The sequence below is a fragment of the Kitasatospora sp. NPDC087315 genome (assembly GCF_044744345.1).
GTDB lineage: Bacteria > Actinomycetota > Actinomycetes > Streptomycetales > Streptomycetaceae > Kitasatospora.
The window spans coordinates 61076-118746 of sequence record NZ_JBIUYD010000025.1; the positions used below are offsets into that span (position 1 = coordinate 61076).

At 73.4% G+C, this 57671-nt stretch carries 48 protein-coding genes, 2 pseudogenes and 1 riboswitch (2 of these 51 running past the window's edge); of the genes and pseudogenes, 25 read left to right on the top strand and 25 right to left on the bottom strand.

Annotated features, from left to right (window positions below; genetic code table 11):
- A protein-coding gene (locus tag ACIO5D_RS30350; protein WP_363605112.1) for a PLP-dependent aminotransferase family protein crosses the window boundary here: on the bottom strand, positions 1–1302 show its 5' portion. Its footprint begins 126 nt before the window's first position; the window shows 1302 of its 1428 coding nt (coding positions 1–1302); the start codon lies at positions 1300–1302; its stop codon lies beyond the left edge, outside the window.
- Positions 1303–1469: 167 nt separating this feature from the next.
- Here ACIO5D_RS30350 and ACIO5D_RS30355 point away from each other — a divergent pair, with 167 nt between their 5' ends.
- Both ACIO5D_RS30355 and ACIO5D_RS30360 read left to right on the top strand, forming a co-directional pair.
- Positions 1470–2735 carry a Tm-1-like ATP-binding domain-containing protein gene (locus ACIO5D_RS30355; RefSeq protein WP_363605111.1) on the top strand — a complete coding sequence of 422 codons (1266 nt, stop codon included), beginning with the start codon at positions 1470–1472 and terminating at the stop codon, positions 2733–2735.
- A gap of 176 nt (positions 2736–2911) precedes the next feature.
- Positions 2912–3736, top strand: coding sequence for a phosphoenolpyruvate hydrolase family protein (locus ACIO5D_RS30360; RefSeq protein WP_363605110.1), 825 nt, complete (start codon positions 2912–2914; stop codon positions 3734–3736).
- Between the two features lie 66 nt (positions 3737–3802).
- On the opposite strand, the pseudogene ACIO5D_RS30365 reads toward ACIO5D_RS30360, so the two are convergent.
- Both ACIO5D_RS30365 and ACIO5D_RS30370 read right to left on the bottom strand, forming a co-directional pair.
- Positions 3803–3982 (bottom strand): annotated as a pseudogene (locus tag ACIO5D_RS30365) (hypothetical protein); the annotation flags it as partial.
- A 100-nt stretch (positions 3983–4082) separates the two neighbouring features.
- The gene (locus tag ACIO5D_RS30370; protein ID WP_400650644.1) at positions 4083–4664 is read right to left on the bottom strand and encodes a histidine kinase; all 582 of its coding nucleotides are present in this window, start codon (positions 4662–4664) and stop codon (positions 4083–4085) included.
- A gap of 380 nt (positions 4665–5044) precedes the next feature.
- Between ACIO5D_RS30370 and ACIO5D_RS30375 the strand changes: the two genes are divergently transcribed.
- A complete protein-coding gene (locus tag ACIO5D_RS30375; protein ID WP_363605107.1) occupies positions 5045–5224 on the top strand; it encodes a hypothetical protein in 180 nt (59 codons plus the stop codon).
- Between the two features lie 126 nt (positions 5225–5350).
- Positions 5351–8674 (top strand): type 2 lanthipeptide synthetase LanM family protein, encoded by a 3324-nt coding sequence (locus tag ACIO5D_RS30380; protein WP_400799121.1) that lies wholly within the window; start codon positions 5351–5353, stop codon positions 8672–8674.
- 102 nt (positions 8675–8776) lie between these two features.
- On the opposite strand, the gene ACIO5D_RS30385 is transcribed toward ACIO5D_RS30380, so the two are convergent.
- The 3 genes from ACIO5D_RS30385 to tsaD form a co-directional block, all read right to left on the bottom strand.
- Positions 8777–10138 carry a collagenase gene (locus tag ACIO5D_RS30385; RefSeq protein WP_400799196.1) on the bottom strand — a complete coding sequence of 454 codons (1362 nt, stop codon included), beginning with the start codon at positions 10136–10138 and terminating at the stop codon, positions 8777–8779.
- Positions 10033–11073: a M9 family metallopeptidase N-terminal domain-containing protein gene (locus ACIO5D_RS30390; RefSeq protein ID WP_400799124.1), complete on the bottom strand. Its 1041-nt coding sequence runs from the start codon at positions 11071–11073 to the stop codon at positions 10033–10035. Before ACIO5D_RS30390 ends, ACIO5D_RS30385 begins: the two co-directional genes overlap by 106 nt.
- Positions 11074–11275: 202 nt before the next feature.
- The gene (tsaD, locus tag ACIO5D_RS30395) at positions 11276–12343 is read right to left on the bottom strand and encodes a tRNA (adenosine(37)-N6)-threonylcarbamoyltransferase complex transferase subunit TsaD (protein WP_400799127.1); all 1068 of its coding nucleotides are present in this window, start codon (positions 12341–12343) and stop codon (positions 11276–11278) included.
- A gap of 104 nt (positions 12344–12447) precedes the next feature.
- Here tsaD and ACIO5D_RS30400 point away from each other — a divergent pair, with 104 nt between their 5' ends.
- Complete coding sequence (locus ACIO5D_RS30400; protein WP_363605103.1) at positions 12448–12963, top strand: Fur family transcriptional regulator; 516 nt, start codon at positions 12448–12450, stop codon at positions 12961–12963.
- A 138-nt stretch (positions 12964–13101) separates the two neighbouring features.
- On the top strand, positions 13102–13704 hold the full coding sequence (locus ACIO5D_RS30405; protein WP_363605101.1) for a superoxide dismutase: 603 nt from the start codon (positions 13102–13104) through the stop codon (positions 13702–13704).
- 59 nt (positions 13705–13763) lie between these two features.
- Here ACIO5D_RS30405 and ACIO5D_RS30410 read toward each other — a convergent pair whose 3' ends face one another.
- From ACIO5D_RS30410 to ACIO5D_RS30460, 11 genes are all read right to left on the bottom strand, one after another.
- Positions 13764–14957: an XRE family transcriptional regulator gene (locus tag ACIO5D_RS30410; protein ID WP_363605100.1), complete on the bottom strand. Its 1194-nt coding sequence runs from the start codon at positions 14955–14957 to the stop codon at positions 13764–13766.
- Between the two features lie 458 nt (positions 14958–15415).
- Positions 15416–15745 (bottom strand): MazG-like family protein, encoded by a 330-nt coding sequence (locus tag ACIO5D_RS30415; RefSeq protein WP_363605099.1) that lies wholly within the window; start codon positions 15743–15745, stop codon positions 15416–15418.
- A 19-nt stretch (positions 15746–15764) separates the two neighbouring features.
- Positions 15765–17090 (bottom strand): UDP-glucose/GDP-mannose dehydrogenase family protein, encoded by a 1326-nt coding sequence (locus tag ACIO5D_RS30420; protein ID WP_363605098.1) that lies wholly within the window; start codon positions 17088–17090, stop codon positions 15765–15767.
- Between the two features lie 103 nt (positions 17091–17193).
- Positions 17194–17526: a hypothetical protein gene (locus ACIO5D_RS30425; RefSeq protein WP_363605096.1), complete on the bottom strand. Its 333-nt coding sequence runs from the start codon at positions 17524–17526 to the stop codon at positions 17194–17196.
- Positions 17523–18530 (bottom strand): hypothetical protein, encoded by a 1008-nt coding sequence (locus ACIO5D_RS30430; protein WP_363605094.1) that lies wholly within the window; start codon positions 18528–18530, stop codon positions 17523–17525. Before ACIO5D_RS30430 ends, ACIO5D_RS30425 begins: the two co-directional genes overlap by 4 nt.
- Before the next feature lie 60 nt (positions 18531–18590).
- The gene (locus ACIO5D_RS30435; RefSeq protein WP_363605093.1) at positions 18591–18818 is read right to left on the bottom strand and encodes a hypothetical protein; all 228 of its coding nucleotides are present in this window, start codon (positions 18816–18818) and stop codon (positions 18591–18593) included.
- Positions 18819–18937: 119 nt separating this feature from the next.
- Entirely contained in the window at positions 18938–19930 is a 993-nt protein-coding gene (gene meaB, locus ACIO5D_RS30440; protein WP_363605091.1) for a methylmalonyl Co-A mutase-associated GTPase MeaB, read from the bottom strand.
- A gap of 12 nt (positions 19931–19942) precedes the next feature.
- Positions 19943–22147, bottom strand: coding sequence for a methylmalonyl-CoA mutase (scpA, locus tag ACIO5D_RS30445; protein ID WP_400650618.1), 2205 nt, complete (start codon positions 22145–22147; stop codon positions 19943–19945).
- A complete protein-coding gene (locus ACIO5D_RS30450; RefSeq protein WP_363605089.1) occupies positions 22144–24072 on the bottom strand; it encodes a methylmalonyl-CoA mutase subunit beta in 1929 nt (642 codons plus the stop codon). Before ACIO5D_RS30450 ends, scpA begins: the two co-directional genes overlap by 4 nt.
- Before the next feature lie 277 nt (positions 24073–24349).
- Entirely contained in the window at positions 24350–27109 is a 2760-nt protein-coding gene (locus ACIO5D_RS30455) for an FtsX-like permease family protein (protein WP_400799133.1), read from the bottom strand.
- A complete protein-coding gene (locus ACIO5D_RS30460) occupies positions 27106–27873 on the bottom strand; it encodes an ABC transporter ATP-binding protein (protein WP_400650611.1) in 768 nt (255 codons plus the stop codon). The genes ACIO5D_RS30455 and ACIO5D_RS30460 overlap by 4 nt, the downstream gene beginning before the upstream one ends.
- 243 nt (positions 27874–28116) lie before the next feature.
- Between ACIO5D_RS30460 and asnB the strand changes: the two genes are divergently transcribed.
- From asnB to ACIO5D_RS30475, 3 genes are all read left to right on the top strand, one after another.
- Positions 28117–29949 carry an asparagine synthase (glutamine-hydrolyzing) gene (asnB, locus tag ACIO5D_RS30465; protein ID WP_363605085.1) on the top strand — a complete coding sequence of 611 codons (1833 nt, stop codon included), beginning with the start codon at positions 28117–28119 and terminating at the stop codon, positions 29947–29949.
- A 162-nt stretch (positions 29950–30111) separates the two neighbouring features.
- Positions 30112–30285, top strand: a riboswitch (M-box (ykoK) riboswitch).
- A 351-nt stretch (positions 30286–30636) separates the two neighbouring features.
- Complete coding sequence (locus tag ACIO5D_RS30470; protein ID WP_400650608.1) at positions 30637–32280, top strand: NRAMP family divalent metal transporter; 1644 nt, start codon at positions 30637–30639, stop codon at positions 32278–32280.
- A gap of 167 nt (positions 32281–32447) precedes the next feature.
- Positions 32448–33113, top strand: a complete 666-nt coding sequence (locus tag ACIO5D_RS30475; protein WP_363605168.1) for a YoaK family protein — start codon at positions 32448–32450, stop codon at positions 33111–33113.
- Between the two features lie 24 nt (positions 33114–33137).
- Here the strand turns inward: ACIO5D_RS30475 and ACIO5D_RS30480 are convergent.
- Both ACIO5D_RS30480 and ACIO5D_RS30485 read right to left on the bottom strand, forming a co-directional pair.
- Positions 33138–33374, bottom strand: a pseudogene (locus ACIO5D_RS30480) (Uma2 family endonuclease); the annotation flags it as partial.
- A gap of 120 nt (positions 33375–33494) precedes the next feature.
- Entirely contained in the window at positions 33495–34163 is a 669-nt protein-coding gene (locus tag ACIO5D_RS30485) for a hypothetical protein (RefSeq protein WP_400799136.1), read from the bottom strand.
- A gap of 435 nt (positions 34164–34598) precedes the next feature.
- On the opposite strand from ACIO5D_RS30485, the gene ACIO5D_RS30490 reads away from it, so the two are divergent.
- The 8 genes from ACIO5D_RS30490 (at position 34599) to ACIO5D_RS30525 (ending at position 43472) form a co-directional block, all read left to right on the top strand.
- Positions 34599–35123: a PadR family transcriptional regulator gene (locus ACIO5D_RS30490; protein ID WP_363605080.1), complete on the top strand. Its 525-nt coding sequence runs from the start codon at positions 34599–34601 to the stop codon at positions 35121–35123.
- Positions 35120–35806, top strand: coding sequence for an ABC transporter ATP-binding protein (locus tag ACIO5D_RS30495; RefSeq protein WP_400650604.1), 687 nt, complete (start codon positions 35120–35122; stop codon positions 35804–35806). The genes ACIO5D_RS30490 and ACIO5D_RS30495 overlap by 4 nt, the downstream gene beginning before the upstream one ends.
- On the top strand, positions 35803–38031 hold the full coding sequence (locus ACIO5D_RS30500; RefSeq protein ID WP_400799139.1) for an FtsX-like permease family protein: 2229 nt from the start codon (positions 35803–35805) through the stop codon (positions 38029–38031). The genes ACIO5D_RS30495 and ACIO5D_RS30500 overlap by 4 nt, the downstream gene beginning before the upstream one ends.
- A 212-nt stretch (positions 38032–38243) precedes the next feature.
- Positions 38244–39125, top strand: coding sequence for a hypothetical protein (locus ACIO5D_RS30505; protein ID WP_400799142.1), 882 nt, complete (start codon positions 38244–38246; stop codon positions 39123–39125).
- 127 nt (positions 39126–39252) lie between these two features.
- The gene (locus tag ACIO5D_RS30510; RefSeq protein WP_400650598.1) at positions 39253–40419 is read left to right on the top strand and encodes an ABC transporter ATP-binding protein; all 1167 of its coding nucleotides are present in this window, start codon (positions 39253–39255) and stop codon (positions 40417–40419) included.
- A 63-nt stretch (positions 40420–40482) separates the two neighbouring features.
- Positions 40483–41808 carry an ABC transporter substrate-binding protein gene (locus ACIO5D_RS30515; protein WP_400650596.1) on the top strand — a complete coding sequence of 442 codons (1326 nt, stop codon included), beginning with the start codon at positions 40483–40485 and terminating at the stop codon, positions 41806–41808.
- Complete coding sequence (locus ACIO5D_RS30520) at positions 41805–42683, top strand: carbohydrate ABC transporter permease (RefSeq protein WP_400799144.1); 879 nt, start codon at positions 41805–41807, stop codon at positions 42681–42683. The genes ACIO5D_RS30515 and ACIO5D_RS30520 overlap by 4 nt, the downstream gene beginning before the upstream one ends.
- A gap of 9 nt (positions 42684–42692) precedes the next feature.
- Complete coding sequence (locus ACIO5D_RS30525) at positions 42693–43472, top strand: carbohydrate ABC transporter permease (protein WP_363605071.1); 780 nt, start codon at positions 42693–42695, stop codon at positions 43470–43472.
- An 8-nt stretch (positions 43473–43480) separates the two neighbouring features.
- Here the strand turns inward: ACIO5D_RS30525 and ACIO5D_RS30530 are convergent, their stop codons facing one another.
- A complete protein-coding gene (locus ACIO5D_RS30530; protein WP_363605070.1) occupies positions 43481–44281 on the bottom strand; it encodes an IclR family transcriptional regulator in 801 nt (266 codons plus the stop codon).
- A 68-nt stretch (positions 44282–44349) separates the two neighbouring features.
- On the opposite strand from ACIO5D_RS30530, the gene ACIO5D_RS30535 reads away from it, so the two are divergent.
- Positions 44350–45123 carry an inositol monophosphatase family protein gene (locus ACIO5D_RS30535; protein ID WP_400650587.1) on the top strand — a complete coding sequence of 258 codons (774 nt, stop codon included), beginning with the start codon at positions 44350–44352 and terminating at the stop codon, positions 45121–45123.
- Positions 45124–45236: 113 nt separating this feature from the next.
- On the opposite strand, the gene ACIO5D_RS30540 is transcribed toward ACIO5D_RS30535, so the two are convergent.
- From ACIO5D_RS30540 to ACIO5D_RS30560, 5 genes are all read right to left on the bottom strand, one after another.
- Positions 45237–46121, bottom strand: a complete 885-nt coding sequence (locus ACIO5D_RS30540; RefSeq protein ID WP_363605068.1) for a hypothetical protein — start codon at positions 46119–46121, stop codon at positions 45237–45239.
- 40 nt (positions 46122–46161) lie between these two features.
- Positions 46162–47496: a Dyp-type peroxidase gene (locus ACIO5D_RS30545; RefSeq protein ID WP_363605067.1), complete on the bottom strand. Its 1335-nt coding sequence runs from the start codon at positions 47494–47496 to the stop codon at positions 46162–46164.
- Between the two features lie 19 nt (positions 47497–47515).
- Positions 47516–48529, bottom strand: coding sequence for a hypothetical protein (locus ACIO5D_RS30550; RefSeq protein ID WP_363605066.1), 1014 nt, complete (start codon positions 48527–48529; stop codon positions 47516–47518).
- Positions 48530–48573: 44 nt separating this feature from the next.
- On the bottom strand, positions 48574–49107 hold the full coding sequence (locus ACIO5D_RS30555) for a hypothetical protein (protein ID WP_363605064.1): 534 nt from the start codon (positions 49105–49107) through the stop codon (positions 48574–48576).
- 94 nt (positions 49108–49201) lie between these two features.
- On the bottom strand, positions 49202–50182 hold the full coding sequence (locus ACIO5D_RS30560) for a zinc-binding dehydrogenase (RefSeq protein WP_400799147.1): 981 nt from the start codon (positions 50180–50182) through the stop codon (positions 49202–49204).
- Between the two features lie 218 nt (positions 50183–50400).
- On the opposite strand from ACIO5D_RS30560, the gene ACIO5D_RS30565 reads away from it, so the two are divergent.
- From ACIO5D_RS30565 to ACIO5D_RS30595, 7 genes are all read left to right on the top strand, one after another.
- Positions 50401–51465 (top strand): M24 family metallopeptidase, encoded by a 1065-nt coding sequence (locus ACIO5D_RS30565; protein ID WP_400799150.1) that lies wholly within the window; start codon positions 50401–50403, stop codon positions 51463–51465.
- 56 nt (positions 51466–51521) lie between these two features.
- A complete protein-coding gene (locus ACIO5D_RS30570; RefSeq protein ID WP_400799153.1) occupies positions 51522–52442 on the top strand; it encodes a hypothetical protein in 921 nt (306 codons plus the stop codon).
- 35 nt (positions 52443–52477) lie between these two features.
- Entirely contained in the window at positions 52478–54187 is a 1710-nt protein-coding gene (locus ACIO5D_RS30575) for a dihydroxy-acid dehydratase (protein WP_400650575.1), read from the top strand.
- A 35-nt stretch (positions 54188–54222) separates the two neighbouring features.
- Positions 54223–54987, top strand: a complete 765-nt coding sequence (locus ACIO5D_RS30580) for an SMP-30/gluconolactonase/LRE family protein (RefSeq protein WP_400799155.1) — start codon at positions 54223–54225, stop codon at positions 54985–54987.
- Positions 54988–55171: 184 nt separating this feature from the next.
- Positions 55172–56659: an aldehyde dehydrogenase (NADP(+)) gene (locus ACIO5D_RS30585; protein WP_400650570.1), complete on the top strand. Its 1488-nt coding sequence runs from the start codon at positions 55172–55174 to the stop codon at positions 56657–56659.
- Positions 56650–57411 (top strand): endonuclease/exonuclease/phosphatase family protein, encoded by a 762-nt coding sequence (locus ACIO5D_RS30590; RefSeq protein ID WP_363605054.1) that lies wholly within the window; start codon positions 56650–56652, stop codon positions 57409–57411. The genes ACIO5D_RS30585 and ACIO5D_RS30590 overlap by 10 nt, the downstream gene beginning before the upstream one ends.
- Before the next feature lie 81 nt (positions 57412–57492).
- On the top strand, positions 57493–57671 hold the 5' portion of the coding sequence (locus tag ACIO5D_RS30595; protein WP_400799158.1) for a hypothetical protein. 163 nt of this gene lie beyond the right edge of the window; only the first 179 of its 342 coding nucleotides appear in the window; it begins with the start codon at positions 57493–57495; the stop codon falls past the right edge of the window.

The window sequence follows — 57671 nt, forward strand, 5'->3', positions numbered from 1 at the left end:
GGGGCCGGGGACGATCAGGACGCCTGCGCGGCGGGCGAGTTGGGCGGTGGCCTCGGCGTCGGCTCCGGGGAGTTCGACCCAGAGGGCGGAGCCCCCGGCGGGGTGTTCCCAGCGCCAGTGCGGTGCCTCGGCGGTGAGCAGCCGCTCGGTCGCGGCGAGGCGTTCGCGCAGTTGGGCGCGGCGCCGGGCGCGGGCCTCGGGCAGCCCTTGGAGCAGCCGGACGGCGAGCAACTGCTCCACCACCGGGCAGGAGAGGTCGACGGACTTCCGGATCTCGGCCAGGCGGTGGATGACGGTGGTGGAGGCGCGGATCCAGCCGAGCCGGAGGCCGCCCCAGAACAGCTTCGAGAGGGTGCCGATGGTCGCGGTGGCGGCGGTCGGCAACTGGGCGGCGAGCGGGACCGGTGCGCTGTCGTCGCGCAGGGACAGCTCCGCGTAGGCGTTGTCCTCGACGGTGTAGAGGCCGTGTTCGGCGAGGACGGCGGCCCAGGCCCGGCGGGTCCGCGCGCTCATGCCGAGGCCGGTGGGGTTGTGGACGGACGGCTGCAGGTAGACCAGGCGCGGGCGGATGTGGCCGGCCAGCCGGGCCAGGGCGGCGGGGCCGTCGCCCTGCGGGCCGGGCGCGCCGTGCGGGGGCAGCGGGACCAGGCGGGCGCCCCGGGCGCGCAGCGCTTCGAGGGCGCCGCGGTAGGTCGGGTCCTCGACGACCACGGTGTCGCCGGGCTCGACCAGCCCCTGGGTGATCAGCCAGAGGGCCTGCTGGGATCCGGCGGTGACCAGGATCTGCTCCGGTGAGGTCGGCAGGCCGGCCGCGCGGTGGTACTCGGCGAGCTGTTCGCGCAACTGCGGCAGCCCGTAGGGGAGGTAGCCGTCGTCGGCGAGCGCGGCGGTGAGGTCGCGGCCGGACAGCGCGTCCAGGGCGTCCGCGACGGCGGGCAGGCCGTCCAGCGCGCCGCTGGAGAGGTCGAGGGTGCCGTCCCGGCTGCCGAAGCTGGCGAGCCGCCCCTCGCTGGCGGGCTCGCCGACCGCCCCGGAGGCGCGCAGCCGGGAGCCGCTGCCGTGCCGGCTCTCCAGCCGCCCCTCGGCCTCCAGCAGTCCGTACGCGGCGGTGACCGTGGAGCGGCTGACGCCCAGCGCGGTGGCGAGGGCGCGCTGGGAGGGCAGTACGGTGCCGGGCCCGACGTCGCCGCGCTCGGCCAGCTCGCGCAGGGCGTCCGCCAGCAGTCGCGGCAGCGCGTCCGAACCGCCGCCGGCCCAGCCGGTGAGCAGGCGCGACAGGCGGGTGGGGGGAATCCGGTCCATGCCACCCATCATGCCCCGCAGCTGCGGCGGAGCCGGGCCGGGCCGGGCGCTGCGGGGCCGGGCCGGACACCGTCCGACGGCGCAGGCCACTTGGCCCCAAGTGGTCTTTGCCGCCCTCCGGGCCCGGCCCGATGATCGGGGCATCGTCCGTTCAAAGGAGCAGGGACATGGCGACCGTCGTGCTGGTCGGGACACTGGACACCAAGGGCGCGGAGTACGCGTGGCTCGCCGGGCGGTTGCGCGAGGCCGGCTGCGAGGTGGTGGTCGTCGACGCCGGTGTGCTGCCGCCGCCGGCCGGTACGCCCGCCGGTGACATCGGCGCAGAGGCCGTCGCCCGGGCGGCCGGGCACGACCTGGCGGCGCTGCGCGCCGGCGGTGACCGCGGTGCGGCGGTGGCGGCGATGGCCGAGGGCGTCGAGCGGGTCGTCGGCGACCTGCACCGGGAGGGCCGGCTGCACGCGGTGCTGGCGGTGGCCGGCAGCGGGGGCTCGTTCATCGCGGCCCGGGCGATGCGGGCACTGCCCGTCGGTGTGCCCAAGCTGCTGGTCTCCACCATGGCGGGCGGGGACGTCGCGCCCTACGTGGGCAGCAGTGACATCACCATGATGTACAGCGTGGTGGACGTCGCGGGCATCAACTCGGTCTCTTCCCTGATCCTCGGGAACGCGGTGGCGGCGGTCGCGGGCATGGCCGCCCACCACGAGCGGGGCCTTGCCGGCCCACAGTCGCAGGGGCGCCGGCTGGTCGGCGCCAGCATGTTCGGGGTGACCACGCCCGCGGTCGACGCCGCCCGCGCGCGGCTGGACGAACTCGGTTACGAGGTCCTGGTGTTCCACGCCACCGGGGCCGGTGGGCGGGCACTGGAGAAGCTCGCCGCCGGCGGCTTCCTGGCCGGAGTCCTGGACCTCACCACCACCGAACTCGCGGACGAACTGGTCGGCGGCGTGCTGAGCGCCGGGCCCGACCGGCTCACCGCCGCCGGGCGGGCGGGCGTTCCGCAGGTGGTCGCGCCGGGGGCGCTGGACATGGTCAACTTCGGCCCCCGGGAGAGCGTTCCGGAGCGTTTCGCCGAGCGGCACCTGCTCGTCCACAACCCCACCGTGACGCTGATGCGCACCACGGCCGAGGAGATGGCGGTGCTCGGCACCACCATCGGGCAGAAGCTGGCCGCCGCCCGCGGCCCGGCGGCGGTTCTCTGGCCGCTCGGCGGGGTGTCCGCGGTGGACGCGCCGGGCGGGCCGTTCCACGACCCGGACGCCGACCGGGCCGGGCTCGCGTCGCTGCGTACCGCGCTGGCGGGCGGCGCCGTCGAGCTGCGGGAGGTGGACGCGCATGTGAACGACCCGGCCTTCGCCGTCGCGGCCGCTGACCATCTGCACCGGCTGATCACCGCTCAGGACCGTGCACAGGGCCGTTCGCCCGCCCTGGCCTGAGCCGTGGCCCGGCCTGAGGCGCGCGCCGGCTTGAGGTGCGCCGGCCTGAAGCGCGCGCCGGCCCGAAACGCCGTCGCGCCGATGCCTGAGCCGTCGAACCGCCGAACCGTCGAAACCACTGGGCCCGGCCCGTTCCGCGCAGCCCGGATCCACCCGACCGAAGAGGAGCCCCACCCGTGAACCGCACCGAAGCCCTGGCCCGACTGACCGCGCAGGTCACCGCCGGACGGCCCGTCATCGGGGCCGGCGCCGGTACCGGCCTCTCCGCCAAGTGCGCGGAGGCCGGCGGCGTCGACCTGCTGATCATCTACAACTCCGGCCGTTACCGGATGGCCGGCCGCGGTTCGCTGGCGGGCCTGCTGCCGTACGGCGACGCCAACGCCATCGTGCTGGAGATGGCGGGGGAGGTGCTGCCGGTGGTCCGGGAGGTGCCGGTGCTCGCCGGGGTGTGCGGGACCGACCCCTTCCGGATCATGGGCAACTTCCTCGACCAGCTGAAGGCCGTCGGCTTCACCGGCGTGCAGAACTTCCCCACGGTCGGGCTGTTCGACGGCAAGTTCCGGGAGAACCTGGAGGAGACCGGGATGGGCTTCGGCCTGGAGATCGACATGATCCGCCAGGCCCACGAGCGTGACCTGCTCACCGCCCCGTACGTGTTCGACCCGGAGCAGGCCGCCGAGATGGCCCGGGCCGGCGCGGACGTCCTCGTGCCGCACGTCGGGCTCACCACCAAGGGCTCCATCGGTGCGGCCACCGCGCTCACCCTCGACCAGGCCGCCGCCGCGGTGCAGGAGATGCACGACGCCGCGAAGCGGGTCAACCCGGACATCATCGTGCTCTGCCACGGCGGGCCGATCGCCGAACCCGAGGACGCCCGCTACGTCCTGGAGCACACCTCGGGGATCGCCGGCTTCTTCGGGGCCTCCTCCATGGAGCGCCTCCCCACCGAACGCGCCATCACCGAGCAGGCCCGCGCGTTCAAGTCCCTCCCGCTGGGCTGAGCCCGGGGCCGGGCCGGGGCCGGGCACCAGGTGCGGCGAGTGCCGTGCGTGGTGCGCCGGCCCGCTTCAGCCGGCGGCGGCCGGAGCCGCCGCCGGCCAGGCGCGGGTGTCGTCGAGGCTGCGCCCGAGCGGGGTGGGCCGGACGCCGAAGGCCTGCTCGAACGCGGTCGAGTCCAGTATCTGGGCCTCGGTGTGCTGGTAGAACATCTCCGCGTACTCGGCCACGAACTGCTCGTCGAAGGGGCCGCCCAGCTGGAACTGCTGGCGGACGCCTACGGGCTGCACTGACGGGTCCGGTCCGCCCCGCCCTGGTCCGGGCGGCGGGCGCCCGTGGTGGTTCGGCCGCTCAGCGGTCGGCGGCACCCGGTTCGCCGGGCGTGCCCGGTGCCTCCGATGCCCCCGCGTCCTCCCGGTCCTCCCCGGTGTTCCGGTCCTCCCCGTCCTCCTCGGCCCGCCGTTCGGCCGCACGGACCTGCTCGTCGAACGCGTCCGCGCCGATCCGCTCGACCGTGGCCCCGTACCGGGCGGCGAGCTCGTCGGCCGGAGCCGGGGACGCCTCCCTGAGTTCCAGGACCAGCAGCGCCGCGCCGGCCGGGACGCGGGGGGAGAGCATGATCAGGCCGGCGCCGGTGGTCGTGGCGCGGCCCTCCTCGGCGGCGTTGCCGAGCGCGGCGCCGGCGGCGAACCCCAGCAGCGCGCCGATCGGGCCGCCCAGCATCCCGACCAGGCCGCCGACCAGTCCGGAGCCCACGGTCGCCACGCCCGCCCCGCGGGTGAAGCCGTCCCTGGGCTCCAGCAGGCCGTCGGCGCCGCGCTCCAGCACCGCGGCCTGACGGAGCCCGGGCAGCTGCTGGGCCTCCTCGAAGGCCGGGTGGCACGCGGCGCTGTCCCGGAAGGTGAGAAGGACGACGTTGTGCAGGTCGGTCATCGTGCTCCGATCGGGTCGGCGCAGGGTCTTCCACGGACCTCCATCGTGACCGGAGCCGCCGAGCGGTGCCACAGGAAGGCGGCGTCGCAGGAAAGGCACCGATCTCCCCAGGGCGCGCGGGTTCAAACGTCATGCCCGGTTCAACCGCTCGTCATCGTTCGGAATTCGGTCAGGTGCATGGCGACTCCGGCAGGGCCGGGCCAGCGAAGGTGCGCCGTCGGCGTGCGGAAGACGGGGCCGGGGCGGGGGCGGAACGGTTCGGCGATCCTGGCCGGAACTCGAACGGGTGAATTCCTGAGACCTGGTGTGACGGGTGGGGCGCTGGGAGGATCCGGAGCTCAGCGAGTCCGTACCGGACTCGAACTCCTGTAGGAGGCATCATGCAGCCCACGGCGGAGCAGGTTCGCGCGCTCAAGGACGAGGACTTCCGACTGACCCTCGGCCAGGGCCACCAGGCCCACCCGGCAGGCGACCCGGCGGGCGAGGTGTACGTCACCGCGGCGGTGCAGTCCAGCACCTGCGGCTCGCCCTCCAGTTGTGCGCGCATCTGTAGCTTCTGAGCCACCGGCTCACGAGGCGTCCCCGGTGCCTGCGCCGGGGGCGCCCCGCCCCGCTGCCGAGGGGCCCCCGACCCGACTCCGACCGAGCGGAACCGAGCAGAACCGAACAGAGAGGCGGCCCAGCCCGTGGTCGACGCGTCCGAACTCCGACGGGCTGCGGCCCTAGCCGTACCGCTGGCCCGGCGCGGCCGGGCGGGGAGCGGTGCCGCGTCCGGGCCGGAGCCCGAGGACGCGGGCGGGCGGGTGGAGCGGGCCGCGCGGATCCTCGACCGCTGGCGGGCCCAGCCGCCGTTCGACCGGGACGGCTGGTTCGAGCGCCGGCTCGCCGCCGACGGGCTCGACGCCGACGCGCTGCGCGCCCTGCTCGCCGAGACCCCCGAAGCCCTGGCCGCCCGCCTCGGCCGGACCGGGGCGGGCCCCACGGCGGACTCCGGGGCGGGCCCAGAAGCCGACCCCGAGCCGTGGGTCGAACACCTCGCCGCCGCCTTCGAGGCGTCCCCGGCCCCCGAGCCGCTGGAGATCCCCGAAGACCACGCCTTCGCCGCGCTCGCCGCACCCCTGCTGGCCGCCGCCCGCGATCGCCTGTGCGCGGGCATCGCCGCCCTCGCCGCCGAGTCCCCCGAAACGGCCGCGCTCGGCGCCCCCGAGAGGCTCACCGCGCTGGTGACGCCCGCACTCACGGCCTCCGCCCACACGACGGCCGTCCGCACCGTGATCACCGAACTCCACGTCGCCCGGATCGCCGGCGGGCTGACCGGTGACACCCCCGAAGCGCGGTACCGCGGCTTCCTGGACCGGATCACCGCGCCCGAGCAGGCGCTCCTGCTCCTCGCCGAATACCCCGTCCTGGCCCGCCGCCTCACCGTGGCCGCCGAGCAGTGGACGGAGACCGGCCTCGCCCTGTTCCGCCGCCTCGCCGCCGACCTCCCCGCGATCTCCCGCACCTTCGCCGACGGCCGCCCGCTCGGCCGGCTCACCGAACTCACCACCGGCCTCGGCGACCCCCACCGGGGCGGCGCCACCGTCTGCGGGCTGCGGTTCGAGCACGAGGGGCACACCACCCGGATCATCTACAAACCACGCCCGCTCGGCGCCGAACTGCACTTCCAGCAACTGCTGCGGTGGATCAACCCGCGCCTTCGGCTGCCCCTCCTCGACCTGGCCTACCTGGCCGGAGACGGCTACGGCTGGACGGCCCACGTCACCGCCGAACCAGCCCGCGACCAGGACGAGTTGAGCGCCTTCTACCACCGGGCCGGCGTCCTCGCCGCGCTGCTCCACCTCCTCGACGCGGTGGACTGCCACGCCCAGAACCTGCTCGCCGTCCGCGACCAGCCGGTACTGATCGACCTGGAGGCACTGCTCCACCCCGACCTGCACGAGCCCACCAAGGACCTCTCCGAGTCCGAACGCCTCGCCCGCCACGACGCCCTGCACTCGGTGCTCCGCTCCGGCCTGCTGCCCGAACGGATGTGGGACGAGAACGGCAACGGCGGCACCGACCTCTCGGCGCTCGGCTGGGACCCGGACACGCTGCCGCCGCGCGCGGTGCCCGTCCTGGCCGGCGAGGGCACCGACGAACTGCGCCTCGAATACCGGCGGATGCCCGTCGAGGCGGCCGGCAGCCGCCCGGTCCCGCCCGGGCAGCCGCTGCGGCCCGCCGACTTCGCCGCCGAGCTGGAGGCCGGCTTCACCGAGGCGTACCAGGTGCTGGCGGGGGAGAAGGAGCCGGTCCGTGGGCTGCTGCGGGCCTTCGCGGCGGACGAGACCCGGCTGCTGCGCCGCGACACCCTGGAGTACCGCAGCCTGCTGACCACCGGCTGCCACCCCGACCTGCTGCGCGACGCGCTGGACCAGGACCGTCACTTCGACCGGCTCTGGGCACTCGCCGCCTGGGAGGACCACGCGCTCGCCTTCGTCGAGCACGAGCGCGCCGACCTCTGGCGCGGCGACGTGCCGGTCTTCACCATCCGCCCGGACGGCGTGGACGCCCGCGCCGCGAGCGGGGCCGTCATCCCCGGGGTCGCGGCCCGGCCCGCACTGGAGCTGGCCCTCGCCAAGGTGGACCGGCTCGGCCCCGAGGACCTCGCGCGCCAGGTGCAGCTGCTGCGGCTCTCCGTGACCACGGCCGACGGAGCCCGCGAACCGCGCCGCCCGGCCGCCGCACCGCGGCATGCCGCGCCCCGGCACACCGCACCACAGAACGCCGCACCACAGGACCCCGCAGCGCTCGACCGGCTGCGAACCCGCGCCCTGGCCAAGGCGGTCGAGGCCGGTGAGCAGCTGCTGCGCGAGGCGTACCGGGGGCGCGCGGACCTCGCCTGGGCCGGTCCGAACTGGGCCCCGCCCGGCCGCTGGGCCCCGGCCGAACTCGGCCCGGACCTCTACAGCGGAACGGCCGGCGTCGCGCTCTTCCTCCACCAACTCGCCCTGGCCGGAGGCGATCCGGCGCACCGGGCCGCCGCCCGCGCGGCCGAGACGACGCTCCGCCAGCAGATCCGGCGACGGGCCGACCGGCTCAGCGGCGGCCTGGCCGGCACCGGCGGCCTGCTCTACACCCTGGCCCAGCTCGCCGCCGACCACCCCGACGCCGAACTCGACGCCCTCGGCGAGCTGTTGGTCGCCCGGGCCGCCGCCACCGCGGGCGAGGACACCTGCTACGACCTGATCGCGGGCAGCGCGGGCACCATCGGCGGCCTCGCCGCCTGGGGCGCGGTGCGCCCCGGCCCGGCGGTGACCGACGCACTGGCCCGCTGCGCGGAGCGGCTGGTCGTGCAGGCCCGGCCGCACCCCGAAGGCGGGACCGGCTGGCTGCCCGCCACCCTGGCCGACGCCGTGGACCGCCCGCTCGCCGGGTTCGCCCACGGCGGCTCCGGCATCGCCTGGGCGCTGGCCCGGGCCGGACACCTGCTCGGTGACGCCCGGCTGCCCGAACTCGCCCTCGGCGCCCTGGAGTACGAGCGCACGCTGTTCGACCCGGCCGCCGCCAACTGGCGTGACGTACGGGAGGACGGCACGCCGGAAGCGCCGTCCCACCCCGTTCTCTGGTGCCACGGCGCGGCCGGCATCGCCCTGGCCCGGGTCGAGCTGGCCGGGCTGCTCACCGGTCTGCCGGACGGCGAGGGCGAGGTGCTCCGCAAGGAGCGCGACACCGCCCTGGACACCGTGGTCCGACACGGTTTCGGCCTCAACTTCTCCCTCTGCCACGGCGATTTCGGCAACCTGGAACCCCTGCTGATGGCCGGCGGCCACTGGCGCGCGGCCGGCCTGCGGCAGGCCGGCGCCACCCTGGACGCCCTCGACCGGCGCGGCTGGGTCTGCGGCCTCCCGCACGGCGTCCACAGCCCGTCCCTGCTGGTCGGCCTGGCCGGCATCGGCCACGGCCTGCTCCGCCTCGCCGCCCCGGACACCGTCCCCGCCGTGCTCGCCCTCCACCCGCCGGTCCGTTGAGGCGTATCTGAGGCCCGCCGCTCGTCGAGTGGTCGGCGGGAGCCGAACGCCGAGGAGGGCCCTGCGGTAACCGCAGGGCCCTCCAACCACTATGACGTCATGTCAGCTGGTCTTGTACTGCGTGGTGACGGTCGCCCCGCTGAAGCCCTGCTGGGCGTAGAGGCTGAAGTACACCCAGCCGGACGGCGGGTTGGCGATGGTGAGGCTCTCGCCGTTGCCGGGGTTGGCGGACTTCTTCAGGTAGGAGCCGGTGGTGGCCCAGCTGCCGCCGTTGTAGTAGAGGTCGGCGTTGCCGGTGCCGCCGCTGCTGGTGATGGTCAGCTCCTTCACCCCGGCCGGCAGGTTCAGGAACATGTAGCTGTAGTTGCCGGTGGTGGCCGCGACGCCGTCCCGGCGGCAGTTCTGGTCGAACTGGCGGGGGTCGGCGATGGTGCAGAGCGGGGCCTGGACGGGCGGCACGGTGCCGCACTTGTCGGCCGCGCAGGCGGTCAGCCAGGTGGCGAAGTCGGCGTCGTACCGGGTGCCGATGGTGCTGGTGAGCAGCGTGCGGGCACCGGCCCAGTCGCCGGCCCGGTACTTGGCGAGCACCGCGTCCACGTCCTGCGGGTGCGACTGGAGCATGTAGCGCACCGCCAGGTAGCCCCACTGGTAGATCCGGGTGGAGTCGGCGTTGTCATAGGTGGTGTCGAAGAGCTGGCTCAGCTTGTAGGTGCCCTTGCCGGCCTCGGCGACCGCCTTGTCGTAGTGCTCGTTGCGGTAGCTGTACGAGACGTACTCGGCGAGCCCCTCGACCCACCAGATGGTCGGGGTCACCATGCCGGCCTCGAAGTCGCCGTACATGTCGTAGCGGCCGTCGAGGTAGTGGGTGTACTCGTGGTTGAGGTTCCAGATCTGGAAGTCGGGGCGCAGCCAGTCGGCCTCGTGGGCGATGAAGCGGGCCTGGTTGCCGGCCTTGGCCGGGTCGCCCTCCTCGTACATGCCGCCGTTGTCGACGGCGATGTTGTACATGTTCCAGGCGTAGAGGGTGTACTCGTAGTAGTCGTGGAAGACGACGACCTCAAGGCTGGTGTTGACGTCGTTGGCGACCGGGCCCTTGTCCTTGACCACCTTGTGGAAGAGCGCGTCCTGGTTGATCAGGCTGGTGCAGGTGTCGGCGAGCTGGGCCGGGGTCATCTGCTGCGCGCGGATGCGCAGGTTGGGGTTGCAGGTGTGGTCGACGGTCAGCACCAGCGGGACGAGCCGGGTGGGCAGGTCGCAGATGCCGTAGTAGGAGCAGTTGCCGGTGTCGCGCTTCTCGGCGTACCAGACCAGGTTCATGGTGAGCGGGCCGGTGGCGCCGACCAGCGGGTAGCGGTTGATCAGGTCCTTGACCAGCGGCCGGGCCTGGGGCTTGAGCGGGGCGGAGTTGAGCAGGTTGCCGACCTGGATGCCGATGTCGGTGGCGAGGTCGCTGCCGGTGAGCATCGAGCTGTTGCGGGTGACGAAGGAGGCCATCGTGGTGGCGAAGCCCGGTCGGCCTGCAGGGCGGCGGTGAACTCGGGCAGCTCGACGCCGCGTTCGATGACGGTCTTGGTGTTGGCGACGGCGTCGTACATCGCGCCGGTCCAGGAGCCGGTGTAGTCGGTCAGCAGGCGCTTGACGACGCCGGTGTAGCGGGCGTTCTCCTGGGCGCTGTCGATCAGGGTGACGGCCTCGGCCAGCGTGGCACCGTTGGCCTGGCTGACGTCCTTGCTGTGCGGGGCGGCGAAGAAGGCGTCCAGCGCGCCGCGGATGGAGGTCTGGAGCGCGGTGCCGTACGGGCCGACGACGTCGCCGTGGTGCCACTGCACGTAGTAGCCGGCGCGCAGGAAGAGCACCAACTGCCCGGCGGAGGTGGAGTTGTCGCCGGGGTAGCCGGTGGCGGTGTCGCGCAGGGCGTCGGCGACGGAGACCATCTGGGCCTCGCGGAAGGCGTTCTTGGCGTCGTCGCCGGTGAGGTTGAACAGCGTGTTGACGCAGTCCAGTCCGGCGGCCTTGACCTGCTGGACCAGCGCGCTGCCGGACTTGCCGGTGAAGGCGGAGACGTCGCAGGCCGCGGCGGTCGCGGAGGGGGAGGCCGCGAGGTTCCTGGGGGCCTTGGCGGCCGGGGTGGTGGCCGGCTGCGGGGCGGCGGGCCTGTCGGCGTCGGCCGAGGCGAGCGGCCGTCCGTCCGGCTTCGCGTCGGGGGACTTGGGGACCGGGATCGCGCGCGGGGCGGCCGGGCGGTCGGCGCCGCTCGTGCCGGCGGTGCTGCCGGGGCCGGCCGTCGGGACGGGGGCGGCCTGGCTCCGCGGGGCGAAGAGGCCGAGGGCGAGGAAGAGTGCGACGGCCAGCGCCAGCACTCGGCCCGCCTGGGCCGTACATATCCGGAAGGGGCGCATCTGTGGGGGCCTCCGGGGCCGTTGAGGTCGCGAGTTGGGGGGGTGCGACCAATTGATGTGTGACATGTAAAATGGCACATGTCGCCGTGTGGCGGGAAGGCCTGGGCGAGGATTGCCCTCCGGCGAAACCGAAACGTTGTCAGATGCGGCCCGCGGTGGCCGGGGAATGGTCGAGCACGACCCGAGCGGGGTCAAGTGGGGCTCAGGCCACGGAGGTTCGGGCCTCCGGGGTCAGCGCGGCGTACTCCAGCGGGGCGGACGGGTCGATCGACAGGTTCGCGGGGGCGGGCGCGGCGCCGGCGCGGACCAGCAGGTCGCCGATGGCGGCGACCATGGCGCCGTTGTCGGTGCAGAGCCGCAGCGGCGGCACCCGCAGGGCGACACCGGTGGCGGCGCAGCGCTGCTCGGCGAGCGCCCGGACCCGTGAGTTGGCCGCGACGCCGCCGACCACCACCAGGGTGGAGATGCCGTGGTCGGTGCAGGCGCGGACGGCCTTGCGGGTGAGCACGTCGGCGATCGCCTCCTGGAGGGCGGCGGCCGCGTCGGGGACGTGCGGCTCGGTGCCGGCCGCGCGATGGCCCTCCACCCAGCGGGCGGCGGCGGTCTTGAGGCCGGAGAAGGAGAACGCGTACGGGTCGTCGCGCGGCCCGGTGAGCGGGCGCGGGAGCCGGACGGCGCCCGGGTCGCCGTCGCGGGCCGCGCGGTCGATGGCGGGCCCGCCGGGGTAGGGCAGGCGCAGGATCCGCGCGACCTTGTCGAAGCACTCGCCGGCCGCGTCGTCCAGGGTGTCGCCGAGGTGGACGATCGGGTCCCGGGCCAGGTCGCGGACCAGCAGCAGCGAGGTGTGCCCGCCGGAGACGATCAGCACCACGCAGGGGTCGGGCAGCGGTCCGCCGTCCAGCGTCGCGGCGGCGACGTGCCCGGCCAGGTGGTGCACCCCGTACAGCGGGACGCCGAGCGAGAAGGCGTAGCTCTTGGCGGCGGCCACCCCGACCTGGAGTGCCCCGGAGAGCCCGGGGCCGGTGGTGACCGCGACGGCGCCGACGTCGGCCAGGGCGAGCCCGGCCCGGTCCAGCGCCTCGCGGACCACCGGCGCCATCGCGTGCACATGGGCGCGGGCGGCGATCTCGGGCACCACCCCGCCGAAGCGGGCGTGCTCGTCCATGCTGGAGGCCACCGCCTGCCCGAGCAGCCGGCCGTCCCGGACGAGACCGGCGCCGGTCTCGTCGCAGGAGGACTCGATCCCCAGCACCACCGGCGATCCCGCCACCGAAGCTCACCCGACCCATACAGCTCGTACTGCTCAGCAAAAGTAGTTGCACATATTGTGCAATAAGGTGGGCAGGGTCCGGGGCGGGGGTGCGAGGAGACGTGATGGGCGGCGCGGTGGCGGGCGGAGTCGGGTCGACGGTCGGGTCGGGGAGCGTGCCGCCGGCGCGGACCGAACGGGCCGGCGCGGCGCGGGCCTGCCGGAGCGGCCCGGACGTCGCGGAGGCCTGCCGGGAGCTGCTGCGCTCCGGCGGCGGCCGCTGCACCGGGCCCCGGCTGCTGGTGCTCGCCGCCCTGCGCGAGCACGGCGGCCATCTCACGGTGGCCGGGATCCACCGCCGGATCGCCGAGAGCGGCGCCTGCGTCAGCGTCTCCACCGTCTACCGCGCGGTCGAGCGGCTGGCCGAGCTGGACCTGGTGCACGGCGTCCGCGGCCTCGGCGGCGAGCTCAGCTACGGCCTGGTCGGCGAGCCGCACCACCACGCGCTCTGCGCGGTCTGCGGGGCGGTCTCCGAGTTCCCCTACGAGCTGCTGGCCGGCGCGGTGGCGGACACCGCCCGGCGGACCGGCTTCCGGCTGGAGTCACTGGTCGTCAACGGGGTCTGCCCGGACTGCCAGTGACGCGCCGCCCGCCGGGCCCCGGGGTGATGGCCGCGATCGGTTCGCTGAGGCATATGCTTCGTTATTGCAAGTGATACGCAATAGTGTTGTTCCGGCACGATCGCCATCGTTGAACTCGCCGAAAGGGGCCGTGTCCTGATGGGCACCTACTCGCTTCCCGACCTTCCGTACGACTACTCCGCGCTCGAGCGGGCGATGTCCGCCGAGATCCTGGAGCTGCACCACTCCAAGCACCACGCCGCCTACGTCAAGGGCGCCAACGACACCCTGGAGCAGCTGGCCGAGGCCCGCGACAAGGAGCAGTTCGGCGGCCTGGTGGGTCTGCAGAAGACCTTCGCCTTCCACCTGTCCGGCCACGTGCTGCACTCCCTCTTCTGGGAGAACCTCTCCCCGGAGGGCGGCGACCGCCCCGAGGGCGAGCTGGCCGACGCGATCACCGAGCACTTCGGCAGCTTCGAGGCGTTCAAGAAGCAGCTCACCAACGCCACCACCGGCGTCCAGGGCTCCGGCTGGGGCATCCTGTCCTGGGAGCCGCTCGGCCGGCGCCTGATCGTCGAGCAGGTCTACGACCACCACGGCAACGTCGGCCAGGGCACCACCCCGCTGCTGGCCTTCGACGCCTGGGAGCACGCCTACTACCTGCAGTACCGCAACGTCCGCCCCGACTACGTCACCCGCCTGTGGGACGTCGTCAACTGGCAGGACGTCTCGTCCCGCTTCGCGGCCGCCAAGACCGTCTGACCTGATTCAGGCGGCAGGAAGGTCCCGGACCGGTCGGGCGGTCCGGGACCTTCCCTGCGTCAGGGGAGCCGCAACAGCGTCGTCCGGTGCTTCCAGGCAAGCCGCAGGAGTGCCGCACCGGCGGGCTGCATCGGCTCCGTGCCGGTGAGGCGGTCCACCTGCTCAGCCGTGAACGGGATGCCCGCCGACCGCCCTGTCGCATCGTCCAGTCCGACGCGACGACCTTCCTCGTTGCCGGAGACGATGCGCCGGAACGTCTCGTCGAACAGGTCGGCGTCGAACACGGCCACGGTAAGCATGTCGGTGACGAAGGTCAGTGGGTCCATCCCGAGGCCCAGCCAGAACACCCGCAGGCTGCCGTCCTCACGCGCTGCGGTGAGCGTCTTGTCGAGTGGCCAGGCGGCGTAGTCGATGGGTGCCTTGTCGCTCCCGTAGTCCTCGGTGTTGCCGAGCAGTTCCTCGCTCAGCTCCCTGAGGATGGCCCGCCAGAGATCGAAGTCGTTCTCCTCGTTCCACGGTGCGTCGTGCGAGGCCTGGAACATCCCGACCGGCATCACCTGGTAGAGGCCGCCGCCACTGGCGACCTTCCCGGGGTCACGCCAGTGCAGCACGAACTCCGCGTCGCCGGTTTGACGATCGTGCCGGATCGTCAACGTGCTGGTGGCCGCCATGACGGGGCGGCGCGTGAGGTCGGTCGGATCGGCGATGGCGGCCCGGAAGGGCGTGGCGGCAAGGCTCACTGGCCCATCCGGACCCGCCAGGACGGCTGCGGCGTACTCGTGCGCAACGGCCTCACAGATGTTGATGACGTCGAAGTACTGGCCGCGCCCGAAGGTCAGCACCGGTCCGGCGACGGACGTCTCGACATCAAGCAGGCGGTAGCAGCTTCGGTTCTCGAACAGCCTGGGTTTGGCAAGATCCCGAACCGCGTCGGCGTAGCGGCGACAGGTCGTTCCGTCCTGCTGGCGCGGGCGGATGTGATCCAGTTCGGGTCCGCCACCGTCCACAGGTGCTGCGGGCGTGTCCGGCTGCCAGCGCAGTCGGACACGCTCCAGTGGCACCGGCTGCTCCGGAATCCAGTGCCGGCGGGCAAGCAGAGGTGTTCCAGGGACCAGGTGGTCGGGAGGGCTCTCGGCCAGGAGTCGGCTGGTCAAGGCGAAGCGGTGATCATTCAGGAAGGCTCGAACCCGCTGCCACTGTTCCCTGCTGTCCAACGAGTTCGGCCGGTCATCTGCCACGGGCGCGCTGGGCACGACGCTCCTTCTTTGTATACAAGTGCGACGACTCGTGCCCGGTTACGGACTGAGCAACCGGTCGCGGTACTTCCAGGTCAGAGCCAAGCATGCTGCGCCAGGCGGCGCCATGGGTTCGTCTCTGATGAACTGTGAGACGTTCTGTTCGGTGAAAGGGATACCACTTGAGATGTCCCGGCCGTTCCACTCGGTGACCGTCCCAGACGTCCACCGTCACACGGTGGGCGTGGACTGTTGCTGGTGGAGGCGATGGCGCATGCCTGGGGGTGGCATCCGGCGGGGGCGGGCAAGGTCGGGTGGTTCGAGTACCTGGAAACCTGCGAGGCGCCGTGCCCCCACACGTGGGGGCACGGCGCGTGACCTGCACTCTCCGCGCGAGGTGGCGAAACACCTCGCCGCTCTTCCGGGTGCGTGGTCGTGCCGCCTGCCACCGGACGGCAGCCGTCCGGTGGCGAGGGTCAGGTGGCGGCCGCCGCCTCGCGTCCCCGGCGGGTGCGGCGGTGGAAGATCTCGGTGAACGTTTGGCGCCAGCCGTGGGGGTCGACGTAGTGCATGGCGATCACGGACGCGATGACGGCGCCGGTCAGGTCGTTCTGCACCTCGGCCCACGAGTGGATGTCGGTGCAGGTGGTGAGTCCCTTCAAGCCGTGCAGGGCGTGCATGGCTTCGCCGGCTTCCTCGCCGACCTTTCCGATCTGAAGGGCTCTCAGTTCCTCCAGGGGCAGCTCGGCGCCGGCGACGCGGCACACGGCGGACAGCTTCTCGATCGCGTCGAAGAGATCTTCCATTGCCGTGACCCTTTCCTGGTTACCGGGTGGGTTGGGGTCGGCCAAGCTGGTGGACGGCCCATCCGTGGGTGCGCCACAGGTCGGCGTCCAGGACGTTCCGCAGGTCGATGACCAGCGGGTTTTGCACCAGCGACCGGAGCTCGGTGGGGTTGGCGTCGCGGAACTGCGGCCACTCGGTGCCGATCACGACCGCGTCCGCGTCGCGGGAGGCTTCGGCGGTGGTGTCGGCGTAGTCGAGTTCGGGGTGCCGGACGATTGCGGTCGCGTTCGCGTGCGGGTCGTGGACGGTGACCTGCGCGCCTCGGGTGTGCAGCAGTGAGGCCAGAGCGAGTGCGGGGGATTCGCGGACGTCGTTGGTGCCGGCCTTGAAGGACGCGCCCCACATGGCGATCCGAGCGCCGTTCAGGGGCCGCGCCAGGTGGGCTTCGACCAGGGCGGCGGCGGAGTGCGGCCGGTTCTCGTTGATGCGCTCGGCCGCCCTCAGCAACTCGGCGGCGTCGTTCGCGCCGAGGTGAGCGGCGGAGGCGGTGAACGCCCGGACGTCCTTGGGCAGGCAGCCACCGCCGTAGCCGATGCCGGGCTGCATTCCGCCGGCGCCGATACGCGGGTCCATGCCGAGGGCCCGCACCAGGGTGATCACGTCGGCACCGGCGGCGGTGCACATGTCCGCGACGGCGTTGACGAACGACACCTTGAGGCCGAGAAAGGTGTTCGCGGCGCCCTTGATCAGCTCGGCCGTCTCCGGGGTGGTGACGAACAGCGGGCAGCCGTCCGCCAGAATCGGCGCGAACACCTCACGCACGACGGCTTCGGCGTCAGGGCTGGTGAGCCCGGCCACCAGCCGATCCGGGCGAAGGGTGTCCTCGACGGCGTGGCCTTCGCGCAGGAACTCGGGGTTCCACACGACGTGGACGGCTTCGCCGGCCGGGGCGAGCCGCTGCACAAGCCGCGTCAGGTGGGCGGTGGTGCCGACGGTGACGGTCGACTTCCCGATGATCGTGCACGGCCGCGTCAGGTGCGTCGCGAGCGTCCGAGCGGCCCCGAAGACCTGTCCCGGGTCGTAGGACCGGCCGTCGGCGTCGATCGGGGTTCCGACCGCGAGGAAGTGCACGTCAGCGAACGCGGCGGCCTCGGCGATGCTGGTCGTGAACCGCAGTTGCCCGGAGCCGGTGTGTTTGGCGAGCAGTTCGGGCAGCCCGGCTTCGAAGATCGGGGCTTCGCCCTGGTTGAGCTGGTCGATCTTGGCTGCGTCGAGATCGACGCCCAGGACTTCGTGGCCGAGGTGGGCCATTCCGGCGGCGTGGGGGATGCCGAGGTGGCCGCAGCCGATCACGGAAACGCGCATCGTGGTCCTTGTCGGATGGAGTGGTCGCGGGGCGCGCGGGCGTGCGCGCTCCCGCGACGCTACCGGCCCGGCGGGGCCCAACTGACCGACATGTGATGGACCGTCACGCGGAGACGTTCGGCAACTCGCACAGCCGGCGCAGGGCAGGGATCGCGGCCTGCCGCACGACCACGTCGCCGGTATGGGCTCCCTCGATCGGGCAGGGCTTGAAGGTGCCGTTCTCCACCAGCCCTTCGGGGTCGACGTAAAAGATGCGCATATCCATCTCGCGGGCGCGCTGCTGGACCGCGCGCCGGTCTGCGTGCAAGCCGACGACCAGCAGGGCCCGGGCCTCGGGCAGCAGCGGCACCGGTGGGATCTTCTGGTCATAGCGGCGGACGAAGACCTCGGGCAGCCCGGCCCGCGCCGAGAGGCTGTCGAAGTTGTGCGTGATCACCGGGCCGACACCAAATGGCCGGTGGTGTGGAGGGCCTTGAGCGCGCGGTGCGCGGCCGTCGGCTCGGCCAGGAAGTATGCGCGGAACATCGCGACCAGGTCGGGTGCCTTGGTGTCGGCGCTGAGCAGCATCTCTGGGATCAGCGTGTCAGCCTCGTGGCTGAGGGTGAAAGCGTGGGACTGCGTCAGGGTGTTGTCGCGGCGGTCGGTGACCCGGTACACCTCGTGCAGGTAGTGCAGCGGCGGGATACCGGCTTCGATCGACGTGCCGCAGCCGACCTCGACCTGAAACGGCAGGAAGTCCAGGATCGGCGTCAGGTCGGGCGCGATCGTCGGCTCTCCACGTCGGTCCTTGATCCGCATGCCGCCCGCGAGAACGTCCCACGGCAGGTTCCGCACGGTGCGCGGAACCTTGAAGTCCTCCGAGATGAAGCACAGGTCGACGGACCGGAAGCCGGTCGGCGTGGGGCGCCCGGCACGCTCGTCCTGTGGGTGGTCGTCGTACTCGGCAACGGCGACCCGCAGGTCACCCTTCGCCCACACACCGTCGCCCTTCGAGCGCCACGCGCCCTGGTCGAGCCACATGCCGATCTGCCGCAGGTGTGTGGCGATCTCGTCGGCCGGGGCGGTGAAGGAGTGGAACAGGTACAGGTCCGAGAGGACCAGGCGCGTGACGGGGAACGTGTAGTCCAGCCCGTACTGGTAACGGTAGGCCCAACCGGGGGCGGTCGAGCAGACCTCCAGCAGGGTGTCCAGCGCGGTGTCCGACTGTCGGGTGTCCGCCTGTGCAAGGGCGATGCCGAGCAGCAGGCGGTTCCGCGCGGACGGCGTGAGGCTGGAGGTGTCGCCGATCGATTCGAACAGGCCGAGCGCCTTGCCGGGGCGGCCGGTCGATACGGCAGTGCCGACGGCCTGCGCGGTGACCGTGGCCGGCCCGAACGCCGTGCCGTTCACGGTCACGTCCCGGTCCATCCGGGCGGCGACCGCGTGGCCTTGGGACAGCAAGTCGTCGGCCCCATCGACGTTGCCCTGACGGGCCGCGACGACGGCGGCGAACGTGACGTGTCACCCGTAGGTGGCGAGCAGGCCGAGCTCCCGGTGCCCGTAGTGGGGTTCGATCGACTCGTACGACGCCCGTGCGGTCTCCTCCGCCTGGTCGAGCCGGGCATCCCGCATGTAGATCCACGACCGGCCGGACGCGACCATGGCCGAGCGGACGGTGTCGCCGGAGCGGTAGGTCTCCCATGCGGCGGTGAGCCCGGCCGCGAGCTCGGCCGGGGGCGGCGGCTGCACGTGGACGCCGACATCGGCGGCGGTGTCGTGGACGGCGCGGGACAGTTCGCGCGGCCGTGCCGCCTGACCGTACGACGAAGCGCCTCGACATCGCGTGCGAGTCGAGGCGCTTCGTGGACCTAGGAGGCGCCGAAGAAGCTGTCCAGGATCTGCTGGGCGGCCAGGCCGGCGGGGAGGGAGCCGGCGCGGACCTGGGCCTCCAGCTCGGGGGCCAAGCGCCGTACTTCGGGGTGTTCGTGGAGGCGGGCGTAGAGCTGGTCGTGGACCATGGCCCAGGTCCACTCGACCTGCTGGTCGCGCCGCTTCGTCGCCAGCGCGCCGGTGGCGTCGAGGACCTTGCGGTGCTGCTGGAGCCGTTCCCACAGCACGTCGAGTCCGGCGCCGTCCCGGCCGCTGCAGGTGAGGACCGGGGGTGTCCAGGGCGCGTCCGGGGCCTGCAACAGCCGCAGCGCGCCGGCGAGTTCGCGCGCGGCGGCGCGGGCGTCGGTCTCGTGCGGGCCGTCCGCCTTGTTGACCGCGATGACGTCGGCGAGCTCCAGTACGCCCTTCTTGATGCCCTGCAGCTGGTCCCCGGTGCGGGCCAGGCTGAGCAACAGGAAGGTGTCCACCATCCCGGCCACCGCCGTCTCGGACTGGCCGACTCCCACCGTCTCGATCAGCACGACGTCGTAGCCGGCCGCCTCCATCACCACCATCGACTCCCGGGTGGCCTTGGCGACGCCGCCGAGGGTGCCGGAGGTGGGGGAGGGGCGGACGAAGGCGTGCGGGTCGACGGCGAGGCGCTCCATCCGGGTCTTGTCGCCCAGGATGGAGCCGCCGGTGCGGGAGGACGTCGGGTCCACGGCGAGCACCGCGACCCGGTGTCCCGACGAAGTGAGCATCGTGCCGAAGGAGTCGATGAAGGTCGACTTGCCGACACCGGGCACACCGGTGATGCCCACCCGGACCGCCCCGCCCGCGTGCGGCAGCAGCCGCTGGAGCAACTGCTGGGCCAGCACGCGGTGGTCGGGCCGGGTGGACTCGACGAGGGTGACGGCGCGCGCGATGTGGGCGCGCGAGCCGTCCAGGACACCCGTCACGTAGCTGTCGAGGTCGATCGTCCGTGGAGGCATGCGATCAAAATCTCACAGCTCGTGGCCGAGGTCGGCGGCGAGCGTCCCCAGCAGGTCGTAGGCGGCGTCCGGGATCACCGTGCCGGGCGGGAAGACGGCCGTCGCCCCCGCCTCGTACAGGGCGTCGAAGTCCTGCGGGGGGATCACCCCGCCGACCACGATGGTGATGTCCTCGCGCCCGGCCTCGGCGAGTTCGGCGCGCAGCGCGGGCACCAGGGTGAGGTGTCCGGCGGCCAGCGAGGAGACGCCGACGATGTGCACGTCCGCCTCGACGGCCTGGCGGGCGACCTCGGCCGGGGTCTGGAACAGCGGTCCGACGTCGACGGTGAAGCCGAGGTCGGCGAAGGCCGTGGCGATCACCTTCTGGCCGCGGTCGTGGCCGTCCTGGCCCATCTTGGCGACCAGGATGCGCGGTCGGCGGCCCTCGGCCCGCTCGAACCGCTCGACCAGGTCGCGGGTGCGCTGTACGGAGGCCGACGGCCCCGCTTCGTCACGGTACACGCCGGAGATGGTACGGATCTGGCCGGAGTGCCGGCCGTACACCTTCTCCAGGGCGTCCGAGATCTCGCCGACGGTGGCCTTGGCCCGGGCCGCGTTGACGGCCAGGTGCAGCAGGTTGCCGTCCAGCGAGCCGCCGCGCTGCGGGCCCGCCTCGGCGGCCCGGGTCAGCGCGTGCAGCGCGCCCCGGCAGGCGGCCTCGTCACGCTCGTCGCGCAGCCGGCGCAGCTTCTCGATCTGGCGGGCGCGCACCGAGGAGTTGTCGACCTTGAGCACCTCGATCTGCTCGTCGCTCTCCACCCGGTACTTGTTGACGCCGATCACCGGCTGGCGGCCCGAGTCGATCCGGGCCTGGGTGCGGGCCGCGGCCTCCTCCACACGCAGCTTGGGGATGCCCGCGTCGATGGCCTTGGCCATGCCGCCGGCCGCCTCCACCTCCTGGATGTGCTGCCAGGCGCGGCGGGCCAGGTCGTGGGTGAGCTTCTCGACGTACGCAGAGCCGCCCCACGGGTCGATGACGCGGCAGGTGCCGGACTCCTGCTGGAGCAGCAGCTGGGTGTTGCGGGCGATCCGGGCGGAGAAGTCGGTGGGCAGGGCCAGCGCCTCGTCCAGCGCGTTGGTGTGCAGCGACTGGGTGTGGCCCTGGGTGGCGGCCATCGCCTCCACACAGGTGCGGGTGACGTTGTTGAACACGTCCTGCGCGGTGAGCGACCAGCCCGAGGTCTGCGAATGCGTGCGCAGCGAAAGGGACTTGGGGTTCTTCGGGCCGAACTCCTTGACCAGTCTGGCCCAGAGCAGCCGGGCCGCGCGCAGCTTGGCGATCTCCATGAAGAAGTTCATGCCGATCGCCCAGAAGAACGACAGCCGGGGCGCGAAGGCGTCCACGTCCAGTCCGACGTCCAGGCCCGCCCGCAGGTACTCCACGCCGTCGGCCAGGGTGTAGGCCAGCTCCAGGTCGGCGGTGGCCCCGGCCTCCTGGATGTGGTAGCCGGAGATGGAGATCGAGTTGTACCGCGGCATCTTCTGCGAGGTGTACGCGAAGATGTCCGAGATGATCCGCATCGACGGCTGCGGCGGGTAGATGTAGGTGTTGCGGACCATGAACTCCTTGAGGATGTCGTTCTGGATGGTCCCCGCCAGCTTCTCGGGCGCCACCCCCTGCTCCTCGGCGGCCACGATGTACAGCGCCAGGACGGGCAGCACCGCGCCGTTCATGGTCATCGACACCGACATCCGGTCCAGCGGGATGCCGTCGAAGAGCTGGCGCATGTCGTAGATGGAGTCGATCGCCACGCCCGCCATGCCGACGTCACCGGTGACCCGCGGGTGGTCGCTGTCGTAGCCGCGGTGGGTCGGCAGGTCGAAGGCGACCGAGAGGCCCTTCTGACCGGCCGCCAGGTTGCGGCGGTAGAAGGCGTTGGACTCCTCGGCGGTGGAGAACCCGGCGTACTGCCGGACCGTCCACGGCTGGTTGACGTACATGGTCGGGTACGGGCCGCGCAGGTACGGGGCGATGCCGGGGTAGGTGCCCAGGAAGTCCAGGCCGGCCAGGTCGTCCGCGGTGTACAGCGGTTTGACGCCGATGCCCTCGGGGGTGTCCCAGAGCAGTTCCTCGACGTCCTTGCCGGTGGCCTGCCGCCAGGCGGACCGCCACTGCCCGTCGGTGACGTCCGGGCCGGTGTCCCCGTCCAGCCCGATCTCGGTGAAGTCGGGGATCATCGCGCCACTCCGATCTCGGTGGTCTCGTCCAGGATCTCGTCCCGGGCCCCGCTCAGGATCTCGTCCTGGAGGGCGGTCAGCACGGCGACGGCGTCGCCGCCCGCGAAGACGAACTCGTCCACGCCCGCCCGCCGGTAGGCCTCCCGCTGTTCGCCCGGCCGCCCGGCCAGCAGCACCCGCCGGGCCCCGGCGGCCTTCAGCGCCGCGGCGACGGTCTCGGCGTGCTCGCCGTACAGCCGGTCGCTGGAGCAGAGGCAGGCCACCCGGGCACCGCTGGCGGTGAACGCCTCGGCCAGCGCGGCGGCGTCGGTGCCTTCGGCGGCGGTGGTCGCGATGCCGCCGGCCTGGAACAGGTTGGCGGCGAAGGTGGTGCGCGCGGTGTGCGCCGACGCGGTGCCGATCGAGGCCAGGAAGAGCCGCGGCCGTTCCCCGGTGGCGGCCAGCCGCGCGTCCGAGCGGTCGCGCAGTGCCTCGTAGGCCTCGGCGCGCCGCACCCGGGGCAGCCCGCCGGCGGGCCCGGCCGGGGCCGGCTCGCGGACCAGCGGCTGCTCGTCCAGGTTCGGGAACTCGCTGACCCCGGTGACGGGTTCGCGCCGCCTGGCCAGCGCGACCGAGCGCTCCGCCCAGGTCGCGGCGATCCGCTCGCCGACCAGTCCGGAGCCCAGCGAGGCCTGCTGGCCGCCGGCCCGTTCGATCTCCTGGAACCAGGCCCAGGCGGCCCGGGCCAGCTCGTCGGTCAGCCGCTCCACGTACCAGGAGCCGCCGGCCGGGTCGATCACCCGCGCCAGGTGGGACTCCTCCAGCAGGATCGCCTGGGTGTTGCGGGCGATCCGGCGGGCGAACGCGTCCGGCAGGCCGAGCGCGCTGTCGAACGGCAGCACGCTCACCGCGTCCGCCCCGCCGACCCCGGCCGCCAGGCAGGCGACGGTGGTGCGCAGCATGTTCACCCACGGGTCGCGCGCGGTCGTCATCACCGTGGAGGTGACGGCGTGCTGGCGCTGCGCCGAGGCCTCGGGTGCGGCCCCCGACACCTGGGCCACCCGGGCCCAGAGCCGGCGCGCCGCACGGAACTTGGCGATCGTCAGGAACTGGTCGGCGTCGGCCGCGTAGCGGAAGTCCAGCTGCCCGAAGGCGGCGTCGACGGAGAGCCCGGCGGCACCGAGCGCACGCAGGTAGGCGACGGCGCTGGCGAGCGAGCAGCCGAGCTCCTGCGCGGGGGAGGCGCCGGCCTCGTGGTAGGGGAGGGCGTCGACGGTCAGTGCCCGGACGCCCGGGTACCCGTCGGCGCAGCGGGCCGCGAGCGCGCCGGCCTCGGCGAGCAGCGCGTCGGTGCGTTCGGCCCGGCCGGTCCTGGCCTGGAGGCCCAGCGGGTCGGCGCCGAGGCTGCCCGCGGCGGCGCCGGGGGAGACCTCGCGCTCCCGGTAGAGCGTGAACAACCGCTCGGCGGCGTCGGTGAATTCGGCGCCGGCGTCGAGCACCACGGCGGCCAGGTCCGGATAGACGCCGGACAGCACCTCGGGCAGCGCCGCGACCGGCAGGCCCGCGCCGCCCAGCTCCAGCCAGAGCGAGCCGACGCCGTTCTCCAGGTCCGCGAGCACCGCCTCGTTGGTGCGGCGCGGGTCCGGGTCGGCGTGCCGCTGGCGGACGTCCCAGCCGGAGACGGCGGAGCCCTGCGGCCGGCCGCCCCGGACGAACGGCGGGAAGCCGGGGTGACCGGGCGTGGCCGGGGCGTCCTCGGCGGTGTACAGCGGGCGGGCGCGCAGCCCGTCCTGGAGCGCGGTGGTGAGCGCCTCCTCGGCCGCCGCGCCGTCCGCGGGCTGGGCACCCGACTTGCGCAGCACACCCTCGACGAGGTGCTGCCACTGCTCACGGTGTGCTGCCGGGAACTCGGCGGCCAGGGGAAGCCCTTCGGGCGGGACCGTCATGTCCGGCAGGTTAGCGTCCGGCGGCGGGCGTGCAGGAGAGGCGGGGAGTGTGACCTTTCCCTCGCTCTGCCGCGTCGGTCCACTCCGGACCGGGTGGAGTGCACCGGAACCGGCGTGCGCGAGCCTGCTGGACGGGCGGTTCGGGGGCGCTGTCCGGCCCGGACGGCGAAACGCGTTCCGCCCGGGGCCTTGGCCGGCCGCGTCCAGGGGTGACAGGCCCGGACGGCCGGGTGGCCCGCCTCCGGACCGGAGACGGGCCACCCGCGGTGAGCCCGCGTCAGGAGACGCGCCGGGTCAGCAGGATCCGCGAGCGGGTGAACGCCGCCGTGATCAGCCCGGCCACCACCGGCAGGACGAGCGCGGTGAGGGCGATCAGCACCCATGGCGCGGTGACCGGTGCCGGGCCGCCGTCGAGGCCGCCGGCGGTGCGGACCTTGAGCAGGCTCATCGCCGGGACGAATCCGTTGACCGTGCCCAGGACGGCCCCGAGAGCCGCGATCAGCGCGCACTGCAGTCCGGCCAGGGTGCGGCGGATCCGGGGCGGGGCGCCGACGGCCGCCAGGGTGGCCTGGTCGTGCCTGGAGTCGGCGGCCGCGAGGCCGGTGGCGATGCCGGCCGCGCCGAGGACGACGAGGGCGGCGAACCCGCTGAGCGACAGGGTGACCAGGTCGCTCTTGGGCTGGTAGCCGCGCTCCACCCCGACGCCGGCCATCCGGTCCAGCCGGGCGGCTGCGGCGTCGGCGCGCTGCTGCGCCTTGTCGTCCGGCGGCGTGGCGGGCAGCCAGATGGCACCGGTCGCCTGGGCGGAGAGCCCGAGCCTGTGCACCGTCGCCGGGTTCACCAGGACCTGTCCGTACCGGGCGGCCGACGGGTTGTCGACCAGGACGGCCTCCACGCCGACCTCCTGGACGTCCGGTGCGGGGATCTCGCCGGGCTGCAACGGGGCGCCGCCGCCGCGCAGCTGGAACACGGCCTTGCCGTCGAACAGGTAGGAGGGGTCGAACACGACCGCCTTGCCCGCGGCGAGCGCCTGCTCGGCGGCCGGATCGTGCACGGCGAACAGGTTGTGCAGGACGGCGTCGTCGCCGACGACCAGCCGGCCCTGGCCGGCGAACCGCCTGGTCCGGTCGCCGCCCTTGGGGTGGACGGTGCTGGAGCAGTTGGCGCAGAAGCGGTAGACGGCCTGGTAGAGGTCGCCGCGCGGGCCGAGGTCCGGCAGCTCCTGCTCCATCGTGGCGCGCAGCCTCGGCAGGTCGGGGCTGTCGACGCCGGTGGTCAGGGTGACGGCGCCGTTCGGCGTCTGCGGCCGGTAGTCCTGCCGGGCCTGGGCGTCGGTGCTGGCGGTGTAGACGCCGACCGCGACGGCACCGGCGACGGCGGCCATGACGGCGGCGACGGCGGGTGCGGTCCTGGAACGGTGCCGGGCCGAGTCGCGCAGGGCGAGCCGGGCCGCGATCGGGAGGAAGCGGGCGAGCCGTCCGAAGAGCGAGATCAGTACCGGGGTGCAGGCGAGCAGGCCGAGTTCGGCGCTGACCGAGCCGCCCAGCACGCCGAGCGTCCGGGCGTCGTACCCGCCGGCCACCGGGGTGCCGGGCATGCCGGTGCCGCTCCCCGCGCTGTAGAGCGCGAGCGCGGCGCCGCCGGCCAGCATCACCAGGCCGAGCAGGGTGATCCAGCGGTTCGGCGCGTTGACGGTGTCGCGGCCGGAGAGGCCCGCGGTGACGCTCCGCCGGGCGGCCTGCAGGGCGGGCAGGGCGGCGGCGAGCAGGGCGGTGGCCACGCCGATGCCGGCGATGGCGGCCAGGTCGAGCGGCGCCGGGTCGAAGTGGCCGAAGCGGCTGCCGCCCGCCCGTTCGATCCAGGGCCGCACCAGCGCGACCAGGCCGATCCCGAGGACGACACCCGTCACCGCACCGGCCAGGCCGAGGACGACGCCCGCGCCGAGCACCACCGCGCCCACGTGGGTCCGGTTGCCGCCGGCGGCGGCGAGCAGGGCGAGCTGACGGCGCGAGCGGCGGGCGCCGACCGCGAACGCGGGGCCCGCGAGCAGGGCGACCTCCAGCAGCGCCATGCCGGTGACCGTGGCCACCATGACGGCGGTGGTGGTCCGGGCGGAGGTCTCGGCGTACCGGGGGCCGTCCCGGTAGTAGGGGACGGCCGAGCGGTCCGGCGGGTCGAGGGCGACGGAGCGGGAGGTGACGGTGTAGCCGTACGCGTTGAACTCCCGCACCTTGGCCCAGTCGATCACCGCCCCGGCGGGGAGCCGGACGAGCCAGGCGTCCGTGCTCACCGGCTTCTCGTCCGCCGACCCGATACCGGCCACGGGCCTGTCCCTGTCCCGGGCCTCGGCCAGCGGGGTGATCAGCTCCCCGGGGCGGGCGACGAGTTCGACCTTCCTGAGGTCGCCCGGGTGTTCGACCACGCCGGTGATGGTGAAGGGGGTGCGGTCCAGCCCCTTGACCGCGGTCGTCCCGCCGAGCCGCAGCCCGGACCGTTCGAGGAAGGCCCGGGTGGCGGCCGCCTCGTGCGGGGCGCCGGGGGCGCGGCCGTCGACCACATCGAGCCGCCCGGCCCAGACCGGGTCGGTGAGGTCGGCCTCGGCGGTGTCGGTGCGGAGCAGGCCCTCGCGGGAGCCGGCGCTGGCCTCGGGGCCCGGCCGGGCCGCCGTGAGGACGCTGCCCTGAGGCAGCAACGAGGCCACCAGCGTGGCGGGTTCGACGGCCGCGCCCTTGGTCTCCTCGGGCGTGGCGGGCTTCCCGGGGGTGGCGGTGCGGGTGAGGGTGCCGTCGTCGGCGAACGGGGCCTGCTCGACGGTGCGGCCCGGGGCGAGGGCGCTGATCAGGGCGTCGGAGCCGCCCATCACCCGCTCGACGCGCTCGGCCGGGGTGAGCTGTCCGCTGCGGTGGACGATGTCGGCGCCGGTGACGCCGAGGACGGGCAGGGCGACCATGGCGACGACGAGGGCGCTGCGGCCCTTGGCGCGCAGGGCGTCGCGGCGGGCGATGCGCAGGGCGACCCGCCAGGCGCTGAGCTTCACCGGGCCACCTCCGGGTGGCCGGCGCCGAGGTCGCGGAGCGTCCCGTCGGGGCGGCGGGTGCGCTCCTCGACGATCCGTCCGTCGCGCAGGAGGACGACGCGGTCGGCCCAGCCGGCGTGGGCCGGTTCATGGGTGACCATCATGGCGGCGGCCCCGGCGTCGCAGCGGGCCCGCAGGACGGCGAGGACGGACTCGCCGGTGGCGGAGTCGAGCGCGCCGGTGGGCTCGTCGGCCAGCAGCAGCCGGCGTTCGCCGATCAGTGCGCGGGCGATGGCGACGCGCTGCTGCTGGCCGCCGGACATGTCGTCGGGGAAGCGGTCGGCGAGCTCCGGGATGCCCATCTCCTCCAGGGCGGCGAGGGCCTCGCGGCGGGCGGCGCGACCGGAGACACCGTCCAGTTCGCGCGGCAGCGAGATGTTCTCGGCGGCGGTCAGGGCCGGGATCAGGTTGTAGTCCTGGAAGACGTAGCCGATCGAGCGGCGCCGGACGGCGGAGAGCCGCCCCCGGCTGAGCCCGCCGAGCGGGGAGCCCTCGACGAGCACCTGGCCGGCGCTCGGGGCGTCCAGGCCGCCCGCCAGGGTCAGCAGGGTGGACTTGCCGGACCCGGAAGGGCCCATCACGGCGACGAACTCTCCGGCGTGCACGGTGAGTTCGACCCCGCGCAGCGCGTGCACTTCGGACGCGCCCTGCCCGTGGACCCGGGTGACGTTCTGCAGACGCAGGACGGCCTGGCCGGCGGTCCTGATCGGATCGGTGCGGGACACACTTTCCCCCTCATTGAGCTGTTCAGCTGCATATGCAGGTGAACTATATATGCAGGGCGACGACCGCTCGTGCCGTCGGGGTGGCAGAAAATGTGTCCGATTCCGCTGGAACCGCAGGTGACCACCGCCCGACTGGTGGACCGGGCACCGCCGGGCGACGGCCCGTCCGACCCACCCGCCCCGCCTGTCCCACCCGCTCCACCTGCTCCGTCCGACTCTGTCCGCCACAAGGAGTGCACGCGCATGTGCGGAATCACCGGCTGGGTGTCCTTTCATCAGGACGTCCGCCACAGCGCCCCCGTCATCGAGGCGATGACCGCGACCATGGCCCTGCGCGGGCCCGACGCCGGCGGGATCTGGCTCGGTGCCCACGCCGCGCTCGGTCACCGCCGCCTCGCCGTCATCGACATCGACGGCGGCGCCCAGCCCATGGCCGACCGCCAGGAAAACCCGGGCGTGGTGCTGACCTACAGCGGCGAGGTCTACAACCACCACCAGCTCCGCGCCGAACTCCGCGCCAGGGGACACCGGTTCGAGACCCGCAGTGACACCGAGGTGGTGCTGCGCGCCTACCAGGAGTGGGGCGACGCCCTGGTCGACCGGCTGGAGGGCATGTACGCCTTCGCGATCTGGGACGAGCGCGCCGAGCGGCTGCTGCTGGTCCGCGACCGGCTCGGCGTCAAGCCGCTGTTCTGGACCGCCGTCGGCGGCGGACTCGCCTTCGGCTCCGAGCCCAAGGCCCTGTTCGCCCACCCCGAGGTCACCCCCGCCGTCGACGCGGACGGCCTGCGCGAGGCCTACAGCCTGCTGTTCAACACCGGGCCCACGGTCTGGGCCGGCGTCCGCGAGGTGCACCCCGGCGGCCTGCTCGTACTCGACCGGGACGGCATCCGCGAGCGCCGCTACTGGGAGCTCCAGGCCCGCCCGCACGCCGACGACCTGGACACCACCGTCGAGCGGGTGCGCTCGCTGGTCAACCGCGCCGCCCGCGCCCAGCTGGAGGCGGACGTCCCGCTCTGCAGCCTGCTCTCCGGCGGCCTCGACTCCACCGTCGTCACCGCGCTCGTCGCCGACGAACTCCGGCTGTCCGAAGGCCCGCAGGCCAAGCTGCGCTCCTACGCCGTCGACTACAGCGACCAGGCCGAGCAGTTCACCGGCGACGTGCTGCGCACCGGCCACGACACCCCGTACGCCGCCGAGGCCGGCGCCTTCATCGGCAGCGACCACTCCACCGTGGTCCTCGACCCGCGCACCCTGCTCGACATCGAGAACCGCCGGGCCGTGGTCGTCTCCCGTGACTCGCCGATCGGCGTCGGCGACATGGACACCTCGCTCTACCTGCTGTTCGGCGAGATCCGCAAGCACTCCACCGTCGCCCTCTCCGGCGAGGCCGCGGACGAGGTGTTCGGCGGCTACCCGTGGTTCCACAACCCCAAGGCACTCGCCGCGCAGACCTTCCCGTGGCTGCTGGTCACCGGCGACGAGGCCGCCATGCCGATCAACCCCGACCTCGCCGCCCACCTGCGGATCGGCGAGTTCCGCGACGACACCTACCGCACCTCGCTGGCCGCCGTCCCGCACCTGGACGGCGAGAGCGCCGCCGAGCACCGCCAGCGCGAGATGCAGCACCTCTCGCTGACCCGCTGGCTGCGCCAGCTGCTGCACCGCAAGGACCGCCTCTCGATGGCCCAGGGGCTGGAGGTCCGCGTCCCCTACTGCGACCACCGGCTGGTCGAGTACGCCTTCAACGCCCCCTGGTCGATGAAGAGTTACGACGGCCGGGAGAAGAGCCTGCTGCGCGCCACCGGTCAGGGCCTGGCCCCCGACTCGGTGCTGTGGCGGCCCAAGAACCACTACCCGGCGACCCACCACGCCGACTACAACAGCGGCCTTCAGCGGCTCGCCCGGGAGGCACTCGACGCGCCGCACGTCCGCGACATCGCCGACGAGACCGTCATCAAGGCCAGCCTCGACACCCCGGCCGACCAGTTGGAGTGGGGCCACCGGCTGCGGCTGGAGCGGGTGGTGGACCTCGCGCTCTGGCTCGACCACCACCGCCCCGCGCTCGCCCTCTGAGGCCTGCCGCCCGCGCCGCCCGCTCCCGCCCCGGACACCCCCGGGCCGGGAGCGGGCCCCGTTCCACCCGCTTTCGCCCAGGTCCCGGTCAAGATTCTACAAAGCTGTAGAGACCCGTTCGGCGGAGGGGCTATGCTTCTCAAGGTTTGACAGAAGACGAAGAAGGCACCTCGTTCGGTGAGGCGTCCTCACGGACACAGGCCACTGACCCGACGACGTCGAGAGACGCCCAGGTTCAGGACAGATCCTCCCGACTTAAGGGTTGATCCCAAGTGGCTTCCCCGCCAAGGGGATTACGCCGTGAAGTGCCAAAGCTCTGACGAGTAGGGGTGTGCCGGCCCGGCGGGTCGGCCCGCTCCTTGCCGTGTCGATCCGGCGCACCCGTGGTGCGTCGCCGGCCGGGAGGAGGCGAGAGACATGGACAGTAGTAGTCCGGGCCACAGTCGCCCCGGCCCCCGCCTGCTTTCGCTCACCCCCGGCACGCGGTAACAACCTCCCCCGCGCGTACTCCTGACGCACCGTCATGCCCCGCCGCCCCCGGCCCGGCCGTGACGCGCGTCCGGCGTGCCGCCATGCCCGCCCGGCCCTTTGCCGCCGCGGGCCGCGGTGCCGTGCGCCCGCAGGGGGGATCGCTGCTGCGCGCCCCCGACCGGCCCCCTCGCAGAGAAGGGGTCAGGGAGGCACGTCATGACGAACGTGATGCTCGACCCCGAGGTTCCCACGCCGCGTGCGGCCGTACTGGACGACGCCCACCTGGGCGACATCAAGGGTGCCCTCGGCACCATCCGCCTCGACGACGACACCCCGCGCCACGGGCTCTCCGCCCGGCTCAGGACGCTGCTCGCGGTCATTGGTCCCGGCCTGATCGTGATGGTCGGCGACAACGACGCCGGCGCCTTCGCCACCTACGGTCAGGCCGGCCAGAACTACGGCACCCACCTGCTGTGGACGCTGCTGCTGCTCGTCCCCGTCCTCTACGTGAACCAGGAGATGGTGCTCCGCCTGGGCGCCGTCACCGGGGTGGGCCACGCCCGGCTGATCCTGGAACGGTTCGGCAGGTTCTGGGGCGCCTTCTCGGTGATCGACCTGCTGCTGCTGAACGCGCTGACGCTGGTCACCGAGTTCATCGGCATCACGCTCGCGGCCGGCTACCTCGGACTGCCCAAGGCCCTGGCCGTCGTGCTGGCCGCCGCGGTCATCATCGCCTCCGCGTTCACCGGCTCGTTCCGGCGCTTCGAGCGGATCGCCATCGCCCTGTGCGCAGGCTCGCTGCTGCTGGTACCGGTCTACTTCCTGATCCACCCGTCGGCGACGCGGATGGCCCGTGACTTCGTCGTGCCGAACCTGCCGGGCGGCGCCGGGCAGTTGTCCACCGTGATGTTGCTGATCATCGGCATCGTCGGGACCACGGTGGCCCCCTGGCAGCTGTTCTTCCAGCAGTCGTACGTCATCGACAAGCGGATCACCCCGCGCTTCATGGCCTACGAGAAGGTCGACCTGTGGATCGGCATCGTCGTCGTGGTCGTCGGCGCCGCCGCGATGACGGGCTTCACCGCCGCGGCCTTCGCGGGCACCGACGGCTTCGGGCAGTTCACCGACGCGGCGGGCATCGCGCACGGCCTGGCCGCGAAGGCGGGCGAACTCGCCGGGGTGCTCTTCGCGATCGCGCTGCTGGACGCCTCGATCATCGGGGCCTTCGCGGTCTCGCTCTCCACCGCGTACGCGGTCGGCGACGTGCTCGGCGTGAAGCACTCGCTGCACCGGGGCGTGGGCGGGGCCAAGGGCTTCTACGCCGTCTACGCGGGCCTGGTGACGGTGGCCGCCACCATCGTGCTGATCCCCGGCTCCCCGCTCGGTCTGCTCACCGAGGGCGTCCAGACCCTGGCCGGCGTGCTGCTGCCGTCCGCCTCGGTCTTCCTGCTGCTGCTCTGCAACGACAAGGACGTCCTCGGCCCCTGGGTCAACGGGCCCCGGACCAACGCCTTCACGGCGGCGGTGGTCGGCGTCCTGGTCACCCTCTCGGTGGTCCTGACCGCGGCCGTGCTCTTCCCGGACATCAGCGCCGACACCATCCTCACCGTCATGGCGGTCTGCGGCGTCCTCGGGGTGTCGGCCGCCGGGTACTCCTTCGTCCGCAGGCGCACCGGCACCGAGAAGGACCGCATCGACCGCACCGGGCGGGAGAACTGGCGGATGCCGCCGCTGGAGACCCTCGCCCGGCCCACGGTCTCCACCGCCTACAGGATCGGCATGGGCGCGCTGCGCGGCTACCTGCTGGTCGCGATGGTCCTGGTCGTCGTCAAGATCGTCCAGGTCGCGCTCAACCACTGAGCCGCCGAGCCTCCGGACTCGCCCCGACCGACCTGCGGGCCCGCCCGGTGCTCGCCTGACCGGGATCCCGGGCCGACGGGCGTAGAACGGAGTACCCGCGATCATCGAAGCGCACCACTGGAGGACACAGGGTGAAGACCGACCGCCGCCACGGCCCGCTGGTACCGATGCTGCTGGTGCTCACCGTCGTCACCGGGCTGGTGGACGCGGTCAGTTACCTCGAACTCGGCCATGTCTTCGTCGCCAACATGACCGGGAACGTGGTCTTCCTCGGCTTCGCCCTGGCCGGCGCGGCCGGGCTCTCCGCCACCGCCTCGCTGGCCGCCCTGGCGGCCTTCCTGGTGGGCGCGTTCGCCGGTGGCCGGCTCTGCGAGCGGCTGCCCGGTCACCGGGGAAGGCTGCTCGTCGCCTCGGCCGTGATCCAGGCGGTCCTGCTGGCGGGCAGCACCGCCCTGGCGGCCGTGGCCGGCCACACCACCGACGCGGCCCGGTACGGCCTGATCGGCCTGCTCGGCTTCGCGATGGGCCTGCAGAACGCCGTCGTGCGCTTCCTCAAGGTCCCCGACCTCACCACCACCGTGCTGACCATGACCCTGACCGGCCTGGCCGCCGACCGCGCGGGCGCCCGCCGTCTCGCCTCGGCCGTCTGGATGTTCGCCGGCGCCCTGCTCGGCGCCCTGCTGGTGTTCCACGCCACCGTCACCACCGCGCTGGCCGTGGCACTCGCCCTGCTGATCGCGGTCGCCGCCGCCACCCACCGTGCCGCCACCCCCGCCCCCGGCGGGCCCACCCCGGCCTGGACCCGCCCGGGGGGCGCCGGGGACAAGCCCTGAGACGTGTCCGACGGTCGGACGCCGTCAGAACCCGCCGGTGTCGAGGCTGAGGCCGAAGGGCTCCGGCAGGTGCACGGGAGTCCCGAACGGGTGCGGCCCCTCCACGTGCGTGTAGCCGAGCTTCCCGGGCTGGGAGAACAGCGTGCAATCGCGTTCCTGGCGGTCCACCAGCAGGTACACGGGCGCCCCGTACTGCGAGTGCCGGCGGCGTTTGGCCGTGCGGCCGGTGTCACCGTTCGACGGTGACGTGACCTCGACGACCTGCTCCACCGTGCGGTGCGAGATCTCCGCGAACGCCCTGACCCAGTCGACGAGTTCGGCCGGCAGCTCAAGGGTGGGGCGGCGGCTCGCGGCTGCGGGTGAATCGGCCATGGGCGCAGCTCAGCCCTCCTGAGGGCCGCCCGGGCTGCGGCTGCCGCGGCCGCTCCAGAGCGGTTCCAGGCGGGCCCAGGACCGCTGCCACTCCTGGTCGGCCCGCCGGTCGAGGGCGCGCAGCCGCAGTGCGAGGCCGCCGCCGAGCGCGGCGGCGAGGGCGGCGAAGCCGGAGAGGCTGGTGCAGACCGCCTCGACCGCGACGCCGACCCGGGTGGCCGGGGGGTCGGCCCGTCCGCCGTCGTCGTCCACCCAGACGGTGACGGTGGAGCCGGCGGTGGCGGAGCGGGGCGCCTCGGCCCGGCCGGTGTGCTGCTGCCCGTCGGGGTACGTCCAGGAGACGGTGACGTCGGCCCGGCTCTCGTAGCCGCCCGCCCAGCGGCTGTTCGCGGCGTTGCCGGGCCGGGTCGCGGTGAGCAGGACGGCGTCGACCCGGTGCAGCCGGGCGCGGTCCGCCGAGGCGTCATGGTCGGCGGCGTGGAAGGAGAGCAGCGCGGCGCCGACGGCGGCGGACAGCGCGAGGAGCAGGCCCAGGAGCGCCGCGGCCCACGCTCGGCTGCGGGACCGGTCCAGCGGTCGGACGAGCGGATCGCGGCGGGCGCCGAGGGCCCGTCGCAGGTGCCGGCCCGCCCGCCGCGGCAGCGACGCGGCCCGGGTCGGGCGGGGTGTGCTGGACACGATGCGTGCTCCTCCGGGGTGTTCGCCGGGCTTCGGCATCCAATCTCTCTCCGCTCCCGGTCCGCGCACAAGGGCTGAGCGGACCGTACCGGCCGGTCCCGTACCGGGACCGGCGGCCTGACGACAGGGACGTTCGGCCCTCGGCGGGGGAGGGGGCGGCAGGGCAGGCTGGTCCCGGCCGCGTCCTCTTGTTGCCGGGACGCGGCGAGGTCCGGCCTGCTGTGGGGGCTCGCCGGGCCGCGGTGTGGAGCAGGGGGCGGACGTGGGGCCGTCCCCTGCTCACGCATGTCCCGCCCGGCCCGGCCGCTCCCGTGCGTCAGCGCCCAGCCGGCCCTGATCGCCTCCTGACCGCCTCCTGACCGATGTTCGAGCAGCTCAGCGGACTATTCTCGCCAGCTATACACTCGAAGTATACGTCTGGTGTATGGTCAGCTCATGAGTGTTCCTTTGACCCTTCTGGGCCTGCTGGAGCGAGAGCCGAGCCATGGCTACGACCTCAAGCGCGACTACGACGCCTTTTTCGGGCGGGGCAAGCCCCTGCCGTACGGCCAGGTCTATGCCACGCTCGGCCGACTGGCCCGGGACGGCAAGGTCGTGCCCGCCGAGGCGGAGCCCGGTGACGGTCCCGACCGCAAGCGCTACGTCATCACCGAAGCCGGGGTGACGGAGTTCGAGACCTGGCTCACCGAGCCGGTGTCGCCCGAGCCCAATCTTCAGACGGTGCTCTTCACCAAGGTCGTCCTGGCCCTGATGCTCGGCCGCGACGCCGAGCTGTACCTCGACACCCAGCGCGCCGCCCACCTGCGGCGGATGCGCGAGCTGACCGAACTGCGGCGCACGGGCGCGCTCGTCGACGCCCTGCTCGCCGACCACGGACTGTTCCACCTGGAGGCCGACCTGCGCTGGATCGACCTGACCACCGCCAGGCTGGACGCGCTCGCCGAGGCGGTGCGGTCATGACCCACCTGATCGAGGCCCGCGACATCGAACTCGCCTTCGGCGAGACGCCCGCCCTGCGCGGCGCCGGTCTGGCCGTCGACGCCGGCGAGGTGCTCGCCATCATGGGCCCGAGCGGCTCCGGCAAGTCGACGTTACTGCACTGCCTGGCAGGCATCCTCGTCCCCGACGCGGGGGAGGTCCACTTCGACGGGCAGCGGATCGACACCATGAACGAGGCCCAGCGCAGCGCCCTGCGGCGCGACCGGTTCGGTTTCGTCTTCCAGTTCGGCCAGCTCGTCCCCGAGTTGACGGCCGAGGAGAACGTGGCCCTGCCGCTGCTGCTCGGCGGCACCCGCCGTACGGCGGCCCTCGCCGAGGCCCGGCCCTGGTTCGCCCGGCTCGGCCTGGACGGCCTGGAGCGGCGCCGCTCCGGCGAGCTGTCGGGCGGTCAGGCGCAGCGGGTCGCGCTCGCCCGCGGCCTGGTCGCCCGCCCGCAGGTGCTCTTCGCCGACGAGCCGACCGGCGCGCTGGACTCGCTCACCGGCGAGCAGGTGATGGAGCTGATGGTCGGCGCCGCCCGCGAACAGGGCACCACCGTCATCCTGGTCACCCACGAGCCCCGGGTCGCCGCCTACGCCGACCGCGAGGCGATCGTCCGGGACGGGAAGGCCACCTCGCTCTCGGCCGGACGGGTCGCCTCGTGATCGAGTTCGCGCTCCGCCTCGCCGTCAGCGGAGGCCGGGAGGCCATCGCCCGGCTGATCGTCATCGCCGCCGCCGTGGCCATCGGCGTCGGCATGCTGCTCTCCACGCTCGCCAGCATCAACGCCGTCGACAAGGCCAACGACCGGGTGCTCTGGTACAACACCGGGGCGGCCGCCCGCACCGAGACGGCGGCGGTGGACCCGCTCTGGTGGCGGACCCACGCCGACTACTACGACGGCGTCAGGCTCTTCGAGGTGGACGTCGCCGCCACCGGGCCGACCGCGCCCGTCCCGCCGGGCCTGGCCGCGGTGCCGGCACCCGGCGAGTACTACGCCTCGCCGGCCCTCGCCAAGCTGCTGCGCGAGACCCCGGCCGTCGAGCTGGCCGACCGCTTCCCCGGCCGGCTGGCCGGCACCCTCGGTGACGAGGCCCTGCAGTCCCCGGACTCGCTGGTCGCCGTCATCGGCCGCACCCCGGAGGAGGTCAGGGCCCAGCCCGAGGCCAGGACCGTCACCACCATCGCCACCACGCTCCCCGCGGCCTGCGACAACGACTGCCCGGGCGGCGGCGTCCGGGGCGACGCCATGACGCTCATCCTCTCCGTCGTGGCCGGCGCGCTGATCTTCCCGGTGCTCATCTTCATCGGCACCGCGACCCGCCTCTCCGCGGCCACCCGCGAGCAGCGGTTCGCCGCGATGCGTCTGGTCGGCGCCACCCCCCGGCAGGTGTCGGTGATCTCCGCGGTGGAGTCCACGGTGGCCGCCGTCGCCGGGACGGCCGTCGGCTTCGCGCTCTTCTTCCTGCTGCGCCCGGTGGTCGCCACCGTGCCGTTCACCGGCGAACGGTTCTTCACCGGCGACCTGACCCTGACCGTGGTCCAGGTACTGGGGACCGTCCTGGGCGTCCCGGTGGCGGCGGCGGTCGCGGCCCGGTTCGCGCTGCGCCGGGTGACCATCTCGCCGCTGGGCGTCTCCCGCCGGGTGACCCCGCGTCCGCCCCGGGCCTGGCGGCTGGTCCCGCTGCTGGGCGGCCTCGCCGAACTCGCCTGGTTCGTCGACCGCCGCCCGGAGACCACCGACGGGCAGACGGCGGCCTACCTCACCGGCTTCCTGGTGGTCATGCTGGGCCTGGTGGTCGCGGGGCCCTGGCTGACCATGGCCGCCGCCCGGGCCGTGGCCCTGCGCACCAGCCGCCCCGCCACGCTGATCGCCGTCCGGCGGCTCGCGGACGACCCCAAGGCGGGCTTCCGCTCGGTCAGCGGCCTGGTCCTCGCCCTCTTCGTCACCACCGCGACCGTCTGCATCATCGGCACCATCAACGAGAACCGGGGCTCGCTGGCCGGTGATCCGCTGACCCGGACCGCGGTGGAGCACGGCGCCATGGTGGACGAACCGCCGATGACGGACGCCGTACCCGACCGCGTCCTGGCGGACGTCCGGGCCGTCCCGGGGGCCGAGGGCCTGGCGGTGGTGCACGCCAACCCGGACAAGATCGCGAAGGACCCGGCGGACCCCCGCCCCTTCGCGCCCGGCCTGGTGCTCTGCTCGGACCTGGCCCGGATTCCGGTGGTCGGCCACTGCCCGGCCGGCGCGAGCGCCGCGGCCATCCCGCTGTACGCGTTCCTCGACCTGCGGTCGCAGGCCGACACGGAGTGGCCCGCCGCGCCGATCACCCCCGAGGCCCTCGGCCGGCTGCCGGTCCAGATGATCTACGCGACCACCGACGGCTCGACGGCGGCCATGGAGCAGACCAGGACCGTCCTCACCCGCGCCTACCCGCACTACATGTCCCGGACGGTCGGCGACTGGGGCTCCGAGCAGCAGCGGCAGATGGCGGGCTGGCGCCAGCTGGCGAACGTGGTGCTGCTCGCCACCCTGCCCATCGCGGGCTGCAGCCTCGCGGTGAGCGTGGTCGCGGGTCTCTCCGACCGCAGGCGGCCGTTCGCGATGCTGCGGCTCACCGGGGCACCGCTGCGGCTGCTGCAACGGGTGATCGGGCTGGAGAGCGCGCTGCCGCTGCTGGTGGTGGCCGCGATCGCGACCGGGACGGGCTTCGGGGCGGCGGCGATGTTCCTCAAGTCGCAGATGAGCTACGACCTGGTCTCCCCGGGCGCGACGTACTTCGTCCTGGTCGTCCTCGGGCTGGTCGCCTCGCTCGGGATCATCGCCTCGACCCTCCCGCTGCTCCGGCGGATCACCGGCCCCGAAGCGGCCCGCAACGGCTGACCGCACCCGCCCGGCCCAAGGCCCCGGGTGTCGCGCCTCCTCACGGGGGGAGGCGCGGCACCCGGGGCTTTTCCGTGTCCGCGCCCCCTCGGCCGGTGACATCTGACGTTCACCTTCCGCCCATTGACCCTGTCGAACGCCCCTGTTGTAATCCTCTTGGCGATAAGGAACGCCGTTCTGCTATCCCGAACAATCGAGAACAGTAGAGGTGAGTGGCAGTGAAGCTGGGCCGGATCAGCATCAGCGCCGCCCTCGTGGCGGCCGTGGCCGTCGCGGCGGCGACCCCCGCGCAGGCCGCGAGTTGGGCGCGGACGTCGCAGTACTACCGGTGGACCGGATTCAACGCGCTGGAGCGCGGACAGGGTGTGGCGACCGACGGCACGTACTTCTACTACGCGGGCCCGGGCGGGATGGTGAAGGCGACCATCTCCAACGACCACGAGGTGGCCTCCTCCACCTTCCCGATCCCGTCGGCGCTCGGCTCCTCGTTCAAGAGTGACCACATCGGCGACCTCGAGTACTACGGCGGCTATGTGATCGCGCCGATCGAGGACGGCAAGAACGGCTACCAGCACCCGGTGCTGGCGCTCTACAACGCGAGCGACCTCAGCTACACCGGCCGCTACCTCCAGCTGCCGCTCGCGCAGATGCCGGGCGGCGTGCCGTGGGTCGCGGTGGACGCCGCGGCGGGCCTGGTCTACACCGCGCCGTGGTCGCAGAACACCGCGGACGGCACCGCCAAGCTGGTCGCCTACAGCCTGTCCGACCTGCTCGGCCTGCCGGCCGGCAGCACCCTGCCGGTGGTGAAGACCGTCACCCTGTCCCAGCCGCTGAGCCGGATCCAGGGCGCGGCCATGTGGCAGGGCAGGCTCTACGCCTCGGTCGACGACAGCGGCAAGTCCGTCTTCTCGATCGACCCGGTCTCCGGCCAGGTCGCCTACGAGTTCCACCAGGACGCCGAGCCGGGTGACGAGGTGCAGGGCATCGCCGCCTGGGACCTCGGCCCGTCGGGCGGCCAGCTGCACATCGTGCACGTCGGCTCCGGCTGGAAGTCGATCTTCCTCTACCTCCAGCACTACACCAAGACCGGCTGATCCACGCGGCAATCCGCATTTCATCGGCAGGTCACCGGCGCGCCGCCGCCACGACCGGGTGGCGCGCCACCATGTTCAGACACGCAGATCAATGTTCGGAATCACAGAACTTGAAAGGCCGGCAGGCATGCCAGACGTGGTACTGGAGCAGATCTCGAAGACCTACCAGGGTGCCAGGGGAGTCCGCCACCAGGCCCTGACCGGGATCGACTTCACCGTGCCCAGCGGCGAGTTCGCCGCCCTGCTCGGCCCGAGCGGCTGCGGCAAGTCCACCACCCTGCGCATCGTGGCCGGCCTGGAACGCGCGGACGGCGGCGACCTCAGGATCGGCGGCCGCTCGGTCACCCGGGTGCCCGCCGCCGAACGCGGGCTGGCGATGGTCTTCCAGAACTACGCGCTCTTCCCGCACCTCTCGGTCGCCGAGAACATCCTCTTCGGCCTCCGGTCCCGTCGGGTGCCGAAGGCCGAGCGGACGGCGCGGCTGGCCGAGGCGGCCCGGCAGCTGCGCCTGGAGGAGCAGCTGAACCGCCGCCCCGCCCAGCTCTCCGGCGGCCAGCGCCAGCGGGTCGCGCTCGGGCGGGCCCTGGTCAGCGGGGCCGAACTCGTCCTGATGGACGAGCCGTTGTCCAACCTGGACGCCCGCCTCCGGGCGGACATGCGCACCGAGCTGCGCGAGCTCCAGCAGCGCCTCGGGCTGACCGTCCTGTACGTCACCCACGACCAGGTCGAGGCGATGACCATGGCCGACCGGGTGATCGTCATGCGGGACGGCGGCATCGACCAGATCGCCGCCCCCGAGGAGCTGTACGCCCGCCCGGCCTCCACCCGGGTCGCGTCCTTCATCGGTTCCCCGCCGATGAACCTGCTCGACGTCCGCCGGGACGGCACCGCGCTGCTGCTCGGCGGTCCCGGCGGGGGCGGCACCGCTGTCGACAGCACCGTCGCCGACAGCACCGCCGCCGACGGTCCCCTCCGGATCGAGGCCGCCGCCCTGCTCAGGGGCCTGCCGGACGGGCTGCCCGAGGAACTGGTCCTCGGCATCCGCCCGGAGGACCTGACGCCGGGCCCGGGCGAGCTGACCCTGCCGGCCGTCCGGATCCGGGACGAACTCCTCGGCGCGGACCGGCTGATCGCCTTCCGGGTCGGCGGCCGCACCGTCCAGGTCAGGGTCCGCGCCGACGAGCACCGCCCCGGCGGCGACCGCCTCGGCGCCCGGTACGCCGCCTGCCACCTCTTCGACCGCCGGACGGGAGCCCGCCTCGACGTCCGCCGGCCGGCCGGCGTCCCGCGCTGAACCCCCGTCTTCCCCTCGCCAGTTCCACCGATCCTCGGCTGTACAGAGCATCAGGAGATACCCGTGTCCCTCTCTCCCCGCACCCGGGCGCTCGCCGCCGCGGCGCTCGCGCTCACCGCGGTCGCCGGCTGTTCCTCCGCCTCCGGCGGCCCGGGCGGTGACGGCGGCAAGGACGGCGCCGTCAGCATCGACTTCTACTACCCCGACCAGGTCGGTACCCTCAGCGCGCTGATCGACGGCTACCTCAAGGACTTCGCCAAGGAGCACCCCGAGATCAAGGTCAAGGGCGTCTACTCCGGCGACTACGACCAGACCCTGGCTGCCGTCAACACCGCGATCGACGCCAGGAAGGCGCCCGCACTGGCCATCATGGACCAGTCCTTCATGCACGACCTGGTCGAGCGCAAGGCCGTGACGGCCTGGAACCCCTTCCTGACCAGCGACGCGGACAAGAAATGGAAGGACGGCTTCTACCCGCAGTTCATGTCCAACTCGGTCGGTGCGGACGGCCAGGTCTGGGGCGTCCCGTTCGCCCGCTCGACCATCGTCCAGTACTGGAACAAGGACTACTTCAAGAAGGCCGGCCTCGACCCCGAGAAGCCGCCGACGAGCTGGGACGAGCTGATCGCCGACGCCAAGGCCGTCCAGAGCGGGGCCGGCGCCAAGTGGGGCCTGTTCGTCCCGACTTCGACCGGTACCGCCTACTGGCTCTACCAGGCGCTGGTCCAGCAGGCCGGCGGCGACGGCGCGCTCAGCGACCGGGCCGGCACCAAGGTCACCGTCAACTCCGACCAGAACGTCAAGGCGCTGGAGTTCTGGGCCTCGCTCGGCGCCCAGAAGATCGCCCCGACCACCGAGGTCGCCTGGGGCACCTCCACCGACGACTTCCTGGCCGGCACCACCGGCATGCTGTGGACGACCTCCGGGCGGATCGGCTCCATCCAGGAGAAGGCCGGGTTCGACTGGGGCGTCTCCGCGCTCCCGGCGGGCGCCGGCAAGGGCGCGCCCACCGGCGGCGGCAGCCTGATGCTGTTCGAGGCGGGGGTCTCCAGGAAGCAGCAGGAGGCCGCGGTCACCCTGGCCAGGTTCCTCACCACGCCGGAGCGGGCCGCGGACGTCTCGATCAAGTCCGGCTACATCGCGACCTCCGAAGCAGCCTGGAACACCGAGGCGATGCAGACCTACCTCAAGCAGCACCCGCAGGCCAGGGCCCCGCACGACGCGGTCGCCGACGCCATCCCCGAGATGGCCACGCCCGACCGCGACCGGGTCGTCTACCAGACCCTGGCACCGGCCCTGCAGGCCGTGCTGCTCAAGGGCGCCGACCCGCGGCAGGCCCTGAACAAGGCCCAGTCCGACATCGACGCCATCCTGAAGACCCACCGGTGAGAGCCCGCACCGCGCCGCGCAGGCTCCCGGACCAGGTGTTCGCGTACGCCCTGCTGGTGCCCGCGTTCGCCTTCCTCGTCCTGTTCACGGTGAAGCCGCTCGTCTCGACGGTCCTCAGCAGCCTGCGGGACCGCCGGGACGAGGGGCCCACCCTGGACAACTACCGCTTCCTCGCCGAGGACGAGGTCTTCCGCAAGGCGCTGGTCAACAACCTGCTGTTCTCGGCGCTGACCGTCCCGGTCTCGCTGGCGCTGGCCATGCTGCTCGCCGTGCTGCTCCAGCGGGCGCTGCGCGGGAAGGCCCTGCTGCGGGCCGGCGTGTTCGCCCCGGCGATCCTGCCGGTGGTCGCGATCGCCGTCATCTGGCTGTACTTCTACCAGCCCAACATCGGCGTGATCAACGAGGTGCTGGGCTGGTTCGGGATCACCGGGCCGGACTGGCTCGGCGACACCGCCCTGGTGCTGCCGTCCCTGATGGCGATGATGGTGTGGAAGGAGGCCGGGTTCTTCATGATCTTCTACCTGGCCGGGCTCCAGGCCATCGATCCCGAGCTGGACGAGGCCTCCCTGCTGGAGGGCACCGGCCGGTTCACGCACTTCCGCCGGGTGACCTTCCCGCTGCTGATGCCGACCACGCTGTTCGCGGCGATCGTGGCGCTCGCCGACAGCATCAAGATGGTCGACTTCGTCTTCGTGATGACCCAGGGGGGCCCGGACAACTCCAGCAACCTCCTCCTCTACTACATCTACCGGGTCACCTTCGCCCAGCACTGGCCGCAGTACGGCGCGGCGATCTCGCTGCTGGTGATCGGCGTCCTGGTCGCCCTGGCCGTCCTGCAGATCCGCCTGCTGGACCGCCGGATCCACTACCGCTAGGAGCCCCAGGTGGACCGTATCGTCAGCTGGCCCGACCGGGTCGAGACGGCGCTGGCGTGGCTGGCCGGCCTGCTCTGGACCGCCCCGCTGCTCTATGTCTTCGTCCGCGCCTTCGAGTCGGGCACCGCCGATCTCTCCTCGGCCTGGCAGGCCGCGCCGTTCGGCCGCTACTACCTCAACACCGCGCTGCTGGTCACCGGGATCACCGCCGCCCAGCTGGTGGTGGGGGTGCTCGCCGCGTACGCCTTCGCCCGGTTCGAATTCCCCCTGCGGGGACCGCTGTTCGTCTTCGTCCTGGTCCAGCTCATGATCTTCCCCGAGGTCCTGATGTCGGAGAACTACCGGACGATCGCCGGCTTCGGCCTGCTGGACACCCTGCCCGGGGTGGGACTGCCCTATGTGGCCAGCGCGTTCTGCGTGTTCTTCCTGCGCCAGGCGTTCCTCGGGGTGCCGGACGAACTGGTGGAGGCGGCGCAGATCGAGGGCACCTCCCGGCTGGGCATCCTGTGGAAGGTGTTCGTCCCGGCCGCCAAGCCGAGCATCGTCGCGTACGCGCTGGTGTCGATCTCCACCCAGTGGAACAACTTCCTCTGGCCGCTGATCGTCGCCGTGTCGGACGAGACCAGGCCGGTGACCGTCGGCCTGGTCCGGTTCCTGGCCCCGGAGACGGGCCTGGACGTGCCCCGGATGGCGGCCGGTACGGTCATCGTCACGGCGCCGCTGCTCGCCCTGTTCCTGATCGGGCAGCGGCAGTTCATCAACAGCTTCCTGCGGTCGGGGATCAAATAGACACCCTGCTAGAGCGCCCGGTGGCCGCCCAGCGCCCGGGTGATCCGGTCGGCGGCCTCGGCCAGCACCCCGCCGAGCTCGGTGATCTGGCGCACCGACTGGTCGCCCTTGAGGCCGGTGACGGAGAGCGCGCCGAGCACCGTCCCGGTGTGGTCGAAGACCGGGGAGGCGACGCAGAGCACCCCGTCGGAGTCCTCCTCGTCGTCCACGCCGTAGCCGCGTTCGCGGGTCAGGTCGAGCTCGGCCCGCAGCTCGGCCGCCGAGGTGATGGTCTTGCGGGTGCGGAAGGGCAGGCCGGTCTCCTCGGCGATGCGGTCGGTCACCGCGGGCGGCAGCAGGGAGAGGATCACCTTGCCGGCGGCCGAGGTGTGCGGCAGCTCGCGCACGCCGAGCGGGGTGTGGAAGCGGATGGTGCCCGGGGCGTCGACCCGGGCGATGAACATCGGGTAGCCGTCGTCGTTGATCGCGGCGCGCGCCGTCATCCCGGTCTGCCGGCTCAGCTCGTGCAGCGCCGGTTTGACCACGTCGGCCAGCGGGTGCGCGGCGGACGCCCGGTCGCCGAGCCGCACCAGCGCCATACCGAGCCGGTAGCGGGGGCCGGGCTGCACGTCGCGCAGATAGCCGGCGTCGACCAGGGTGCGGGCCAGCGAGTAGGCGGTGGACTTGGAGGTACCGAGGCCGCGGGTGAGCTCGGTGAGGGTGACCCCCTCGGCCGGGCCCTCGGCGACCAGGTCCACCAGCCGCAGCGCCCTGACCACGCTCCCCACCGCGTAGGTCCGCTTCTCGCCGGTCTCCGTGGTGTCCGCCATCGCTGTGCTGTCCCCGTCCTGCTGTATGGAACCCAATTCTTCTCTGCCGAACATTCTAGGAGGGGTCCGTGGACCTGCTGACGCTCGCGACCGCGGTGGCGCGAAGGGGAGCCGACTTCGTCCTGAGCAGACGGGTGGCGGCGGTCTCCGTGGTCGCGACCAAGTCCTCCGAGCTGGACGTGGTGACGGCCGTCGACCGCGAGGCCGAGACGCTGATCCGCGAGGCGCTCCGCGCGGCCCGCCCGCGGGACGGCTTCCTCGGCGAGGAGAGCGGACACCGGCCCGGCGGTAGCGGGCTGACCTGGATCGTCGACCCGATCGACGGGACGGTCAACTACCTGTACCGGGCGGTGCCGTACGCGGTGAGCGTGGCCGTGGGGAGCGGGCCGCCCGAGGCGTGGACGGCCGAGGCCGGCGCGGTGGTGGTGCTCCCGGCCGGGGAGGTGTTCGCCGCCGCCCGGGGGAGCGGCGCGACCCTGGACGGCCGGCCGCTGCGGGCGAGCGGGGAGACCAGGCTGGACCGGGCGCTGATCGGCACCGGCCTGGCGTACGACCGCGAGGCCCGCGCCGGACAGCTGGCCGTGCTCGGCCGGCTCGCCCCCGGGGTACGGGACGTGCGAATGAGCGGTTCGGCCTGCGCCGACCTCTGCGCGGTCGCGGCCGGCCGGCTGGACGGCTGCTACGAACGCGGCCTCGGCCCGTGGGACCACGCGGCGGGCGCGCTGATCGCCCGCGAGGCGGGCGCCGTCGTCGAGGGCCCCGACGGCGGCCCGCCGGACGCGGAGCTGGTGCTGGCCGCCGCCCCGGGGATCGCCGCCGCGCTGCGCCGGGCGGTGGGGTGAGGGCAGGGTGCCTCCTGCGGATCCCGCCGGGCGGGCGACGTTCCCCGGCCTTCGGCCGGGTCCGGCGGGCCGAAGACGGGGAGGGCGGCCTGCCATGAACAGCGATCCCCCGGTCAGCGCGTGTCATCGGCTGCCGTGGGTCCGCTTCGCCGACGGCTGAGCACCGTGGCGATCGGGAGGGCCGCTGCCAGACCGCTGAGCAGGACGGCGGCGAGCGCGCCCAGGACGGCGGGCTGGTCGCCGAAGGCGATGCCGATTGCGGCCAGGGCGGGCCCGGCGTTGCGTACCGCGGTGACGCCGCCCATGGTGGTGCGGCGCACCGGCGGACCCGTGGCCAGCAGTGTGCCGACGGCGAAGGCGGCGGCTGCGAGCAGGAAACCGGCGAGGAGGGTGAGCGAGCCGAGGAGTGCGACGACGCCACTCCAGTTGCCGACCAGCATGCCCGCCAGCACGATCAGGAATGTCACGTTCGAGACCGCGGCCGCCGTGGGGTGCCACGACCGCGCGGTGGGCGTCGCGTAGCGGCGCAGCAGCAGGCCGATGACGAACGGTACGAGCTGTAGGAGGGCCACGGTCCGCACCAGCGCCGCGACATCGAGGGAGATCCCCCCGCCGACCTCGGCGGCGGTGAGAATTCCGTTGACCGTCGGGGCGAAGGTGAGGCTGCCGAGGGCGGCGAGCAGCACCTGCATCGCCGCGCCCGCGCTGACGTCGCCGTTCTGCACCATGGCCAGCTTCGCGCCGAAGGGTCCGCCGGGGGAGGAAGCGACAAGGACAAGTGCGATGAACGCTGCCGAGGGGAGGCCGAACAGCGCACCGATGCCCCAGCCGAGCAGTGGGACGACCACCAGGTTGGCGAGCAGCGCGAGTAGCAGCAGCGGGATGCCGGCGAAGACGCCACGCAGTGCCGCCACGGTGGCCCCCAGGCCGGCGGCGAACATGGTGGCCGCGATGAAGATCACGGTGACGGCGTTGAACAGCATGTGCAGGGTGTCCATGGGGCTTTCCCCTTGCGGTGGAGCGCGCGTCGCCGCCCTCTCAGTCCTGGGGATCGCCGAGCCAGCGCAGGGCGCTCAGGCTCGGCAGGAAGCAGTACTCGCCGCCGCGGGTGGCGACGAAGCGCGGCAGGGGGGCAAGGCGGCGTCGCACCGGCCGCCGGGGGACGGTGAAGCCGGCGGTGCCGTCGTGGGAGCCGGTGACGGGGTCTTTGGTGCTGCCCGCGCCGAAGAAGACGCCGTCGTTCATCCACTGCGACTGCACGAACTCGAACTGCCGCCCGAGGTGGGCTCCGATGAACGCGAACATCAGGCCGCGGTCGACCCCGTCGTCCTCCAGAACTCCCTCGGGCAGCGGAGGACCGTAGACGGTGCCGCGTCTGATCATGCGGTGCAGTCGCACCTGTCCTGCCACCGAGGCGTCGCGGGGGTTGGCCCGGCGGATGTGGCAGCCGCCGGGTGTGACGAATCCCGCCGGGTCGTCCCGCTCGTACAGGAAGGTGTTGCGGCGGTGCGGGTCGGCACCGATCGCGGGGTCGTCGTGCTGCGGACACAGCGCCAGGGGCGCTCCGCTGCGCCAGCGTCCCATGATCTTGGCCGCGAGCAGTTCCTCGTCCTCGGGGCCGTCGGCGTTGTCCCGCAGGTAGCGCCGGAACGCGGCGACCTCCTGGTGGAGTTTTCGGAAGACCGCGTAGCTGCCGTTGCGTCCCAGCACCTCCGGCTGCGGAGTTCGGACACCGCCGATCTCGTCCCGGTAGCCGAGCACGAACTCCCCGGCCTTCAAAGGTTCTTCCAGCTGGTTCGACCCGGCGATGCCGCTTCCTTCGACGGCCGGATGGCTGATGCCGTCGCGGTAGCCGAAATGCTCGGTCTCGGTGGGCAGCGCCTGACAGTCCTGTCGCCAGATCGCGGTCACCCCGGGAAGGCTGTCGTACGCAGGGCGGGCCCGGTCGAGGGCGGCCTTCAGCCGAGGGGTGTCAGGCGCTACTGCGGTGAGCACCACATGGACATCCGAGGTGCCCAGCGGCGCTTCCCAGTTCTCGGGGCTGCTCTCGCCGACATCGCTGAGCGCTTCGGCCCGGGCGGCCATCCCTTGCCGGAACTCCCAGGCGAAGGTGGCCAGTGATGCGCGCGGCACGCCCAGCGCCGCCAGACCGTGGCAGGTGACCGCGACACTGAGCCAGGTTTCCCCCAGGGGGCTGACCGAGTCGGCGGCAGAGGCCACCATCGCGCTCGCGCGCCGTATCAACTCCCGCCCGTGTGCCCGGTCATCGATGTGGAACACGAGGTACGTCGCGGCGTAGGGGGTCGGCCGAGGACTGAGAACCCCGCGCTGAATATCGCCGAGTTCCAACGCGACGTGCGTAGGTCCGCTCACGGTTGGCCTCCCTGCGGTACTACTTCGAGACGAGGTTCCGCCAGAAATTTCGCAGGCTCTCGTCGCCGCCGAACAGCGAACTGAAGATCGTGGAGTCCGCCAGCAGCACATCGCCGGCCTGCTCACCGCTCGGAGGCATCCACAGGAACATGTTGAACTCGGTGTTGCCGGCCTCGGTGAACGGATGCGGCCTGGAGGTGTCGATCGGCTGTCTGGCCAGCACGTGGATGACATCCGGCTCGTCGGTGGTCACGGCGTAGTGCGGCAGGTGCAGATGGAAGTTGAAGTTCGTCACCCCTTCCAGCCACCCTTTCGCGTCCAGGTCCCCGACCGTGGACAGCGGGGCGATCCTGTTCTTCTCCCGCACCGCGGGGCGCAGCCCGTAGCGGTTCTCGACCGGCACCCCGAGACCCTGCATCAAGCCCCGGACGTACGTGGCGAACCGCTGCTGGCGGGGGACCAGGGGATCGCCGTGATGGCGGTACTCCAGGTCGCGCACGGCCAGATCGTCCGATGCCCCGACGTCATGGTGAGGCCCCAGGACCAGACAGGCGTCCTCTCGGCCGAGGAAGGCCCGCAGTGCCTCGACCTCCTCGGGCCGGGCCTCCTGCCCGGCGACCATGTGGTCCAGCCCGAACACGAACAGCGTGTCGGTGTCGGCCAGTACGCGCTCGTCGAGCGGGGTCCGGAAGCCGGCCTGGTCGATGCGCTGATACACCGGGACGGGGTGCCCGGTGACCTCCTCGACGAACTGCTGGAACGGCACCCAGGCCCAGAAGAACAATTCCAGTGCGCCGGCGATGCCTTGTTGGAACCGCAAGGGGTCGGACCACTTCGGGTCCTCGTAGGCAGGCCACGCCACCCGCCTGACCTCCGTCATCGTGGAGAACCGGTTGTCCAGTTCAGCCGGATTTCTGCCCGCCTCGGCCGGATAGCTCCACGAGACGTAGATGCTCACCCGTCGCCGTCCCGGGGTGTAGTCGCGCGGGACGTGGTTCTGGTTGTAGGTGCGCGCGGTCCCGACCTTGCTCATCTCGTCTCCGATCCGCGGTGGGACAAGCTTGGGACGGCCCGTTCTCACTGCAGCTGGTCGAGCATCTCCGACAGGGCATCCTTGATCCGCAGAGCCTTCTTGATCTCATCGGCCGTCACGTACGGGTACTCCCCGTACTCGATGAAGCTCGGGCAGTGATGTTCGCGCACGAACCTGACGAACGCCTCGGGGTTGGTCTGCCAGTCCTCGGGGAACCCTTCGAGGTTCTCGAAGGCCGTGCTCACACCGGCCTTGCTGAAAAGCGCGACGGCGTCCTCGGTGTACTTGTCGAAGTCGGTGTCGAAGATCCCCTGGTACATGAAGCGCGTGTCGTCGTCGAAGAGCACCCAGCGCAGGTAGTGCAGTTTCAGCGGTGCGAGAAGATGTGGATCGCCCTCCAGCGCCTCGGCCAGGGTGTGGCCGTGCTCACGGATCGCGTCGGCCCGGCCCGGTTTGACCTTCGCGACGATGGTGAACCCATAACACGCCGGTGTCTTCGGATAAACGGGGCCGTATTTCCCCTGCTCGAACTGGTCGTTGTCCTTGGGGATGACGGCCGCCTGCGGCTTGATCTCCATGTCCGCTCCTCCCGCCGCCTACCGGCCGGGAACAATCCTCCTCATTCTCCCACGCGGTACGTCCTTCCGCGCTTCGCCAAGTCCGGCCACCCGGCTAAGGCAGCGTCAGCAGCACCTTTCCCCGGGGGCCCGCGCCGCCGCGCAGGGTGGCCAGCGCGGCGGCGGCCTCGGCGAGCGGGAAGCGGTGGGTGATCACGAAGCCGGGCGCGACCTCGCCCGCGTTGAGCAGGCCCACGGTCTCGCGCCAGACCTCGGAGGTGTAGGCGAAGCTGCCGCGCACGGTGAGGTCCCCGTTGACCAGCTCGTCGATCGGAAACGCGGCCGTGCGGCCCGTTCCGGCCAGGCCGAGCAGCAGGACCGTCCCGCCGCGCCCGGCCGCGCCGACCGCCGTCCCGACCGCCTCGGGTGCGCCGGCCGCCTCCACGACCAGCTGGTAGCCCCCGCCCGCCTCCTCGGGGTCGAGGGTGAACCGGTCCGCGCCGGCCGCCGCCGCGAGCCCGGCCTGCTCCGGGCGGCGGCCGAGCAGGCAGACCTCCGCCGGGGACCAGAGCCTCAGCAGATGGACGGCGAGCAGGCCGATCGTGCCGTCGCCGACCACCAGCGCCCGCAGCCCCGGCTCGGGCGCGGCCCGGCGCAGGCCGCGCAGCACCACGGCCATCGGCTCGACCAGCGCCGCCTCGGCCAGGTCCACGCCGGGCGCCAGCCGGTGCACCAGCCGGGCGGGGACGAGCAGTTCGTCGGCGGCCGCGCCCGGCCGGGTGAAGCCGATCTCGTCGTAGGTCGCGCAGAGGTTGGTCGCGCCGCGCCCGCAGGCGGCGCACCGCCCGCACGGGACGATGCCCTCGCCGACCACCGGGGTGCCGTCGGCCAGGACGCCGGACCACTCGTGGCCCAGCACCAGCGGGTAGCGGACGTAGGCGGGGTCGACGGCACCGTCCACCAGTTCCAGGTCGGTGCCGCAGAGGCCGACCGCGCGCGGGCGGACCAGGAGCTCGCCGGCCTCCGGGTCCGCCGCGGGGGAGGGCGCGTCGGTGAGCGCGACGGCGTGCGGCCGGTCGACGCGAAGGGTGCGCATGGTCGGTCTCCTCGGTGCAACGGGTGCGGGCGCCGTGGTGGCGTCGGGCCGGCCGGCCTGTCGTGTGCTGAGCTCGTGGCGGCGGTTCAAATGTTCTGCATTACAGAACGTTGGTTGTTAATTCAGCATAGCAGCCTTGACGATCACGAAAGCGGGCTGCTTAGCTCTCCATCGTTCACTGGAACGCGGTTCTGCACTACAGAACAGGCTCAGATGTGTTGACCGAAGCACTCGCCCGGGTCCGGGCCTGGCTGGCCGAACGGGAACTGCCCGCGCTGGTCGCCACCCGGCCGCCGGCCGTCGCCTGGCTCACCGGCGGGCCGAACCCCCCGATCGACCGGACGGCCCCGTTCGACACCCTCTGGGCGGTCGTCACCCCGACCACCGCCCTGCTGCTGACCACCGAGGTCGAGTACGGCCGGCTCATCGCCGAACACCCCGATCCCGACAGCGAGTTGCGGGCCGTCCCGTGGTACGATCCGGCCGCCCCCGCGGTCGCCGCCGCACGGTTCACCGGCCACGACCCGGCGCTGATCGCCTCCGACGGCCACCCCGCCTTCGGCGTCGACGCCACGGACGACCTCGTGGCGTTGCGGCTGGCACTCACCCCCGGCGAACAGGACGCCCTGCGCGCCCTCGGTACCGACGCCACGGCCGCCGTCGAGGACGCCCTGGACGACTGGCGGCCCGGCGACCGGGACCGCGACGTCCAGGCGGCGATCGCGGCCGGGGTGGAACGCGCCGGAGCCGACGCGCCGGTCCTGATCGTCGGCGGCGACGAACGGCTGCGCCACCGCCACCCGCTGGCCGTCGGCGCACCGTTGCACCGCACCGTCATGGCGGTCCTGGTGGCCCGCCGGGGCGGACTGCACGTCGCCCTGACCCGGTTCGCCGGGGACGCCCCCGACCGCACCGCGGTCCGCGCCATCGAGGCCGAGGCGCTCGCCGCGAGCCGCCCCGGCCGCAGCTACGGGGACGCGCTCACCGCCCTCGACCGCGCCTACACCGCCGCCGGGCACCCCGGCGGCTGGCGGCAGCACTACCAGGGCGGCCCGATCGGCTACGCCCAGCGGGAGTTCGAGATCGCGCCCGGGCAGACCGACAGCCGCTGGTACCGCCAGCCGATCGCCCTCGGGCACGCGCTGGCCTGGAACCCCAGCCTCCCCGGCGGAGCCAAGGCCGAGGACACCTACCTGCTGACCGACGCCGGGCCGGAGCGCGTCACCACGGCACCGCCCGTCGTAGACCGGCCCGCCACCACCGAACGATCCGTCACCGAATGACTCGTCACCGAACGATCCGTCACCGAACGATCCGTCACCGACCCGAAAGGCAGCGCATGAGGGGCACCGAAATCCTCGCCGGACTCGGCCTGAGCGCCGAACCCGTCCCGCCGTCCAGCGAACTCCGGTTCCCCGACGGCGCCCACTACCGGGTGGAGATCCCCAGCGTCGAGGGACCGGACGTGCTGCGCGCCACCCTCGACGCGGGCGACGCCCTCGGTGTGACCGTCAACCGCGTCTCGCAGGGCAGCGGCGCCATGCTGCTCACCCGGGCCGAACTGGCCGAGATGGCCAGGATCGGCGCCGACCGGGGCGTCGAGGTCTCGCTGTTCGTCGGCCCCCGCGAGGGCTACGACACCGGCAACCACTCCCGCTCGGCCGACGGCGCCGCGCTCGCGGGCCAGCTGCGCGGTACCCGCCAGCTCCGCTACGCCGTCGAGGACGTGCTGCGCGCCGTCGAACAGGGCATCCGCGGCTTCCTGGTCTCCGACCTGGGGCTGCTGGAGGTGCTGAGCGGCCTCCAGACGGCCGGGGAGCTCCCGGCGTCCGTGGTCTGGAAGGCCTCGGTGCTGATCGCACCGTCCAACCCGGTGGCCGTGCGCCAGCTGGCCCGGCTCGGCGCGCACACCGTCAACGTGCCGTCCGACATCACCCTCGGCCAGCTGGCCGAACTGCGGGCGGTCACCTCGCTCCCCATCGACCTCTACGTCGAGTCCCCGGACTGGCTCGCCGGAGTCGTGCGCGGCCACGAGACGACCGACCTGGTGCTCGCCGGTGCCCCGATGTACGTCAAGTTCGGTCTGCGCAACGCCCGCAACCTCTACCCGGCCGGCGCGCACCTGGCGGCCGACGCCGCCGCGATCGCCGTGGCCAAGGTCCACCGGGCCGCCGTCGCGGGGGAGTGGATCGACCGGCTGGGCGTCCCGCTCGTCCAGTCCGGTCCCGGAGCGGAGGGACTGGGGGTGCCGGAGCTGTGACCGGCCGACCGCCGCAGGGCCCGGAACCCGCCCCGTTGCGCAGCCGCGCGTGGTTCGCGGGCGACGACGAGGTCGCCGTCCTGCACCGGGTGGCGATGCGCTCGGCCGGGATCGAGCTTGCCGCCGACGACCACCGCCCGGTGATCGGCATCGCCGACTCCGCGAGCGACCTCAACCCGTGCAACCTGCCGCTCGCCGGGCTGGTCGACGCCGTCCGCCGGGGCATCACCGAGGCCGGCGGCATCCCGCTGCGCTTCCCCGTCATGTCGCTCGGCGAGGACCTGATGAAGCCGACGGCGATGCTCTACCGCAACCTCCTCGCCATGGAGGTCGAGGAGACCCTGCGGGCCAACCCGCTCGACGGCGTCGTCCTGCTCGCCAACTGCGACAAGACCGTCCCCGGCGCGCTGATGGGCGCGGCCAGCGCCGACCTCCCGGCCGTCCTGGTCACCGGCGGCGCCCGCCCGCCGGCCGTGTTCCGGGGCCGCCGGCTCGGCACCGGTACCGACCTGTGGCGGCTCTGGGAGGACCACCGCACCGGGCGGCTCTCCGACGACGCCTGGACCGAGGTCGAACGCTGCCTCTCCTGCGGCCTCGGCGCCTGCAACACCATGGGCACCGCCTCCACCATGGCGGTCCTCACCGAGACGCTCGGCCTGGCACTGCCCGGCTCGGCGACCGTCCCGGCCGGGGACCGGGCCGCCGAGACGTTCGCCGAGCAGGCCGGACGCCGGGCGGTCGAGCTGGTACGGGAGGGCACCACCCCGTCGCGGATCCTCACCCGGACGGCGTTCCGCAACGCGATCACCGTGCTCAACGCCGTCGGCGGCTCGTCCAACGCGATCATCCACCTCTCGGCCCTCGCCGGGCGGCTCGCCCTGGACCTGGCACCGGAGGACTTCGCCCGCCCGGACGTGCCGGTGCTCGTCGACGTGGCACCGTCCGGCGCCGGCCTCGTCCAGGACCTGCACGCGGCCGGCGGCGTGCCGGCCCTGGTCCGCGAACTGGGCGGCCTCCTCGGCCAGGACGCCCCGACCGTGGCCGGGACGACCCTCGGCGCGGCCGCCGCCGGCGCACCCGGTCCCTCCGGCGTGCTGCGGCCGCTCGCCGACCCGCTGCGCCGGGGCGGGGCCTTCGCCGTCGTCCGTGGCTCGCTGGCCCCGGACGGCGCGGTGATCAAGATCTCGGCGGCCGGCCCGGAGCTGCTCGTCCACCGCGGCCCGGCGCTGGTCTTCACCTCGTACCAGGAGATGCGGGCGCGGATCGACGACCCCGACCTCGATGTCACCGCCGACACCGTGCTGGTGCTGACCGGCTGCGGGCCGGTCGGGGTGCCCGGCATGCCCGAGTGGGGCATGGTCCCGATCCCCGCCAAGCTGGCGGCGCGGGGCGTCACGGACATGGTCCGGGTCACCGACGGGCGGATGAGCGGGACCAGCTTCGGCACCGTCTTCCTGCACGTCGCCCCCGAGGCCGCCGTCGGCGGGCCGTTGGCGCTGGTCCGTACCGGCGACACGGTCGTGGTGGACGTCCCGGCCGGGCGGCTCGACCTGGACGTCCCGGCGGCGGAGCTGGCCCGTCGCCGCGCCGCCTGGTCACCGCCGCCCTCGCCGCACCTGCGCGGCTGGCCCGCGCTGTACCAAAAGCACGTCACACAGGCCTCGCAGGGCTGCGACTTCGACTTCCTCCGCGCCCCCACCGAGGCGCACCTGGGGATGGTCCCCCCGGTGATCGGGCGCTCCTGAAGGGCCCTCACCCGACCCGACGCGGAAGGAAACGGATGGAGTGGGAGATCGCGGTCGCGGCCGGCGCAGAGCTGGGCGAGCGGCCGGTCTGGGACGACCGGACCGGTGAACTCGTCTGGGTCGACCTCGCGGCCGGTACGGTCCACCGGCACCGGCCGGGCGGGGACTCGGCCGTGCGGTACCCGGGCACGGTCGGCGCGGCCGGGCTCCGTGCCGCGGGCGGTCACGTCCTGGCGGCCGGCACCGACTTCGTCCTGACCGGCCCCGACGGCGGCGTCGAGCGGCGGATCCCGCTGCCCGGAGCCCCGGCGGGCGTCGCCTTCAACGACGGCGCGGTGGACCCGGCCGGGCGGTTCTGGGCCGGGACCGCCGCCCTCGATCTGCGGCCCGGCGGCGGCGCCCTCTACCTGCTCGAAGCCGACCTGACGGTGCGGCTGGTCCTGGACGGCGTCACCGAGTCCAACGGCCTCGCCTGGAACCTCGCCGGCGACCTGCTCCACTACGTCGACTCCGGCGCGCCCGAGCCGCGCGTCCGCGCCTTTCCGTACGACAAGCGGACCGGTGAGCTCGGCGCGCCCCGCGAGCTCGCCCGGTTCGGCCCCGGCGACGGCATCCCCGACGGGCTCACCGTCGACCGCGAGGACTGCCTCTGGGTGGCGCTCTGGGAAGGCGCCGCCGTCCGCCGGTACGGGCCCGACGGCACACTCCTCGCCCACCTGCCGCTGCCCGTCCGGCTGGCCACCTGCCCCGGGTTCGGCGGGCCCGGCCTGGACCTCCTGTACGTCACCACGGCCCGGTAGGGCCTCGACCCGGCCGCGCGGGCCGCCGAACCGTCGGCCGGGCACGTCCTGGTCGCCCGGCCGGGGGTCCGCGGGGTGCCCGCCCACCGCTTCGCGAACTGACCCCCCGTACCGACCCCGCGCACCGCCGCCGCGCGCCGACCCCGCGCACCGCCGCCGCACCAGGAGAACGGCCCTGAACGCCATGGACACCCCGGACACCGCACCTACCGCACCTACCGGACCCGCCGCGCACCCGCCCGGCGGCCACCCCGCCGACGCCCTGGCCGCCCGGGCCGCCGCCGCCCACGCCGAGCTGCGCCGCCGGCCCACCGCCTACCACGGGCGGCTGCTGCACGCCGTCGCCGACCGGATCGACGCCGTCGGCCCCGACCTCGTCTCCACCGCCCACCGCGAGACCAACCTGCCCGAGCCCGGCCTCACCGCCGAACTCGCCCGCACCGTACGCCAGCTGCGGATGTTCGCGGACCTCGCCGCCGACGGCTCCCACACCGAACCGGTCGTCGACCGCGCCGACCCCGCCGCCCGTCCGCCCCGGTCCGACCTGCGCCGGATGCTCGTCGGCATCGGCCCGGTCGCGGTCTTCGGGGCCGGCAACTTCCCGCTCGCCTTCGGCGCCGCCGGTGGCGACACCGCCTCCGCCCTGGCCGCCGGCTGCCCGGTGGTCTGCCGCCCGCACCCCCTGCACCCGCGCACCGCCCGGCTCACCGCCGCCGCGGTCCTGGCCGGTCTGCGCGACGCCGGTGCCCCCGACGGCACCTTCGCGCTGCTCCCGGACCCGGCCCTGGAGGCCGGCCGCCGGCTGGTCACCGCCGACCCGATCCGCGCCGTCGCCTTCACCGGCTCGTCGACCGGCGGGCGCGCCCTGTTCGACCTGGCCGCCGCCCGCCCCGACCCCATCCCCGTCTACGCCGAGATGGGCAGCGTCAACCCGGTCGTCCTGCTGCCCGACGCCCTCGCCCGCCGGGGCGAGGAGATCGCCCGGGGCCTCGCCGCCTCCCTCACCACCGGCTACGGCCAGCTCTGCACCAGCCCCGGCGTCGTCCTGCTGCCGGCCGGCGCCGGGGACTTCGCCACCCGCCTGCTCGCCGCGCTGGACGAGGCCCCCGCCGGCCGGCTGCTCAGCCCCGACCTGGCCCGCCGGCTCACCGCCGGACTCGCCGAACTCGCCGCCCTGCGCGGCGTCGTGGTGCTGCGGGACGGCACCGCCGACGACGACGGCGCCTTCACCACCACCGTGCTCGGCACCGACACCCGGACCTTCACCGAACACCCCTCGCTGCGCGAGGAGTACTTCGGCCCGGCCACCGTCCTGGTCCGGTACGACGACCCGGCCGCGCTCCCGGCCGTGCTGCGGGCCCTGCCGCCCGGTCTCACCGTCACCGTCCACGGCGACGCCGAAGCCGAACTCGTCGACGCCGCCGTCCAGCAGGCCGGCCGGGTGGTCTTCGACGGCTTCCCCACCGGGGTCGCCGTCTCCCCGGCGATGACCCACGGCGGCCCCTACCCGGCGACCACCTCCGTCCTGCACACTGCCGTCGGCCCCACTGCCGTCCGCCGCTTCCTGCGGCCGGTCACCTACCAGAACGCGCCGCGGTCCGCGCTGCCGCCGGAGCTGCGCGACGATCGTCCGGCAAGCCCCACCAGCAGGGAGAACCCACCATGCGCGTGATGGCGTACAACATCCTCGACGGCGGGGAGCGCCGCACCGAGCCGCTGCTCGCGGTGATCCGCGCCCAGCGCCCCGACGTCCTGGGCCTCTGCGAGTGCGCCGGGTTCGACACCGACGGCACCTTCGAGTGGTTCGCCGAGGAGCTCGGCCTGGTCGGCGTCCTCAACCGGGCCCCCAGCGGCAACCATGTGGCGCTGCTGCACCGGCCCGAGCTGGCGGTCGTCCGCACCTCCACCCAGTCGGCCGGGATGTACAACGGCATGGTGGAGGCGGTGCTGCGCACCGGGCTGGGGGAGGTCGCCTTCGTCATGACGCACCTCCACCCGTTCTCGCCGCTCTTCCGGCTGGCGGAGGCGGAGACCGTCGCCGGCGCCGCCTCGTTCGCGCCGCACTCGGTGGTGATGGGAGACCTCAACAGCCTCTCCGCCGCCGAACACCCCGACACCCACCGGGCGTTGGCCCGGACCCTCCGGCTGCGGACCACCACGGCCGACGGCCGGATCGACACCGGCCCGGCCGACCTGCTGGCCGCCCGGGGCTGGACCGACCTCGACCGGGGCACTCCGCGACCGACCTACCCGACCCGCATCCCGATCGCCGAGGAGGCCCCCGGCGGCGCGGCGCGGCTGGACTACCTCTTCGCCACGCCCGAACTGGCCGCACGCTGCCGCGAGTTCACCGTGGTCGACGACGACCTCGCGCACCTGGCCTCCGACCACCTGCCGGTCGTCGCGGAGTTCGACCTCGGCTGAGCGGGTGCCGGGTCGGACACCGGGCCGGGAGCCGGGCACCGGAGTAGACTTCCGGGCCGAAGGCTTCGGTGAGGGGGAACCGTGGTGCGGCTGAGTGTCGACATCCGTGCCTCGCTGGTCGCGCGGGCCTTCCACCACGCCTTCACCCGGCCGGTGGTGGCGATCGACGGTGTGGAGACGCCCGCGGTCTGGGGCCGGACGCGACTGCCCGTCGAGCCCGGGCCGCACCGGCTGGCCGTGTACTTCCGCTACCGCGGCCA

Excerpts from the sequence above, each read along its gene's own strand:
- ACIO5D_RS30560 (WP_400799147.1), bottom strand. The coding sequence starts at position 50,182 with ATGCGCACCCTTCGCGTCGACCGGCCGCACGCCGTCGCGCTCACCGAC.
- ACIO5D_RS30450 (WP_363605089.1), bottom strand. The coding sequence starts at position 24,072 with ATGACGGTCCCGCCCGAAGGGCTTCCCCTGGCCGCCGAGTTCCCGGCA.
- ACIO5D_RS30570 (WP_400799153.1), top strand. The coding sequence starts at position 51,522 with ATGAGGGGCACCGAAATCCTCGCCGGACTCGGCCTGAGCGCCGAACCC.
- ACIO5D_RS30355 (WP_363605111.1), top strand. The coding sequence starts at position 1,470 with ATGGCGACCGTCGTGCTGGTCGGGACACTGGACACCAAGGGCGCGGAG.
- ACIO5D_RS30530 (WP_363605070.1), bottom strand. The coding sequence starts at position 44,281 with ATGGCGGACACCACGGAGACCGGCGAGAAGCGGACCTACGCGGTGGGG.
- ACIO5D_RS30400 (WP_363605103.1), top strand. The coding sequence starts at position 12,448 with ATGGGCGGCGCGGTGGCGGGCGGAGTCGGGTCGACGGTCGGGTCGGGG.
- meaB (WP_363605091.1), bottom strand. The coding sequence starts at position 19,930 with ATGCCTCCACGGACGATCGACCTCGACAGCTACGTGACGGGTGTCCTG.
- ACIO5D_RS30370 (WP_400650644.1), bottom strand. The coding sequence starts at position 4,664 with ATGACCGACCTGCACAACGTCGTCCTTCTCACCTTCCGGGACAGCGCC.
- asnB (WP_363605085.1), top strand. The coding sequence starts at position 28,117 with ATGTGCGGAATCACCGGCTGGGTGTCCTTTCATCAGGACGTCCGCCAC.
- ACIO5D_RS30590 (WP_363605054.1), top strand. The coding sequence starts at position 56,650 with ATGCGCGTGATGGCGTACAACATCCTCGACGGCGGGGAGCGCCGCACC.
- ACIO5D_RS30385 (WP_400799196.1), bottom strand. The coding sequence starts at position 10,138 with ATGCTCACCGGCAGCGACCTCGCCACCGACATCGGCATCCAGGTCGGC.
- ACIO5D_RS30375 (WP_363605107.1), top strand. The coding sequence starts at position 5,045 with ATGCAGCCCACGGCGGAGCAGGTTCGCGCGCTCAAGGACGAGGACTTC.
- ACIO5D_RS30585 (WP_400650570.1), top strand. The coding sequence starts at position 55,172 with ATGGACACCCCGGACACCGCACCTACCGCACCTACCGGACCCGCCGCG.
- ACIO5D_RS30415 (WP_363605099.1), bottom strand. The coding sequence starts at position 15,745 with ATGGAAGATCTCTTCGACGCGATCGAGAAGCTGTCCGCCGTGTGCCGC.
- ACIO5D_RS30550 (WP_363605066.1), bottom strand. The coding sequence starts at position 48,529 with ATGAGCAAGGTCGGGACCGCGCGCACCTACAACCAGAACCACGTCCCG.
- ACIO5D_RS30540 (WP_363605068.1), bottom strand. The coding sequence starts at position 46,121 with ATGGACACCCTGCACATGCTGTTCAACGCCGTCACCGTGATCTTCATC.
- ACIO5D_RS30420 (WP_363605098.1), bottom strand. The coding sequence starts at position 17,090 with ATGCGCGTTTCCGTGATCGGCTGCGGCCACCTCGGCATCCCCCACGCC.
- ACIO5D_RS30555 (WP_363605064.1), bottom strand. The coding sequence starts at position 49,107 with ATGGAGATCAAGCCGCAGGCGGCCGTCATCCCCAAGGACAACGACCAG.
- ACIO5D_RS30470 (WP_400650608.1), top strand. The coding sequence starts at position 30,637 with ATGACGAACGTGATGCTCGACCCCGAGGTTCCCACGCCGCGTGCGGCC.
- scpA (WP_400650618.1), bottom strand. The coding sequence starts at position 22,147 with ATGATCCCCGACTTCACCGAGATCGGGCTGGACGGGGACACCGGCCCG.
- ACIO5D_RS30405 (WP_363605101.1), top strand. The coding sequence starts at position 13,102 with ATGGGCACCTACTCGCTTCCCGACCTTCCGTACGACTACTCCGCGCTC.
- ACIO5D_RS30475 (WP_363605168.1), top strand. The coding sequence starts at position 32,448 with ATGCTGCTGGTGCTCACCGTCGTCACCGGGCTGGTGGACGCGGTCAGT.
- ACIO5D_RS30490 (WP_363605080.1), top strand. The coding sequence starts at position 34,599 with ATGAGTGTTCCTTTGACCCTTCTGGGCCTGCTGGAGCGAGAGCCGAGC.
- ACIO5D_RS30580 (WP_400799155.1), top strand. The coding sequence starts at position 54,223 with ATGGAGTGGGAGATCGCGGTCGCGGCCGGCGCAGAGCTGGGCGAGCGG.
- ACIO5D_RS30495 (WP_400650604.1), top strand. The coding sequence starts at position 35,120 with ATGACCCACCTGATCGAGGCCCGCGACATCGAACTCGCCTTCGGCGAG.
- ACIO5D_RS30390 (WP_400799124.1), bottom strand. The coding sequence starts at position 11,073 with ATGCGCCCCTTCCGGATATGTACGGCCCAGGCGGGCCGAGTGCTGGCG.
- ACIO5D_RS30510 (WP_400650598.1), top strand. The coding sequence starts at position 39,253 with ATGCCAGACGTGGTACTGGAGCAGATCTCGAAGACCTACCAGGGTGCC.